We start from the raw sequence: 55,881 nt of genomic DNA, 5'->3' as shown, positions 1-55,881 counted from the left end.
CGCAAGTGGGCGCACTTCGGTTCCGGTCCGGTGCTGGTCCGCGGCTCGGTCGGGCGCTTCGGCGACCTGGGCGCGTTGCAGGCGGACGACGTCGAGCTGGTCCGCGTGGTCCGCGACGACCTCGCGCGGCTGACGGGTGTGACGGCGGCGCCGATCGAAACGCTGGTGACGCGCTGGGGCGGCGGCCTGCCGCAGTACGGCACCGGGCACCTGGAGCGGGTCGAGCGGATCGAGAAGGCGATCGCCGGGGTCCCGGGGCTCGCGGTGGCGGGGGCGACCCTGCACGGCGTCGGGCTGCCGGCGTGCGTGGCGACGGCCGAGGCCGCCGCGCAGCGGATCGCCGCGCACCTTTCCGCGTGAGTGCTCTCACCCCGACCCGTGGCGGCGGCCGCGTCGCCGCGGTGACAGGATGGAGGCATGGCGCGGGTCAATCACAACGAGCTCAACGACAGCATCCGCTACACCACCTGGTCGGTCTTCCGGATCGAACCCGGCAGGCTGGGTGAGGATCGCGGGGCCGCGGGTCGCGAGACCACCGAGTACCTGGACGGCCTCGAGGCCAAGGGCGTCACCGTCCGCGGGGTCTACGACCTCTCCGGGCTGCGCGCCGACGCCGACTTCATGATCTGGTGGCACGCCGAGGAGATCGAGCAGGTCCAGGCCGCCTACACCGGGTTCCGCCGGACCCCGCTCGGCCGCGCGTCGACCCCGGTCTGGAGCCAGACCGCGCTGCACCGGCCCGCCGAGTTCAACAAGAGCCACATCCCGGCCTTCATGGCCGGCGAAGAGGCCCGCAAGTTCATCTGCGTCTACCCGTTCGTGCGGTCCTACGAGTGGTACCTGCTGCCGGACGCCGACCGCCGCAAGATGCTCGCCGACCACGGCAAGGAAGCCCGCGACTACCCGGACGTGCGCGCCAACACCGTCGCGTCGTTCGCCCTGGGCGACTACGAGTGGATCCTGGCCTTCGAGGCCGACGAGCTGCACCGGATCGTCGACCTGATGCGCCACCTGCGCGGCACCGAGGCTCGGCTGCACGTGCGCGAAGAGGTCCCGTTCTACACCGGCACGCGCGTGCCGCCCGCCGAGCTCGTCGCGGCCCTGCCGTAGTGCGCGAGATCCTGGACGGCGTCTGGCACACCCTCACCGGGGAGACGCCGGGACCGGTCGAGCTGACCGGCGCCGAAGACGTGCTGCCCGGCCCGTACCGGGTGGCGGCCGCCGCGCAGGCGACGATCGCTGCCGCGACCCTGGCCGCCGGGGAAATGCTGAAGCTGCGCGAGATCGAGCCCGGCGTCGTCACGGCGGACACGCGCCACGCGGCGGCGGCGTTCCACAGCGAGCAGCTGCTGAAGGTGGACGGCGCCGGCGCCGAATCGGTCTGGGCGCCGCTCTCGGGCAACTACCGCACGGCCGACGGCTGGGTGCGCCTGCACTGCAACTACCCGCGCCACGAAGCGGCGGTGTGCTGGGGACTCGGCGTCCCCGGCACCCGGGAGGCGGTGACCAAGGCGGTCGCCGGGCGAGGCGCGCGCGAAGTCGAGCACGCCGTCGTGTCGGCCAGGGGAGCGGCGGCCCAGCTGCGCTCGCCCGAGGACTGGGCCGCCCACCCGCAGGGTTCGGCGGTGGCTTCGCTGCCGTTGGCGGACCTGGCGCCGATCGCCGAGGCGCCGAAGCGGGCGTTGTTCTATTCGGACCGGCCGCTGGGCGGCATCCGGATCCTGGAGCTGACGCACGTGCTCGCCGGCCCGGTGGCCGGCCGGGTACTGGCGGCGCACGGCGCGGACGTGCTGCACGTCGGCGCGGCGCACCTGCCACGTGTCGAGGCGCTGGTCCGCGACACGGGGCAGGGCAAGCGGTCGGCGTTCGTCGCGCTGGACACCGAGGGCGGGCGCGCGCGGCTGAAGAAGCTGATCAGCCGGGCGGACGTGCTGGTGCAGTCCTTCCGCCCGGGGGCGCTGGAGCGGATCGGCTTCGGCGCGGAGGAGTTGGCTTCCCTGCGACCCGGCCTGGTGATCGCGGACTTGAGCGCGTACGGCTGGGAAGGCCCGTGGGCGCGCCGGCGCGGGTTCGACAGCCTGGTGCAGATGTCGAACGGCATGGCTTTCGGTTCCGACGGCGACCCTTCGCCGCTGCCGGTCCAGGCATTGGACCACGGAACGGGCTGGCTCGCGGCGGCGGCGGTGATGACGGCGTTGCGGCGCCAGGTCACCGACGGCGGCACCTGGCGGGTCCGGCTGTCCCTCGCGGGCACGGGCCGGTGGCTGGATTCGCTGGGTCGCAAGGATCCCGCTGGTGCGGACGTGGACTTCGGCGACTTGACGGAGGAAGTGGACAGCGGTTACGGCCGGCTGACGCGGGTCCGGATGGCCGGTGGGCTGCCGGGCGCGGAGCCGCACTGGGACTTCGGGACACGGTTGCCGGGTGTCGACAAACCGACCTGGACCCCCTGACGCAGCCCGCCCTCCCCGGGGGACGCCCCCGCACCCAGTTTACCGGCGGTGCCTGACAAAAAGGCTGTGGCAAGCCCGGTTGTCCACAACACCGCAGGCTTGTGGACTACCGGCGCCGGAGGCGGGAAACGAAGCCTCGCTTGGGTTTTGGCAGGTGACCTCCGGCGATCAGCCACTCCACGAACGCGTCGGCGTACGCCCCCGACCGTTCGGTGTCCCGCTTCGGCCGCTCGGCGTTGAACTCCGCGAACAGCGGCCCGAAGCGATCCCCGAGGTCCTCCGCCAGCTCGGGTCGCTGATAGGCCAGCACCCGCCCGTGCTTGCGCCGCAGGACCTGAGCCTCCACCCGCAACCGCGAAGCGTCGAAACCCACCGGGGCCGGGCCGTCCGCCAGCAGTGCGTGCAGCAGCTCCGCCTGCTGCGCCGCCAGCCGCTCGCGGCTCACCCCGTCACCGCCGCCCGCAGCGCGGCCAGCTCCGCGGCGAGCTCGTCGTCGGTCGGGTAGTCGTCGTCGCGTTCGAGGAGCACGCCCGGCGGGTCCGTTCGGCGGCGGAGCTCGGCGAGCAGCGACAGGACCTCCGGGAGCACCGGGTGGGCGTGGGTGTCGTGGTAGACGCCGTCGCGCTCGGTGCCGCCCGCCATGTGCACGTACGCCAGGCGCTCCCACGGGATGCCGTCGAGGAACGCCACCGGGTCGGTGCCGATGTTGCGGGCGTTGGCGTACAGGTTGGCGACGTCGATGATCAGCCGGCAGTCCGTGCGCTCGGTCAGCTCGGTGAGGAACTGCTCTTCGGTCAGCTCCGAGGACGGCCAGTCCAGCACCGCCGCGATGTTCTCCAGCGCGAACGGGACGTCCACGATGGACTGGGCGAGCCGGACGTTGGCGACCAGCACGTCCAGGGCCTCGCGGGTGCGGGGGAGCGGCATCAGGTGGCCCGAGTCGAGCCCGCCCGCGCGCACGAAGCAGACGTGGTCGCTGACCAGGGGCGCGTCCAGGGCCCGCGCGATCTCCGCGAGGTGCTGGACGCGCCCGGTGTCGAGCGGTTCGGCGCCGCCGAGGGACAGCGAGACGGCGTGCGGCAGCACCGGCAGTCCCCGCTTCCGCAGCGCCACAAGCGTCTCCGGGAGGTGGTCGGCGTGCAGGTTCTCGGCGACCACTTCCACCCAGTCGACACCCGGCAGGCGTGCGATGGACAGGTCCAGTTCGTGCCGCCAGCCGATGCCGATGCCGAGCTCACCCACCGCAGCCACCTCCGCCGCACGACGAGCCGCCGCCGCAGGAAGAGCCGCTGCTGCACGACGACGAGCTGGAGCACGACGACCCGCTGCTGCACGACGACCCGCCTGACGAACCGCCGCCGCCGAAGGAGCCCGCGGGCGGCATCAGCGCCGCGCTCAGCTCTTCGTCCGGGTACATCGCCCAGCCGCCGAGGGCGACCGCGGCCGCGGCGCCGCCGAGGAGCACGCCGCCCGCCAGCATCCCGGCCGGCATCGGGCCGCTCACCGCGGACCGGGCCTGGCCGAGCACGCGCTGGCCCGCGGCCGACGGCCGCCGGGCCCCGGTCTTCGACCGCCGGACGGCGGCCACGATCGTCAGCACCGCCGCGATCAGCACGAGGAACACCAGGACACCGACCGGCCGGCCCAGCGAGATGCCGTTGACCAGCCGCACCACGCCGACCGCCAGCACGGCCAGCTGCAGGACGAGCCCGATCGTCCGGGCCTGGCGCTTCGCGGCCGCCGACGCCAGGAGGCCCCGCTGCTCGAGGCCCTCCTCCAGCGCCCGCATCGCGGCCGATCGGCGGCCGTAGGCCCGCAGCGTCGCCGTCGTCTTCAGCTGCGCCGCGTCGAAGACCGCCTGCTCCAGCGGTTCGACCGGCCGCGTTCCGGCCTGGCTGACCTGCTTGTAGCTGTTGACGCGCACCTGGCCGCGCTCCACCAGCGCCGCGATCGCCGCGTCGACGGCCCGGTCGGGACCGCCCGCGAGGAACGCGAGCTGGTAGACGGTCGGCGGCGGCCCGGGCCGGACGTTGTCCGCCCGCAGCGCGCGGCTCGCGACGACCCCGGACACGATGAGCCGGATCAGCAGCACCGCGCCGAGCAGTGCGATGTAGAGGACCACGAAATCCGGTCCCGAGATGCCCCACGGGTCGTCCATCGCCCGTCTCCCCTCACTGAGTTGCGGTTACCGTAGCTGTGAGACGCAAGGGTTCGCGTCGGCGTTTCAACCGCCGCAACCCCCGCCGCCACCACCACCTCCGCAGCCGCCACCGCCACCGCAGGAGCTGCCGCCACCTCCGCTGCACGAGCTACCGCCGTAGTACCCGACGGCGGCGCCACCGCTCGCCCCCGACCACGCGCCTCGGCGGCGGTGGGTGCGGGTGGCCGACACCACCGTGGAGCGGCTGACGGCCAGCCGGACGTCCTTGTCGGGGTGGCTGCCGAATCCGCCGACCGCGACCGCGCCCCCCGGGCCGGACGTCAGCGAGCCGGCGCGCTCGGCCTCGCCGGCCGCTGCCCGCCCGGCCGCGGTGGCCTTGACCGCGGGCGCGTTCGCGGCGCGGGTCGTGACGAAGATGGCCGCGACGGTGCCCAGCACCAGCAGGCCCAGCAGGAAGCCGACGGGATGGCCGGTCGAGCTGCCGGCGATCAGCCGGACCACGCCGAGCACGACCAGCGCCCAGTAGGCGACGGCGGTGAACACCCAGGTCCGGCGGACCTTCCGGGCGTCGACGAGCAGGCCGCGCGCGATCAGGCCGTTCTCCAGGTCGACCAGCGACGGGTGGTGCCACACTTCGCGGCTCACCGACGCGACGGAGGTGCCGGTCTTGCTGATCCGCACCAGGGCGGCCCGGCCCAGGTCGTCCGGCGCGCTGCCCCGGACGCGGTGCACCCGGCCGGTGCCGTCCATCCGGATGATCTTGCCGTCCAGCAGCCGCGCGACGACGAACTCGCCGGCGCGTGTGCGCCCGCCGGTCAGCAGGGCCAGCTCTTCGGCACGGTCCGGCACGCCGCCCGCGCGGCCGCGCAGCAGCAGCTTGGTGCGCACCGCGGCGTACAGCGCCGGCAGAAGCAGCAGGCCCAGGTAGAGGCCCGTGAACAGCGGTCCGGGAATGCCCCAGGTGTCGGTCATGACGCCGCCCTCCCTCGTCCGTGTGCGGAGACTACGTTCGAGGAAGGGCGGCGGTTGTCGGCTTGAGGAGGATTTAGGCTGGCGGTTCTACGACTGGGGTACCAGTTTCAGCGAGATCGAGTTGATGCAGTAGCGCTGGTCGGTCGGCGTCGCGTACCCCTCGCCCTCGAAGACGTGCCCGAGGTGGCTGTGGCAGGAGCCGCAGAGCACCTCGATCCGCTTCATGCCCATGGCGCGGTCTTCGCGCAGCAGCACGGCGTCGGAGTCCGCCGGGTCGAAGAAGGACGGCCAGCCGCAGTGGCTCTCGAACTTGGTGTCGCTGCGGAACAGCTCGGCACCGCACGCGCGGCACTCGTAGACGCCGGTGGTCTTGGTGTCGGTGTACTCGCCGGTGAACGGCCGTTCGGTCCCCGCTTGGCGGAGCACGGCGTACTCTTCGGGGTCGAGCTGCGACCGCCACTCCTGCTCGGACTTCACGACGCGCGGGGTGGCGCCGACAACGGGTTTCATACCTTTCACCCGATCCACGTTACGCCGCGAGCCAGGCGAGAGCGTGCACGACGATGTCCCATGCGGCCACGATCACGCCCAGCACGATGAGCACGACGATGAACGCCGACACCCAGTAGCGCAGACCACCCAGACGGTTGCTGGAATCGGCGAAGTCAGCCACGCCGTCCAGCGCGGCTTCGATGGTGTAGTTGGGACCGGAGCGCTCGATCCGGTCGAGGTGCTCGGCGAACGCGAGCGCCTCCGGGTCGTACGGATCCAGGCCGACCAGGTCCTCGTGGAAGCGAGGATTCTGGCCCGGCAGCGAAGCTCCGTTGTCGGCCATGCTTCCACGGTAGGCCATCCGCGCCCGTCAGCCCACCAGCGGCGCGTTAAGTCTCAGAGGCCGGTGTCGGGGTTCGCGTCGAGCTTGGTGTTGCTGTCGATCAGCAACTGCCCGCCCACGAGCACGATGTGGTAGCGCCGGCGGGAGCCGTTGAGCTCCATCGTCAGGTCCAGCGAACCGTCGGCCCCGTTGCCCGCAGCCGTGGCCTTTTGCCAGCCGCCGAGGTCGCCCTTGTGGTCTTGCCAGTAGGACAGGTACTCGGCCTGCGAGCCGTAGACCGCCTGGGCGGCCGGCGTCAGATAGCCCCAGCCGGCCTCGACGTTCGGGTAGTAGCTGTTGGCGAGCAGTCGCCCTGCTTGGCCGTAGTCCGTGATCTTGCCTTCGGACGGCGTCTTGCCCAGCTGGCCGGACGCGGGGGCGTCGTCGGAGCGGCTGGTCTTCGGGCTCGACTGCCCGGTGGTGGGCTGGTTCGGCGACTGGGCGTTCGTGGTGCCGCCCGTTCCGCCGCCCCCGCCGGAGTTGACCACCAGGAACACGATGACCGCGACCACGACGACCGCGGCGCCGCCGCCGGCGAGCAGCGCGTACTTGCGCTTGTTGTCCGGCTTCGGGGGGTTCGACGAGTACTGCGGGGCCCTGGCCGTCGGCGCGGCCGCGGGCATCGGTCTGGGCGGCGTGTTCGGCGGTGCGGCCGGGGACCGCATCGGCATGAACGCCGCGGTCGGCCGCGGCGGGTTCGACGGCGCCTTGCCCGCGGGCACCGGCGTGCCGACCGGCGGCGACGACGGCGCCTGCTGGTCGGTGCGCTGCCACGGCGGGCGGTCGCCGCTCTCGGCCGGGGCGGCCGGCTTGCGGCCCGAGTTGCCCGAGAGCAGCGGCGGTGACGCCGTCATGCCGCCGGGTTCGGTGCGGGCCAGCGCGGCCAGCCGTTCCCGCGCCTCGGCCATGCTGGGCCGCTCGCCCGGCTCGCTGCGCAGCAGGCTCATCAGCAGCGCGGTGGCCGCGCCCGCCTGCACCGGCGGATTGATCTGGCCGTTCGCCGCCGCGTAGAGCAGCGCTAGCTGGTTGGTGGTGTTGCCGTACGGCGTGGTGCCCTCGATCGCCTGGTAGAGGGTCGCGCCGAGGGCGAAGACGTCGGAACTGGGCACCGGGTCGGCGCCGCGGGCCAGCTCGGGCGCCAGGTAGGCGGGGGTGCCGCCGATCAGGCCGGTGGCCGTCAGCGTCATGTCGCCGGCCGCACGCGAGATGCCGAAGTCGGTGATCTTGGCGGTGCCGGTCTCGTCGATCAGGATGTTGCCCGGCTTGACGTCGCGGTGGACGATCCCGGCGCGGTGCGCGGCCACCAGCGCGGACGCGACCTGCTCGCCGATGCGGGCGATCCGGCCGAGCGGCAGCGTGCCCTGCTCGGAGAGGATCGTGGAGAGGCTCGGCCCGTTCAGGTACTCCATCACCAGGCACGGGTCGCCGTTGTGCTCGGCGATGTCGAACACGACGATCGCGTTCGGGTGCTGGAACCGGGCCGCGTTCTTCGCCTCGCGCATCGCGCGCTGGCGCATGTTGTCGCGTTCGGTCTCGGAGACGCCCGGCTGGGGGAGGATCTGCTTGATCGCGACGTCGCGCTCGAGGCGCACGTCAGTGGCGCGCCACACGACTCCCATGGCACCGCTACCAATGTGCTCGACGAGGCGGTAGTGCCCCGCGATCAGCTGACCGGTGTCGATGGCGACTGCTCCTGACGAAAATTCCCGGTGATGGTGGCCCTGCTCAGCGCGTTTCCGCTTCGCGCACCCGATCGAGTGTAGCGGTCGGCCTTGTGCTGTTCGCGTCAGCCAGCCGGTCCGGCGGGCTCCGGTTCGGGCACCGGCGCTCGTTTCCGCAACACCCGCACCAGGCCGATCGCCCCGGCCAGCGCGAACACGCCGTAGCAGAGGATCAGCGCGGGCGGCGTGTCGCCGGTCAGGGCGTCCCCGAGGACGACCACGGCGACGGTGCCGGGCACGCTGCCGAGCAGCGTACCGGCCAGGTACGGGGCCAGTCGCACGGAGGACACGCCGCAGAGGTAGCTGAAGGGCGCGAACGGCACGACCGGGATCAGCCGCAGCGAGGTGATCGCGAGGACGCCGCCGCCGGAGAGCCGGTCGTTGACCGTCCGGACGGCGGACCGGTGCAGGTGGCGGGTGACCAGGTCGCGGCCGAGCAGCCGGGCCAGGCCGAAGGACAGGCCGGCCGCGATGGTGGTGGCGACCAGGCCGATGGCGATCCCGGCCGCGGTGCCGACCAGCAGGCCGGCGGCCAGGTTGAAGACGGTGCGCGGGATCGGCGCGACGGTGAGCAGCGAATACGCGACGAGCAGCACGACCGGGGTGGCGGGCCCGGTGGCGGCGGCCCAGGCCCGGAGATCGGCGGGCCCGGGGATCGGCAGCAGCACCGCGGCGGTCGCGAAGAGGGCGACCACGGCGAGCGCGACGATCAGCTTGGTGCGGCCGGACACCCGTTCGAGCCTACCGGCCGGGGCTTCCGCGGCTTCGAGGCCTCGGCGCGAAGGTCATGAACGAGTCGTTCACCGCGCCGGACGTCGGGGCTCCGGCAAAGTCCTGGTAGCACGCTCGCCGCCGGCCCCATCAAACGTCTTGAATGAGTCATTCAGGTCTTCGGAGGTCCTGAATGAGTCATTCAAGACACGCCGACACCCGAGCAACCCCTGACCGGCCCGGCCACGCGACTTTGCCGGAGCCTGGCGCCGGACGTCATCGACGACTCGTTCATGACGCCCGCCAGGCGTTTCGGCGAGCCCCCGTGGGCGCGATCACCGCTAGCGTGGCCGCATGCCCAAGCACGGTGACCCGATCGAGTACGAGGTGGGCGGGCGCACCGTCCGCGTCTCGAGCCCGGACAAGGTGTACTTCCCCCAGCGCGGCATCACCAAGCGGCAGGTCGTCGAGCACTACATCGCCGTCGGCGGGCCGCTGCTGCGCGCGATCGGAGAGCGGCCGACCACGCTGAAGCGCTACGTCGACGGCGTCGAGGGCGAGTGGTTCTACGCCAAGCGCGTGCCGAAGGGCGCGCCGGACTGGCTCGAGACCGCCGAGATCACCTTCCCGTCGGGCCGCAAGGCCGCCGAGGTGTGCCCGACCGAGCCGGCCGTCTTCGCCTGGGCGGCCAACCTGGGCACGTTCGACTTCCACCCGTGGCCGGTCCGCCGTTCGGACGTGGACCACCCGGACGAGCTGCGCATCGACGTCGACCCGCCGGACCGCGCCGGGTTCGCCGACGCGGTCGAGGTCGCTTTGGTGGTGCGCGACGTGCTGGCGGACGCGGGCCTGACCGGCTACCCGAAGACCTCCGGCGGCCGCGGGGTGCACGTGCTGGTCCGGATCCGGCCGGAGTGGGACTTCGTCGAGGTCCGCCACGCGGTGATCGCGCTGGGCCGCGAGGTCGAGCGCCGGCTGCCGGAGAAGGCGACGATCGCGTGGTGGAAGGAGGAGCGCGGCGGCCGCGTGTTCCTGGACTACAACCAGGCGGCGCGCGACCGCACGGTGGCGTCGAGCTGGTCGGTCCGCGGCACCCCGCGGGCCACGGTGTCGACGCCCCTGACCTGGGACCTGCTGCCGGAGGTCGACGCGGACGACTTCGACGTGCTGACGATCCCGGAGTTCCTGGCGTCGCACGGCGACCTGCACGCGGCCATGGACGCCGAGGCGTTCGGCCTGGAGAAGGCGCTGGAGTGGTACGAGCGCGACCTGCGCGACCACGGGCTGGGGGACATGCCGTACCCGCCCGACTACCCGAAGATGCCGGGGGAGCCCAAGCGGGTCCAGCCCAGCAAGGCGCGGCCGGAGGCCTGACTGTGCGAGGCGCCACAGGGTGCCCGGCGACACTTCCACGCTCGAAAAGTCGTCAAAGGCTTAATCGAAACCTCACGCCGGAAAACGCGGAGTGATCAGTTCGCTGCCCGCTGTCGCCTTTCGGGTCACAAATGGCGTACAGCGGCCGCAATGGTCTCGACCATCGGCACGGACGGCGTAACGTGCGGTCCCGGATCGACGACAGTTCGGCAGACATGTCCTGGGGCGAGTTCGAGGGAGGCCCTTAGTGGACGACCTGATCGCATTCCTCGCCGCGCGCGTGGGCGCGCGGCAGGCGATGATCATGCAGGCCGTCAACAAGGCCAAGGCCGGTGACGCGATGAACCGCGGCGAGACGAAGGTCGCCGTGGAGCAGAAGATCCGGGGGCTGACCGACCTGGACCTCGACGCGGTCAACCAGATGATCAACGAGATCGAGGCGACCCGGCGGATCCTGCTCGCGCACCGCACCACGGTGTCGGAGAAGGTGCCCGGGTTTCCGCTCTACGGCAGCGAATACTGGTGTGAGACCTGCCACGTGCCCGCCGACGAGGCCGGCTCCAACTGGTGCCTCACGCTGCGCCTGCTGGCCCTGCCCTACACCGACCACCCGGACTACAGCGAGCGCTGGCGCCCCTGACGGGAATCCCGACCCGCGCGGGGCGTTGCACCCGGGGTGAGGATCTCCGTGCTCGACCGCTCGCCGGTGCGGCGTGACGGCGGGACCGCGCGGGCGCTGAGGGACACCGTCGCGTTCGCCGCCGACGTCGAACGGCTGGGCTACCACCGGTTCTGGGTGTCCGAGCACCACAGCGTGCCCGGGGTCGCCGGGTCCGCGCCGACAGTGCTGGCCGCGGCCGTCGCCGGCGCGACGAGCCGGATCCGCGTCGGCACCGGGGGCGTCATGCTGCCGAACCACCGGCCGCTGGTCGTCGCGGAGCAGTTCGGTGTCCTGGAAGCGCTGCACCCGGGCCGGATCGACATGGGGCTGGGCCGGTCGGTCGGCTTCACCGCCGGCATCCGCGAGGCGCTCGGCCACGGCAAGGAGGCCGCCGACGACTTCGGCGCCCAGGTCCGGGAGCTGCTCGGGTTCTTCACCGGGGACCACGCGCGTCCCGGCGTCCACGCCTACCCCGCCGAGGGGCTGCGCGTGCCGCCATTTCTGCTGGCCACCGGGTCCGGCGCCGACCTCGCCGCGGAGCTCGGGCTGCCGCTGGTGATCGCGCCCGTCCGCGGTGAACGCGCTCTGGCCGAAGCCGTGACGCGCTATCGCGACGGGTTCCGGCCATCGGAGTGGGCGCGGGAGCCGTACGTCGTCGTGTCGTCGGCGATCGCGGTCGCGGACTCGGCGGCCGACGCGCGCCGCCTGCTCGTCTCCGAAGCCTGGGCGACGGTGTATTCGCGCTCCCACGGCGTCTTCCCGCCGCTGTCGCCGCCCGAGGAGGTCCTGGCCCTGCCGATGACCGACCGCGAGCGCAGGCGCCTCGAGGAGACCCTGGACGGCCAGATCTCGGGCACTCCGGCCGAAGTCGAGGACCGCCTGGGGACGCTCGTCGCGGCCGCGGGCGCCGACGAAGTTTTGGCGACGACGGCCGCGTACGACCAATCCGCGCGTCTCGATTCTTTCGCCGCGCTCGCCGGATCGGCCGATCTCGCCGCCGTTGTGTGAGTTGATTTCCCGATATCCGGATATCGCGTCGACGAATTACCGATGGTGCATTCCCGCGCCCTGACGCTACGATTTCCCCGTGACTGCCGGGTCGGCCTCGAGCCGTGAGCAGACGGGGTACCCGGCTGTGCCGTGACCTCCGGGCGGGCCCGTGGCCCGCCGCCTCCCGCACGACTTCCGTCATCGGAACGTGCGCGGGAAGGAGGTGAATCGCATGTCCCAGTGGCAAGAGTTCGTCGCGGCCCACGCCGAGGGCGGGGTGCTCGACGGCGTCGTGGCGCGGGTGCTGCCGTTCGGCGCGTTCGTCGAAGTGGCGCCGGGCGTCCACGGCCTGCTCGTGACCGATCGTGTTCCCGAGCAGGGCAGCCGGGTGACGGTCCGCATCGACAGCGTCGACGTGGAGCGCCGCCGGTTCAGCCTGGTCAAGGCGTGAGGTGAGCCGGGTGAGGCAGGGCGCCCTGCCTCACCCGAGCACGAACGGCAGTCGTGCGGCCAGCTCGCCCAGCGCCTCGCGCTCGGCGTCCGAGGGGGCGCGGCGGCCGGTCGCCACCAGCAGCACGTCCTCGTCCGAGAACGACGCGGGGAACGCCGTCCCGGCGATCTTCTCCAGCATCTCCCGCGTCCGCGCCAGGCCCTCGGGAGGCGGCGAAGCAGCCGAAGGCACGTGCGCCACCAGGTCGAGGTGGTGCAGCGTCCACTCCAGCACGTACGCCGACAGGTAGTCGCCCGCCGTCAGCACCATGTCCTGCGTCGACACCCGCGTGCCCGGGTCCGCCAGGCCGGCCGCCCGGCCCGCCGCCGCGCCCACGTCGTCCAGGTGGAACTTCAGCAGCGCCGGGTCCTCGTACGCCGCCGCGAGGCGGACGATCAGCGCGTCCAGCGGGTCGTCGCCCGACGGGAGGGTGTCCGCCACGGCCCAGTACGTGATCGCGTCGTGCGTCACCGCCGAGGAAGCCGGGGTGACCAGCGTGATCAGGACGTCCTGCGCGTCGATCACCAGGTGGCACGCCAGGTCCCGGATCAGCCACCCCCGGCAGCCCGACGGCTTCGCGAAGTCTTCGTCGGGAAGGGAAGCGACCGCGGCGCGCAACGCCGCCCACGTGCGCGAGAAGAGATCCACGCCGGCGAAGCTAGCAGGGTCAGAGCCGCAGCTGCAGCTGAGTGAGGATGCGCTGCGCCGGGTCCGCGAAGTCCACTCCGGACACTTCGGCGGCGCGGCGGACGCGGTAGCGCACCGTGTTGGGGTGGATGTTGAGGACCCGGGCCGCCGCTCGGACGTCGCCGAACGCGTCCAGCCACGCCAGGACCGCCGGGACGAGGATGCCGCCGTGCTCGGTGTCGTGCTCCACCAGCGACGTCAGCCGCGGGTCGCGGATGCGGGGCTGGCCGCCCAGGAACGCGAGCACCTCCGACAGCAGTACCTCGGCGCGGACGTCGGCCAGCGAGGCGACGTCGGCCGGCCAGTGCCCGCGCGCCATCGCCGCCAGGACGCGATCGGCGTCGCCGCGGGACGCCGCCGCGGCCGACAACCGCGGCACCACACCGCCGAGCGCCGCCCGCACCGGGACGTCCAGGTGCCGTCGCGCGGTGCCGACGATCTCCTTCGCCAGGGCCAGCACCGCCGCGTCCGAGTGCTCGGGCAGGTCGGGCAGCAGCGCGTAGACGCGGCCGCCGATCACGCTCACCAGCGCGCTGCGCCGGTAGGCCGCCGTGTGGACGGCGATCAGGTGCACCAGCTCGGCGCGTCGCAGCTGCCGGTTGTCCGAGCGCTCCAGCGAAAACGCCAGCACCTGCGCGGGCCGGGCCGGGTCCGCGCCGATGTCGTCGGCGACGGACTCCGCGTCCAGCCGGCCTTCCAGCAGGCTCGCGAGCAGGTCCTCCCGCAGCCGTAGCTCCGGGCTGGGCAGCGTCCGGGCGCGGATCAGCTGCGGCGCGAGGGTGCGGCTGGCCCCGAGCAGGGCCGTCTCGGCGCGTTCGGTGAGCGGCTGGGCGCCCTCCTGGACCCAGATCGTGCCGAGCGGCTGCTTGCCCGCGTGGATGCCCGCCGCGATGCGCCGCCGGATGCCCAGCTCCGGTCGCTCGTCGATCCGGACGATTCCCTCGCCGGCGCGAAGCCGCTGGTAGACGCCCCATTCGCGCAACATCGCGAGATAGCGTTCCGGGCCTTCGCGGCCGAGGATCGACAGCCGCCGCAGCTCGTCGACCTCGTCGCCGGCGCGGGAGTAGGCGAGCACGCGGTTCGCCGTGTCCTCGATGCTCACCAGGCCGCCGGTGAGCGTCGCGATCGTCTGGGCCAGGGCGAACAGGTCGCCGAGGACCTCGCCGCTGGCCGCCTCGCCGCCCGCACGTGCGGCCTCGACGACCCCACGGGCCAGCGACTCCACCTGCTCCCAGCGCGCCTCGGCGCCGACGGTGAGCAGCGCGACGCCCGCGTCGGCGGCGACGTCGGCGCCCGTCGCGCCCTTGACCGCCACCGCGGCCGCCCCGCCGCGCCCGGCCGCGCGGATCGCGGGCGCCGCCGCCCGGCCGCGCGCACCGATCACCAGCACCAGGTCGCCCGGCCCGGCTTCCAGCGGGTCTTCGGGGTCGAGGATGACGACGTCGGTGACCGGGACGCCCAGCCCGTGAGGCGCGACGACGACCTCGACCAGCGGTTCGCCGAGGGTCGCCAGCACGTGCCGCAACGACGTCTCGGTACTCACTTCGACGCTGGCCGATCGGACAAGATCATACGAGCGATTTTAGCCGCTCGAACAAGCCGCCACCGCGTGTCCGGAGTTACCGTTCGGGGCATCCAGACGTACAGGAAAGGCAGAGGAGCCGCCGTGGACGCCGTGACCCAGACCCCCGCCCCGAAGAACGAGCCGGTGCTCACGTACGCGCCGGGCAGCGCTGAGCGCGCGGAGCTCGAGGGTGCGCTCAAGCGGCTGGGCCAGGCGGAACCGATCGACCTGACCGTCACCGTCGGCGGCGAGCAGCGTCCCGGCGGCGGCGAGAAGATCGACGTCGTCCAGCCGCACAACCACAAGCACGTGCTGGGCACCATCCACAGCGCCACCCAGCAGGACACGACCGACGCGATCGCGGCCGCCGCGAAGGCCGCGCCGGAGTGGCGCGCGCTGTCCTACGACGACCGCGCCGCGATCCTCCTGCGCGCGGCCGACCTGCTGACCGGCCCGTGGCGCGCCACCCTGAACGCCGCCACCATGCTGGGCCAGTCGAAGACCGCGACCCAAGCCGAGATCGACGCCGCCTGCGAGCTCGCCGACTTCTGGCGCTTCAACGTCGAGTTCGGCCGCCGCGTCCTCACCGAGCAGCCGATCAGCTCGCCCGGCGTGTGGAACCGCCTGGAGCACCGCCCGCTCGAGGGCTTCGTCTACGCGATCACGCCGTTCAACTTCACCGCGATCGCCGGCAACCTGCCGACCGCGCCCGCGCTGATGGGCAACACGGTGCTGTGGAAGCCGTCGCCGACGCAGTCGTTCGCCGCGCACCTGACCATGCGGCTGCTCGAAGAGGCCGGCATGCCGCCGGGTGTCATCAACCTGCTGCCGGGCGACGGCAAGGCCGTCTCCGAGGTCGCCCTGACCCACCGCGACCTGGCCGGCATCCACTTCACCGGCTCGACCCCGACGTTCCAGCACCTGTGGAGCACGGTCGGCGCGAACATCGCGGGCTACCGCGGCTACCCGCGCCTCGTCGGCGAGACCGGCGGCAAGGACTTCGTGCTCGCGCACCCGTCCGCCGACGTCGACGTGCTGCGCACCGCGCTGGTCCGCGGCGCCTTCGAGTACCAGGGCCAGAAGTGCTCCGCCGCTTCGCGTGCGTACGTCCCGCGCAGCCTGTGGAACCAGCTGAAGGACGGCCTGGTCTCCGAGACCGAGGCGCTGTCCTACGGCGACGTCACCGACCTGTCGCACTTCGGCGGCGCGGTGATCGACGCTCGCGCGTTCGCCAAGCACACGGCGCTGTTCGACAGCGTGCGTGACGACGCTTCGGTCGAGGTTCTCACCGGTGGCACGGCCGACGACAGCGTCGGGTACTTCGTCAAGCCGACGATCCTCGTGTCGGACAACCCGAAGCACGAGATCTTCTCGACCGAGTACTTCGGCCCGATCCTGTCGGTTCACGTCTACGAGGACGGCGACTTCGACGCCGTGCTGAAGCTGGTCGACGAGACCGCCGCGTACGCGCTGACCGGCGCGATCATCGCCAACGACCGCACGGCCGTGGCGAAGGCGTCCGAGGCGCTGCGGTTCGCCGCGGGCAACTTCTACGTCAACGACAAGCCGACCGGTGCCGTCGTCGGCCAGCAGCCGTTCGGCGGCGCGCGGGCCTCGGGCACCAACGACAAGGCGGGCTCGATCTTCAACCTGCAGCGCTGGACGAGTCCGCGCTCGATCAAGGAGACCTTCGTGCCGCCGACCTCCGTGCGCTACCCGCACCAGGGCTGAGAGGGAGACCGTCATGTTGCGTGCCCCGCTGCTCGCCGCCGCCCGCTCTCGGAAGATCCGGGCGCTCGTCGAAGCCGTGCCCGCCACGCGGTCCGTGGTGCGCCGGTTCGTGGCCGGGTCCGAGACCGCCGACGCCGTCCGCGTGGCCGGGGAACTGGCCGCGGACGGCCGGCGGATCACTCTCGACCACCTGGGCGAGGACACCACCGACGCCGCGCAGGCCGCGTCCACGGTCGCGGCGTATGAAGCCGTGCTGTCGGCCCTGGCTTCGGAAGGGCTGGCCGAGGGTGCCGACGTCTCGGTGAAGCTGTCGGCGGTGGGGCAGTTCCTGCCGTCGAACGGCGAGGACGTCGCGCTGGAGAACGCGCGGAAGATCTGCGCGGCGGCCGAAGCGGTCGGGGCCACCGTGACGCTCGACATGGAGGACCACACCACCACGGACTCGACGCTCGGCATCCTGCGCGAGCTGCGCGGCGAGTACCCGTGGGTCAGCGCGGTGCTGCAGGCCTACCTGCGGCGCACCGAGCAGGACTGCCGGGAGCTGTCCGGGCCGGGGTCGCGCGTGCGGCTGTGCAAGGGCGCGTACGCCGAGCCGGAGTCGGTCGCGTTCGCGGAGAAGTCCGAAGTGGACAAGTCCTACGTCCGCTGCCTGCGCGTCCTGATGGCCGGGCAGGGCTACCCGATGGTCGCCTCGCACGACCCGCGGATGATCGAGATCGCCGCCACGCTGGCGGTCGAGAACGAGCGCCGGGACGACGACCACGAGTTCCAGATGCTCTACGGCATCCGGCCGGAGGAGCAGGCGCGGATCGCGGCTTCGGGCTCGCGCATGCGCGTCTACGTGCCCTACGGCGACGAGTGGTACGGCTACTTCATGCGCCGGCTGGCCGAGCGCCCGGCGAACCTGGCGTTCTTCCTGCGCGGGCTCGCGACGAAGTCCTGAAACACCGTGAAGGCCACCTTCGGGAACTTGAAGTTCCTGAAGGTAGCCTTCACGGCTGTGGTGGTGGTCAGGCCTGTTCGGCCTCGGCTTCGGCGGCCTTGCGCTTGACCTCGTCCATGTCGACGTCGCGGGCCTGCTTGATGAGCTCTTCCAGAGCCGGCTCGGGCAGGGCGCCGGGCTGGGCGTAGATCAGCGTCTTGTCGCGGATGATGGCCAGCGTCGGGATGGAGCGGACGTCGAAGGCGGCGGCGAGCTGCTGCTGCGCTTCGGTGTCGACGCTCGCGAACACGAGGTCGTCGTGCTTCTCGGAGGCCTTCTCGTAGACCGGCGCGAACTGGCGGCACGGCCCGCACCAGCTCGCCCAGAAGTCGATCAGGACGAACTCGTTGTCGTTTACCGTCTGGTCGAAGTTCTCGGCAGTCAGCTCAACGGTGCTCATGCCCTGGTCAACGAAGCGGGCGCGGCGGGAATTCCCGGGGCCGGGGTAGCGTCTTCCCGAGCGCAACCCGTACGAGGAGGAACACGATGGCCGACGGCGAAATCCTGGGCCGGATCGACGAACTGATCGCGGAGGAGCACGAGCTCCGGTCGCGCTCGGTCGGCGTGGGGCTGGGCGGCGGCGACAAGGATCGCCTCACCGCGGTCGAGCAGCAGCTCGACCAGTGCTGGGACCTGCTCCGGCAGCGGCGCGCGAAGACGGAGTTCCACGAGAACCCGGACGAGGCCGCGGCCCGCCCGGTCTCCGAGGTGGAGTCCTACCGCCAGTAACCCGTCACTCGCGTGATCGGGCACGTGACTCGCGTGATTGAAGCCGGAACTCGCGAGTCACGGCTCCGATCACGCGAGTTCCGTCTCTGATCACGCGAGTTACGGCCCGGATCACGCGGGTTACGGGGTCAGGCTGGGCAGAGGGTGCCGTCGGCGGGGATCTTGCCGTCGATCAGGAACGCGCGGGCCGCGTCCGTGACGCACGGGGACGCGCCCACCGCGCCGTGGCCCGCGCCCTGCCACGTGATCGTCACCGCCGAGGGCATCTGGTCGGCCGCGCGGGTGCTGCCCACCTGGGGCGTCACCGGGTCGGCCGCGGTGGCCGTGACCAGGATCGGCGGCGCGCCGGTCGCCCCCGCCGCCGGCAGCGGCTCGGTCCGCACCGGCCACGGCCCGCACCAGGCCAGCTGCTGGGCGACGACCGCGCCGAACTGCGGGTACTTCGCCCGCATCCCGGCCGCGACCTGGTCGAGCTGGTCGGCCGAGAGCCGGGTCTGGCTGTCGTTGCAGTGGGTCGCGATCGTGACGTCGAGCCGCGACGGCTGGGCGCGCGAGTCGTGCAGCGCCGGCGCGGCGAAGGCCGCCAGCGGCCGGATGTTCCCCGACCGCGCCGCCGCGATCGCGTCGGCCAGCTCCGGCCACCGCGAGCGCTGCGCCAGTCCCGAGTAGACGGCGAACATCGCCACCCCCGGCCCGAACGCGACGCCGTCGTCGGTCAACGGCGCGATGTTCTGCCGCAGCTGATCGGTGAGCCCGGCCAGCGCCGCCTTCGGGTCGCCGAGGGTGCACTTGCGCGCGGCGCAGTCCGTGGCGAAGGCGTCCAGCGTGGACTGGGCGCCGGCGGCGACCGCGTCGAGCACCGCGGCGGTGTCCGGGCCCGGGTCGGGGACGCCGTCGAGCACCATCCGGCCGACCTGGCCGGGGAAGCGCACCGCGTACTGCGCGAGGACCCTCGAGCCGTCGCCTCGCCCGAGCGCGTCGAGCCGTTCCATGCCCAGCTGCTTGCGCAGCTCGTCGAGGTCGCCGGCCGTGCGCCAACTGTCCAGCGCGGTCTGGGAGTCGTCCAGCTCGATCGCGCACTGCTGCCCGGCCTTGCGCGCGGCGTCCAGCACGTCCTGCAGGTCGCCCTGCGCCGGGTCCGCGTCGATCAGGTCGTGCCGGATGTCGTCGGGCACGCACTGGGCGGGGCCCGAGAGCCCGGTGCCGCGCCGGTCGAGGCCGATCAGCGAGAACTTCTCCAGGAACGCCGGCGGCAGCGTCGCCGCGAGCCGCGCGGCGTAGACCGTGCCCGGTTCGCCGTCGACGTCGTTGACGACGACCAGCGGCACCGGGCCGGACCCGACCTTCAGCGCCAGCAGCCGCACCACCGAACGCCGGGCCTCGCCGGGCGCGTCGAGCGGCGCGGTGACCCGGGCGCAGGTGAAGTGCAGGGTGTCCGGGACGCCGGGGGTGCCGATCCGCTGCCGGGTGTCGTCGTCGCAGTCGGCCCACCGCAGCGACGGCGACTGCGGTTCGCCCAGCGGCGGCAGCGGCACCGCGGGCGTGCCCGTCGGCGAGGCGGCCGTCGTCTTCCCGTCGTTCTCGACCAGCGCCGGGCGGACCGACGGCCCGGCGGCGCAGCCCGCGGCGGAACCCAGGGCGAGCAGCGCGACCAGGAGACGGGAACGGCGGCGCACGGGCGAGGTCCTCACGTAGATCACAGGCAGGGCGGTGTTGCTTCGAAAGCAGGGCCGAGCTTCGCACGGCCGGTGTGGGACGAGGGTTAGCGGGTCCGCACCACCTGGCCGCGGAACACGGCGTCGAGGTCGTACCGGGCGGGCTCCTCCAGCTGGCCGTAGTCGCACGACGCGGGCTCGCGGTCCGGGCGCCACCGGACGAACCGCGCGTTGTGCCGGAACCGCGACGGCATCCCGCCTTCGGTGTTCTCGTAGGCCGCCTCGACGACGCGCTCGGGCCGCAGCGGCACCCACTCGTGCTCGGTGGCGCGCCAGCGGGTGATGCCGCCGGGGATCCGCTGGGCCTCGCCGGTGGCCTTGCCGCCCCAGGGGTGCTCCTCGCCGTCGGTGACCAGCGGCGCGAGTTCTTCGGCGAGTTCGCGACGGCGTTCCTTGGGGAACGACCCGATGGTGCCGACGTGGTGCAGCACGCCGGCGTCGTCGAACAGGCCCAGGAGAAAGCTGCCGACGAGTTCGCCGGGGCCGCCGTCGACGTGCCAGCGCAGCCCGGCCAGGACGCAGTCGGCGGTGCGCAGGTGCTTGTACTTGTGCAGGACGCGCTTGCCCGGCGTGTACGGCTCGTCCAGGGGCTTGCCGATGACGCCGTCGAGGCCCGCGCCCTCGAACAGCTCGAACCAGTGCCGCGCGGTGGCGGGGTCGGTCGTGGCCGGGGTGAGCGCGAACCGGTCGCCGGCCAGCTCGACGAGCCGTTCGCGGCGGGCGGACGTCGGCTCGTCCAGCAGGGACTCGTCGTCGAGCGCGAGGACGTCGAAGGCGACGAACTCGGCGGGCTGCTCGGCGGCCAAGAGTGTGATGCGGCTTTCGGCGGGGTGGATCCGCTCGGTGAGCGCGTCGAAATTGAGCCGCCCGCCGCGCGCGACGACGAGCTCGCCGTCCAGCACGACCCGCGGTGGCAGGATCTCCAGCAGCCGCGCGACCGCCTCCGGGAAGTACCGGTTGAGCGGCTTTTCCGCGCGGGACTGCAGGTACAGCTCGTCGCCGTCCTTGAAGACGATGCAGCGGAAGCCGTCCCACTTCGGCTCGAACAGCAGGCCCCCGGAGTCCGGGATGGCCTTCGCGGGCTTGGCGAGCATCGGCTTCAGCGGCGGCTGCAGCGGTAGGGGCATGCCCGCATTCTGCGGAAAGTCGCCGCTCAGCGCACGCGTTTCGCCGCGCTCGTGTCGAGTTCCAGGCGGACGGCCGTGGGGAGGACGTCGAGGCCGAGCGACTCCCGCGCCCTGGTCAGGACGCGCGTGTCCAGCTCCGTCCAGACGCTTCTGAGGTCGGTTCCCTCGTTCAGCCACAGGGTGACGCGCAAGGCGGGAGACGTCCGCGAGCCGACCGCGCGGACCCGGGCCCGGCTCACGCCGTCGAGCTGTTCCGCGTCGGCCTGGACGGCGCCGGAGATCGCGGCGGCGGTGACGACGAGCTCCGCGCCCTCGGTCCGGTCGAGGTCCACGTCGGGCCGCGGTTCCGGGCGCAGCGAACGCAGCGTCCCCCGCAGGCCGAGCACCAGGAGCAGGACGCCGAGCACGATCGCGACGATCCGGGCGGGCGTGGCGTGGCCGCCGAGCCAGTCGAGGGCCATCGGGTCGAGCAGCGGCCGGCGGCCGCGGAACTCGCCGAGCAGGCCGAAGCCGACCACGAGGGCGAGCGCCCCGCCGGCCAGGGCCAGCAGCCCGACGAGGAACGCCCAGGTGCGTTCGCCCGTGTACGACCGGGAGAGCGCCTTCGCGGCGACAGATTTGCTCATCGGCGGTCCTTGGGGGAGTCGACCACGACGGACACCTTCGGCCGCCGCACGAGCGGGACGTCGTCGAGCAGCGCGGACACCGTCGCCAGCAGCCGAGGCCGCAGCTCGCCCTCGGTTTCGAGGGTGCTCTTCGCGCGGACGCGGACGCGGCGGGCGCTCGCGGTGACCGTCGCGCCGGCGACGTTGTCCTGGGCGCGCACGGTGAGCCCGACCAGCCGGGCCAGCGAGCGCGGCGACGTCGAGACGCTCACCTCGTCGGCCGGGTCGGTGAGCCGGATCGCGCGGTTCCCGGCGCCCAGGGCGCACAGCAGCAGGACGAGGCCGGCGGCGGCGAGCACGCCGGCGCCGACGCGCACCGCGTAGGCGTCCCAGCCCAGCGACGCGAGCTCGGCCTGCCAGCGCGGCCACGGCACCAGCAGCGGGCCCGATTCCGGGCGCCACCAGTGCCAGCCGACTTCGAGCGCGAGCAGCGCCCCGGCGGCCGCGACGGTCAGGGCGAGCAGCGTGGACAGGAGGCGGACGAGCGGACGCACGGCTACCGCACCCTCGGCGGCACGTCCGGCAGGAGCGCCGACACCGTCACGGCCAGGGTGCGCACGTGGTAGCCGGTGAGCAGCTCGACCTCCTCGGTGACCTTCTCGCGCACGACGCCGACGACGGTGCGCACCGGCGCCGGGTACTGCAGAGCGAGGTCGAGGGCGAGGTCGACGTCGTTGTCGAGGCCGCCGACCTTCGCCTTGGCGCCCTTCTCGGCGTCCCGGGAGGTCCCGGGCACCTGGTCGGCGGCGTGCTGGGCGACCTTGCGCACCACGGCGTGCCCGACGGTGAGGGTGCCGCGCTCGGCCGGTTCGGCGAGGTCGCGCGGCACGTCCAGGACGCGGCTCACTTGTCGCGGCCCTTGCCGAAGAGCTCGCCGAGGTCGAGCTCGCCGTCGAGGACCCGGCCGGCGACCAGGCCGATGATGCCGACGGCCAGGGTCACCAGGAACGCGGTGAACCCCTGGGACGCGGCGAGGCCGAGGATCAGCCCGGCCAGGAGCCCGGTCTGCGTTGCGTTCACATGTCCTCCTTGGACGGTCCTTGCTGGGAGCGGGTGCGGGTCACCGCACCCGGGGCGGACGACGGCGGAAGCGGGCCACCATCGCGGCGATCCCGCGGCGCCGGGCGACGAAGCTCATCGAGCGTCGTAGCGCGAACTGTCCACTTCGGACTCGACGACGGCCGGTTCCCCGGCCCGGAAGCGGGCCAGCCCGGCCGCGAACTGCGCCGGGTCACCGCCCACGTCCGGGTGGTGCGCGCGCACGAACGCGCGGAAGGCCGCCCGGCTCGCCGCGTCGCCCGCGTCGCGCCCGGTCATTCCACCCGCGTCGATTCGATTTCTTCCTCGCCCGGCAGGTGGATGTCGTTGACGGCGATGTTGACCTCGATCACCTCGAGGCCGGTGATCTGCTCGACCGCGGTGATCACGTTGCGCCGCACCGCGCGGGCGACGTCGGCGATGCGCGCGCCGTACTCCACGACGACGTCGAGGTCGATCGCCGTCTGCTTCTCGCCGACCTCCACCGCGACGCCGGCGGTCGTGACCGTGCCGGAGCCGGGGATGCGTTCGCGCAGGGCGCCGAGTGCGCGGGACACCCCGCCGCCGCCCAGGGCGTGCACCCCGGCGACCTCGCGGGTCGCCAGGCCGGCCACCTTCTGCACGACCACCGACGAGATCGTGGTGCGGCCGGCGGCGCCCTCTTCGTTGAGCGGGGTGACCGTGCCGGGGCTTTCGGTCCGTTCCGGGTACATGCGTGCGGGCTCCTCTCGCGGCGGTGTCTCGCCCGTACGATGCCCGCGAGCGCGCAAACCTCACGCAAGGTCCCCCGAACGGGGGAACGCCTAGCCGGGGTGGACGTCCACGACGTGCACGTTCACCGTCGTGGCCACCCCGAGCTGACGAGACAGCTCCGCGGTGATCTCCTCCCGCAGCGCCTCGGCGGCCGCGTCGGCGGCGACGCCGAACCGGACCGACACGAGCACCTGCACGGCGTCGTCCTCGACCGCGACGGCCGACACCCGCACCCCGTCGGGCGCCCGCTCGGCTGCGATGGCCGAGGCCAGCCGCGCGACGACGTTTTCGGTGACGCGCAGGCTGCCCGCCTCGCCGGGCACCTCGACGGCCGTCCGGCGGCCGCGCGCGACGGCCCGCAGCACGCGTTCGACCAGGCCGGGCGGGGTCGGCACCCGGCGCCGGGCAGCCGCGCGCACGGCGTCCCAGCGGGGGTCCCGCTCGGGGTCGGAAAGCTCGGCCATCACCGCTCCCTCAACTCGGCGAGCAGCGCCACCCTGGCCCGGTGCAGCCGCGAGCGCAAGGCGCCGACGTTCACGTCGAGCACTTCGGCGACTTCTTCGTAGCTCAGGCCCTCCAGTTCGCGCAGCACGAGCGGCACCCGCTGCGACACCTCCAGCCTGCCGATCGCGCGCAGCACCGCGTCGACCTCTTCGGCCCGCACGACGCGGCCTTCGGGGCCCGGATCGGCCCCGGCGAGCAGCGCACTGTCCAGAGTGGACTGACCGTCGGGTTCCGGCGCGTCGAGCGAGATCGTGGGCCGGCGCCGCCGCAGCAGCGCGAGCGCGCTGTTGGTGACCACGCGGTAGAGCCAGGTCGACACCGCGGACTCGTTCCGGAAGGAGCCGAGGGAGCGCCACGCGGCGAGCCACGAGTCCTGTACGACGTCCTCGGCCTCGGCGGCGCTGCCGGTGATCCGCAGCGCGACGCGGTACATCCGCGGGGTGTGCTGCCGCACGAGCGCGCCGAACGCCGCGTCGTCGCCGGCCGCGGCCCGGGCGAGGAGGCCGGCGTCGTCGCTCACCCGGCGTCCCGGCGGTAGCGCAGGAACGTGAAGCCATCCTCGACCAGGATCGACGCCAGCGCGAGCCGGCGCGGCACGGCCACCGGTCCCGCGGCGATCCGGGCCGCCGGACCGGCCACGAGCAGCGGCGCGACGGTCAGGCACAGCTGGTCGACGAGGTCGTCCGCGACGAGCCGGCCGAACAGCCGCGGGCCGCCCTCGCAGGCGACGCGACGCAGCCCGCGCGCGGCCAGCAGATCGAGTGCGTGACGGACGTCGACGTCGTCGGTGCCCGCCCGCAGGATCTCCGCCCCGGCGGCTTCGAGGGCGCCGGTAGGAGCGGCTTCGGTGGTCACCACGATCGGGGGAACGACGGTCTCGGTGAACAGCCGCGACGCCGGGTCGAGGTCCGCGGTGCGCGTCACGACGGCGATCGGCGGGACGCTCTCGAAGCCGAGCCGGCGACGGCGCTCCAGCCGCTTCGGACCCGCGACGACGCCGCGGTAGTCCTCCGCGCGAGCGGTGCCGGCGCCGACCAGGACGACGTCGGCGAGGTCGCGCCCGAGCAGGAAGACCCGCCGGTCGGCGGCGTGCGACAGGCCCGCCGACGTCGTGTCGACCTCGACGGCGCCGTCGGCCGAAGCGACGAAGTTCACCTGCACCCACGGCCGGTCGAGGTCCGCCGGGTAGGCGTAGATCTCTTCCAGGTCCGCCCCGGTCAGCTCGCCCGTCGAAGAGGGCCACACGCTCCGCACCAGACAATCCCAGCACGGGCGTGAACTGCGTCTCGACCGGGGGACAGGCCCGCTGACCGGCACCCGCTGCGCGGATAGGCTCTGCGACCATGGCCGCGCACCTCACCGACCGCCGTCCCGAGCTGTCCGCCGACGAGCTGATCGGTGCGCTGGTGCCCCCGCCGCGCTTCGACGCCGTGCGGTTCGAGACGTACCTCCCGAACCCGGACGAGCCGAGCCAGGCCGCCGCGGTCGAGGCCTGCTCGGCGTTCGCCGCCAAGATCGGCCCGCGCAAGGAGAAGAAGCGCTTCAAGCTCTTTGGCGGTTCCCCGGAGCCGGCCGGGCCGATGGGGCTCTACCTCGACGGCGGCTTCGGCGTCGGCAAGACCCACCTGCTCGCCTCGGCCTGGCACGCGGCGCCCTCGCCCAAGGCGTACGGCACATTCGTGGAACTGACCCACCTGGTCGGCGCGCTGGGCTTCGCCGAGGCCGTGCGGCGGCTTTCGGAGCACCGGATCCTGGCCATCGACGAGTTCGAGCTGGACGACCCGGGCGACACCACGCTGGTCACGCGGCTGCTGCAGGAACTGATGGACGCCGGCGTGTACATCGCCGCGACGTCGAACACGCTGCCGGAGAAGCTCGGCGAAGGCCGGTTCGCCGCCGAGGACTTCCTGCGCGAGATCCAGACGCTGTCGGCCCGGTTCGGCGTGGTGCGCGTCGACGGCCCGGACTACCGCCACCGCGGCCTGCCGGACGCGCCGCCACCGGTCACGCCGGACGTCCTCGAGGAGTCCGTCGCCGCGCACGAGGGGTCCACTGTGGACGATTTCGACGCGTTGTGCGCGCACCTGGCCGAGCTGCACCCGTCGCGCTACGGGCGGCTGCTCGACGGCGTCACCCGAGTGCACCTGCGCGGCGTCCACCCGGCGCCGGACCAGAACGTCGCGTTGCGGCTGGTCGCGTTCGCCGACCGGCTCTACGACCGGGCCATCCCGGTCGTCGTCTCCGGCGAGCCGCTGCCGGCGCTGTTCACCGAAGAGATGGTGAACGGCGGCTACCGCAAGAAGTACCTGCGCGCGGTCAGCCGGTTGACGGCGCTGGCACGCGACGCGGCACCGGCCACGTGAGCAGCACGACGGCGACCGCGAACAGCGTCCCGCCGACGACGTCGGTGAGGTAGTGGTAGCCCATGCCGACCAGCCCGGCCGTGGCGGCGAGCAGCGCCAGCGCGGCGAGCACGGCGACGACCGCTTTGCGCGTGACGAGGACGAGCACGGTCAGCACCGCGACCAGGCTCACCGTGTGCCCGCTCGGGTAGACCAAGGTGTCGTTCTTCCACCGGTCGTAGAGCGGTTTCAGCAGCCAGCTCGTCAGCAGGATCGCCAGCAGCGGCGCGCCGAGCGCGAACGCGGCGTCGGTCCGCCGCCCGGCGCGCAGGCACAGGACGACGGCGAGCACGCCGAGGGCGATCACGACGTACGGCTCGGTCGGGAGGACGAGCGCCCGCAGCACGCCGGGGCTCAGGTGCGCGATCCAGCCGGCGACCGTCGCGTCCACGGTGCCGGGGGTGGTCCCGCCGGCGAACGGCAGTCCCAGCAGCACCGCGAGCAGCCCGCAGACCGCGGCCGGCACCCACATCGTCCTCACCCGCGCGAGGGTAGCCGTGACTCGGTGGGACGGCCGTCTGCCACGATGCGGGGAGGGAGGAACCGATGCGGATCACAGTGGCGGGGGCCGGGATCATCGGCCTGAGCTGCGCGTACCGGCTGGCCGGTGCGGGACACGAGGTCAAGGTCGTCGCGGCGGCTCCGCCGGGGGAGACGACGTCGGCGACCGCGGGCGGGGTGCTGTACCCGCCGGTGCGCCGCCCGGACAAGCGGATCGTGCGCTGGACCGCCGAGACCTTGGCGGTGCTGCGCGCGCAGGAGGCGCCCGGAGTGCGCTTCCGCCGCGGCCGGGTCCTGCTGGCGCCGGGGGAGCCGGAGCCGCAGTGGCTGCCGGCGATGATCGACCCGGTCCGGGACGGTGACCGGCTGGTGTTCACGACGGCCGTGGTCGACACGCCGGTGTACCTGGACTGGCTGCTCGCGCAGGTGGTGTCGCAGGGCGTGCGCGTCGAGTACCGGTCGTTGACGTCGCTGGCGGGTCTCGGCCCGGTGGTCAACGCGGCGGGCCTGGGCGCGGGGGTTTTGGCGGGCGACGGGTCGATGGTCCCGATCGGTGGGCAGGTCGTGCACCTGAGCGACCCGGGCCTGACGGAGTTCGTGGTCGACGAGACGGGCCCGGGCGTCACGTACGTCATCCCGCAGGGCGGCCACGTGGTCTGCGGCGGCACGGAGGAGCCCGGCCGCGGCGACGTCGAGCCGAACCCCGGCGTGACGGCGGACATCGTGCGCCGCTGCCGCGAGCTGGTCCCGGCTTTGGCGGGGGCGGAGGTGCTGCGGTCGCTGGTGGGCCTGCGCCCGTTCCGGCCGGTGGTGCGGCTGGAGCGGGTGGGGGAGGTCGTGCACTGCTACGGCCACGGCGGCTCGGGGATCACGCTGGCCTGGGGCTGCGCGGCGGACGTCGCCGACCTCATGAGTGCCTCAAGTCGCTGAGAAGGCGGCGTGGTCGGCCTCCGTCCGGTCGGCGTAGCGCACGGCGTACGCGCCCATCGCCTCGTCCAGTTCGGAGTCGTCGGCGAAGTAGCCCGCGAGGAGCTTCGGGTGCAGCGACCGCGTGTGGGCGCGGGCGAGCAGGGCGCCGGCCAGCCGGCCGTAGTCGTCGAGGTGGTCCTTCTCCAGCGCCGCCGGGTCGATGTCGCCCTTGAGGTTCCGGAACTGGCGGACGATGTACGGGACGCCGTCGATCGTGGTCCAGCCGAGCAGGACGTCGGTTTCGGCCTGCACGAGCCGGGCGCCGTCGACGATCCGGCGTCCTTCGTGCTCGGCTTCCGGCAGGTCCAGGAATGGCGCGAGCGCGGGCTTTTGCGCCTGCTTCACCTGCAGCACCAGGTCTTCGTCGTCGTTGCCGTGCAGCAGGGCGACGTAGCTGCGCAAGCCCACGCTGCCGGTACCGACCACGCGGAAGGCGACGTCGGCGACGCGGTACCGCGCGATCAACGTCCGCCGGGACTCGCGCAGGGTGTCCACATAGGACACCAGTCCGGCGGCGACGGCTTCGGCGGTCCGCTCGTCGACGTGCGTCAGCACCGGCGGGTCCTCGACGAACCGGTGGCGCGCCAGGCCGGTCTCGTGGTCGTCGACGCGCTCGGTCCACTTCGCGGAGACCTTCGCGCTGTCGTTCTTGCGGGCCTTCTCGGCGGCGTCGGCGAAGTCGTCGATCAGCTCGTCCGCACGCGCCTTGGACAGCACCGAGGAGTCCGGCAGGGCGTTCCAGCTGCGCAGGAACGGCAGGTCGGCGAGCGCGCGGATGGTGCGGCGGTAGGACTTCACGGCGTCTTCGGCGGCTTCGCGGCAGCCGGACTCGCCGATACCGCCCTCGCGGCCGGCCAGCACGAGGCTGGCCGCGAGCCGCTTGAGGTCCCACTCCCACGGGCCCGGGACGGTCTCGTCGAAGTCGTTGATGTCCATCACGATCTTGCCTTCGGGGGTGCCGTAGAGCCCGAAGTTGGCGGCGTGGGCGTCGCCGCAGAGCTGCGCGGTGACCCCGGAGGACGGCGTGCCGGCGAGGTCGGCGCCCATCAGCCCGGCGGCGCCGCGGAAGAAGGTGAACGGCGAGGCGAGCATGCGTTCGCGGCGGAGTTCGGTCAGCTCCGGGAGGCGTCCGGCGTTGCTGGCGTCGAAGTACTGCTGGGGCGTCGGCCGGTCTTCACCGGCGGCTTCGTGGTCGTGCACCGCGGCGGGAGTCTTGTCCCGGAGCCGCTTCCCCCGGTCGTACAGCTCGGCCGGCGTGACGCTGTCGGCGCCGACCAGCGGCCGCTCCACCCAATCCCCTGTTCCCATACCGGGCACAACGTCCGAAGGGGACGATCTGCTCCCGGCCGGGAAGTTGTGCTCCGGATGCCGCCGGGGTGGGAGGCTCACCCGGCGGCATCCGGTGGTTTCAGGGGCGGATGACCTCGGCGATCGCGTCGATGCCGCGGTCCAGCTCCTCGCGGGTGATCACCAGCGGCGGCGCCACCCGCAGCGTGCGCTCGTGCGTCTCCTTGCACAGCACGCCCCGCGTCGCCAGCGCCTCGGACGCCTCGCGGCCCGACGGCCCGCCCGGGGCGATGTCGATGCCCGCCCACAGGCCGCGCCCGCGGACCTCGGACAGCCCGTTGCCGATCAGCTCACCGAGCCGGGTCTGGAGGTGCGCGCCCAGCTCCGTGGACCGCCGCTGGAACTCGCCGGTGGCCAGCAGGCGGACCACCGCGCGCCCGACCGCGCAGGCCAGGGGGTTGCCGCCGAACGTCGAGCCGTGCTCGCCCGGCTTCAGCACGCCCAGCACGTCGCGGCGGCCGGCCACCGCCGACACCGGCAGGATGCCGCCGCCGAGGGCCTTGCCCAGCGTGTACACGTCCGCGCGGACGCCTTCGTGGTCCAGTGCCAGCACCGTGCCGGTGCGGGCCAGCCCCGACTGGATCTCGTCGGCGATCAGCAGTACGCCGTGCTCGTCGCACGCCGCGCGGACGTCGGCGAAGTAGCCCTCCGGCGGCACGATGACGCCGGCCTCGCCCTGCACCGGCTCCAGCAGCACGGCGGCCGTGCGCGGGGTGATCGCGTCGCGCAGCGCGGCGGCGTCGCCGTACTTCACCGTGACGAAGCCGGGCGTGAACGGGCCGAAGTCGGCGCGGGCGGTCTCGTCGGTCGAGAACGACACGATCGTGGTGGTCCGGCCGTGGAAATTTTCAGCCCCAACGATGATTTCGGCGGTACCGTCGGGCACGCCCTTGATCCGGTGCGCCCACTTGCGGGCGATCTTGACCGCGGACTCGACGGCTTCGGCGCCGGAGTTCATCGGCAGCACGAGCTCGGTGCCGGTCAGCTCGGCCAGCTCGCGGCAGAACAGGCCCAGCTGGTCGTGGTGGAACGCCCGCGAGGTCAGCGTGACGCGGCCGAGCTGCTCGACCGCGGCGGCGATCAGGTCCGGGTGGCGGTGGCCGAAGTTCAGCGCCGAGTACCCGGAGAGGAAGTCGAGGTAGGACCGGCCTTCGACGTCGGTCACCGTGGCGCCGGAAGCTTCGGCGATCACGACGGGCAGCGGGTGGTAGTTGTGCGTGCTCCACCGCTCGTCGAGCTCGATGTAGCTCGCGGCGGTGGGGGCGGCGGTCTCCCGGCCGGCGAACGTCGTCATACGTTCAGGTTAGAGGCAGAACACGCAGAATTCAGCCGGGAATCATTGCTTTCACCCGTTGTTCGTTGCGCAGTAGTCGTGTCGCACCCCCGAAACGATGCGTGGCCGTTGACGGACTCATCGGTAAGTCGTAACTTACGGTTCGTGGCGACTTACGGAAGCGACCAGCTGGCCGCGCTGGCCGACCCGTCGCGGCGCGCGATCGTCGAAGCGCTCCGCGCCGGGCCCCGCGCGGTCGGCGAGCTGGCCGCAGACCTGCCGATCAGCCGCCCGGCCGTCTCCCAGCACCTCAAGGTGCTCAAGGAGGCCGGCCTGGTCGCGGACCGGGCCGAGGGCACGAAGCGGCTGTACCGCCTCGAGCCCGACGGCATCGCCGCGGTGCGCGCCTACCTCGACCGGATGTGGTCGGACGCGCTGAGGTCCTTCGCCGACCTGGCGGAATCCACCGAAGAGGAGCAGTCATGACGATCGAGCCGATCCGCAAGACGATCACCGTCGCGTGCTCGCGCGAGCACGCGTTCAAGACCTACACCGAGGCCTTCGACAGCTGGTGGCCGCGCGAGCACCACATCGGCCGGGGCGACCTCGCCGAAGCCGTCCTGGAGCCGAAGCCGGGGGGGGCGCTGGTTCGAGCGGACCACCGACGGCTCGGAGTGCGACTGGGGCGAGGTGCTCGTCTGGGAGCCACCCGCCCGGGTGGTCCTGTCGTGGCGGATCGACGGCGACTGGAAGGTGGACCCGGATCCCGCGCACGCCAGCGAGATTGAGGTCAGATTCGTCGAAGAGGGGCCGAGATCGACGCGCGTCGAGCTGGAGCACCGCGCCTTCGAACGGCACGGCGCGACCGCGGCGAAGGTCCACGACGGCGTCTCCGGCGAAGGTGGACACGGCGAACTGCTGAAATTGTTCGCCGAGAAAGCCGCCGCCTGAGCGGGTAACTTCGCGGGATGGCGAAGAAGGACGACGGAAGCCGGGTCCGGGATGCGCTGCGCCTCGGCGCGGAGCTGCCGGACCCGGGCTCGGCCCCGGTGGGGCCCGGCAAGAAGCCCAAGGCGCTCGCCAAGCTCGACAGCGCGGGCGAGCGGCTGTCCGCGCTGCAGGAGGCGCTCTACGCCGAGGGCGTCGGCGGCGGGCAGCGCAGCGTCCTGCTCGTGCTGCAGGGCATGGACACCTCGGGCAAGGGCGGCACCGTCTCGCACGTGCTCGGCCTGGTCAACCCGATGGGCGTCCGCTACGCCGGGTTCAAGGCGCCCACGACGGCGGAGCGCCGGCACCACTACCTCTGGCGGATCCGGCGGCAGCTGCCGGTGGCGGGCCAGATCGGCGTGTTCGACCGCTCGCACTACGAGGACATCCTGGTCCCGCGGGTGTCCGGGCTGCTCAGCGCGAGCGAACGGCGCCGCCGCTACGGCGAGATCAACGCGTTCGAGAAGGAGCTGACCGACGCGGGCACGACCGTCGTCAAGGTCTTCCTGCACATCTCGCCGGAGGAGCAGCTCCGGCGGCTGAAGGCCCGCCTGGAGACGCCCGAGAAGCACTGGAAGTACAACCCGGGCGACCTCGAGGCACGCTCGCACTGGCCGGCCTACCAGGAGGCCTACGCCGACATCTTCAAGAAGACGTCGACCGGCCACGCTCCCTGGTACGTCGTGCCCGCCGACCACAAGTGGTACCGGAACTGGGCCGTCGCGGAGCTGCTGATCGAGACCCTCGCCGAGCTGAAGCCGCGGTTCCCGGAGCCGGGCTTCGACGTCGCCGCGGAGCTGAAGAAGCTGAAGGGTGTTGGCGTCCCGTCGTGACCGTCTGAAAGAGTGCGGACGTGACCGATGTCGACGACCTCCCGTTCCTCCGCAAGCAGGCCCGGACCCAGCGCTTCACCCTCGGCGCGCCCAAGGAGTTCCGGGTCGCCCCGGACGCCTCGCGCGTGCTGTTCCTGCGCGCGGAATCGGGCAGCGACCCCCGGCACAGCCTGTGGTCGGCCGACCTGGCCACCGGCGCCGAGACGAAGCTCGTCGACGCCGCCGAGCTGCTGCCCGGGGAAGAGGAGCTGCCGGCCGAGGAGCGGGCGCGCCGCGAACGCGCCCGCGAGACCGGCGGCGGCGTCGTCCACTACAGCGTCGACGCCGGCTTCACCGTCGCCGCGTTCTCGCTCTCGGGCAAGCTCTACACGCTGGACCTCGCTTCCGGCGAAGTGACGCTGCGCGTCGACGGCTCGGTCATCGACCCGCGCCCGAACCCGGCCGGCACGCACGTCGCGTACGTGCAGAACCGGCGGCTGCACGTGCTGGAGCTGGCCACCGGCGACGACCGCGTGCTGGTCGAGGAAGACGGCGAGGACATCGCCTGGGGTCTCGCCGAGTTCATCGCCGCCGAGGAGATGGACCGCACCCGCGGCTACTGGTGGTCCCCGGACGGCCGGAGTGTCCTGGCCGAGCGGTCCGACCGCGGCCCGGTGCCGCGCTGGACCATCGCCGACCCGGCCAACCCGCAGAACCCGGCCAACGTCGTCGCCTACCCGGCCGCGGGCACCACCAACGCCCTCGTGTCCCTCTCCGTGCTCGGCCTGGACGGCTCCCGGGTGGACGTCGCGCCGGGGGAGTGGGAGTACCTGGCCTCGGTGCACTGGTCGGCCGGCGGCGCGCCGCTGCTCGCCGTGGAGCCGCGCGACCAGAAGCGGATGGACGTCCTCGTGCTCGACGTCACCGACGGCTCGACGTCGGTGCTCCACACCGCCACCGATCAGCACTGGATCGACATCGTCGGCGGCGTCCCGGCGTGGACGCCCGACGGGCGCCTGGTCACCGAGGGCATGGTCGACGGCGACCACCGGCTCTTCGTCGGCGGCGAGGCCGTCACCCCGGCCGGGCTGCAGCTGCGGGCCGTGCTCGACGTCGGCGACGAGATCCTCTTCAGCGCCTCCGAAGCCGACCCGACGCAGATCCACGTGTTCCGGACGGAAGGCGCGTCGGTCCGCAAATTGTCCACTGTGGACGGCGTGCACGTCGGCGCCGGATCGGCGGCGGTCACCGTGCTTTCCTCGTGGAGCCTCGAACACAGCGGCCCGCGCGTGTCGGTGCTGCGGGACGGCGCGCCGGTCGCGTCGATCGCGACGTCCACTGTGGACCCGGACATCGTGCCCAACCTGACGTGGCTGACGCTGGGGGAGCGCGGCCTGCGCGCGGCGCTGCTCCTGCCGCGCGGCTACGAGCCGAGCGAAGGCAAGCTGCCGGTGCTGCTCGACCCGTACGGTGGCCCGCACGCCCAGCGCGTGCTGCAGAGCCGCAACGCGTTCCTGACGTCGCAGTGGCTGGCTGACCAGGGTTTCGCGGTGCTCGTCGCGGACGGCCGCGGCACGCCGGGCCGCGGCGCGGTCTGGGAGCGCGAGGTTCACGGCCGGCTCGCCGACGTCACCCTGCAGGACCAGGTCGACGCGCTGCAGGCGGCCGCGGCGCGGTTCCCCGAGCTGGACGTCGAGCGCGTCGCGATCCGGGGCTGGTCGTACGGCGGGTACCTGTCGGCGCTGGCGGTCCTGCGCCGGCCGGACGTCTTCCACGCGGCGGTCGCGGGCGCGCCGGTCACCGACTGGTCGCTGTACGACACGCACTACACCGAGCGGTACCTGGGCAAGCCCCAGGACGAGGTCGAGAGCTACGCGCACAACTCGCTGATCGAGAGCGCGGCGGAGCTGAGCCGCGCGCTGCTGATCGTGCACGGGCTGGCCGACGACAACGTGTTCGTCGCGCACTCGCTGCGGCTGTCGTCGGCGTTGCTGGCGAAGGGGCGGCCGCACGTGTTCCTGCCGATCGCCGGGGCCACCCACATGACGCCGCAGGCCGAAGAGGTCGCGGAGAACCTGATGCGCACGCAGGTGGACTGGTTGCTGCGCGAGCTTTCCGCCGTGGACAAGGAGAACGCATGAGTCGTTGGGGCCTCACGATCCCGTTGACCGGGGTGCCGCTCACCGCACACCGGGAGATGGTCGAACAGCTGCCGGACCTGGGCTACACCGACGCGTGGACCGCTGAAACGGCGGGTACGGACGCGTTCACGCCGTTGGTCCTGGCCTCCCAGTGGGCGCCCCAGCTGCGGCTGGGCACGGCGATCGTCCCGGTGTACACGCGCGGCCCCGGCCTGCTGGCGATGCAGGCGGCGACGGTCGCGGAGCTGGCGCCGGGCCGGTTCGTCCTCGGCATCGGCGCGTCGTCCCCGGTGATCGTCTCGAACTGGAACGCGGCTCCCTTCGAAGAGCCGTTCGCACGGTCGCGGGACACGTTGCGGTTCCTGCGTTCGGCGCTGGCGGGGGAGAAGGTCAGCGAGAAGTACGACACGTTCGCCGTCTCGAAGTTCCGCTTGGAGCGCCCGGCCGACCCGCCGCCGTCGATCATGCTGGCGGCCCTGCGCCCGGGCATGCTCCGCCTGGCCGCGCGCGAGGCCGACGGCGCGATCACGAACTGGCTGGCGGCTTCGGACGTGCCGAAGGTGCGGTCGGTGATCGGCCCGGACGTCGAGCTGGCGGCCCGGATCTTCGTGTGCCCGACCGAGGACGCGGAAGCGGCGCGAGGCCTGGGCCGGATGCTGATCTCGAGCTACCTGACGGTCCCGGTGTACGCGGCGTTCCACGACTGGCTCGGCCGCGGCGAGGCGCTGGCCCCGATGCACGAGGCGTGGGCGGCCGGTGACCGGCAGAAGGCGAACCAGGTGATCCCGGACTCGGTGGTGGACGAGCTGGTGATCCACGGCAGCGTCGAGTCGTGCCGCGAGCAGGTGCAGTCCTATGTGGACAACGGGATGACGACGCCGATCATCGCGCTGCTCCCGACGGGCGGGGATCCGTTCGAGCAGGTCCGCGGTCTCGCCCCGCGCTGATATTCCGTTGCCGCCTCCGGCGCCCGGGTGTTTCCTGGGCGCCGGAGGAGGACGGATGAAGCGCAAGACGCCGCCGGAGAAGAAGCGGCTCAGCTACTTGAAGGACCGGCGCGACGACTACGGCGAGAACGCCAAATCGACGCGCAAGAACCTGCCGCGCAGCAAGACGTTCGCCCGGCGCGCGAACCGCGCCCGCGAAAGTCTCGCGCTGCGGGCGGCGACCGGTCCGCCGGACGAAGCCCGCGCCGAAGCGGCGGAGCTGCGGCTGCTGCGGCGACGCCGCCGGGTGAAGCGCAAGTGGGCGGACGTCACGCTTGCCGAGTACGTCGAGTGGAAGCTCGAGCGCCGCGCGGAGCGGGAAGAGGGCCGGGCGGCTCGCCTCGACGAGGCCCTCGGCCGCGTACAGCGGCGGATGGGCCGCGCGGACCGCACCTAGCGTTGCGAGTCGTTCGAGCCTGCCGGAGCCAGGCTCGACAGCCCGGACCAAACGTCTTGAATGAGTCATTCAGGACCTCCGAAGACCTGAATGACTCATTCAAGACGTTTGCCCTCGCCGCCGCGCCCCTTCGGTCAGCCCGCCGCCTCCTCCGTGCACTCCCGCTCGAACCGCGCGCCGATGCGGTCCCAGATCTCCAGGGACCGGCGGAACGCGGCGGCGTCGCCGGTGAACCTGCCGCGCGCCCGGGCGACGCACGCGGCCGCCCAGTCGTTCTCCTCGGCCGTTTGGTCCGCCTGGTCCAGCCGGTCCTTCGCGGCGGGCAAGCGGGCGAGGACCGCCAGCTCCGCGCCCGCCGCGTTCGCGTACGCCCGGTACCACGGTGGGGTGAACTCCTGGAACGCGTTGCGCACCAAGCGGTCCGCGTCGGTCAGGTGTCCGGTGTGGACGGCCAGCCGGGCCTCCACGAAGGCCGTGGTGGCCGCCAGGCGCCTCGCGCGCGGTTCGGTGTGGCCGGCGAACTCCAGCGTGCGGGCCCGCCAGAGCCCGTGGTCGCCGCGCAGACCGGTCGCCAGCTCCAGCACCTGCACCGACGGCGCGAGCCACGCCAGGAGCGGGGCCCCCGCGGCGCGCCACTCGGCGAACGCGCGCTCGCCGAGTTCGACGGCCTCGTCGAACCGGCCGGACAGCGTGAGCGGCGCCAGGTACTTGAGGAGCGACACGAACGGGTAGTCGCCGTTGACCGGGTCCTGGTCGGTGGCGCGGGCGGCGATGGCCAGCGCCCCCGGCAGGTCACCCACCGCCAGCGCGCACACCGAGACGGAGTGGAACAGGTCGAACATCTCGATCCCGTCGGCCGGCCGGTGCCGGGTGAGCCCGGGCAGCAGGTCCAGCCGCGCACGGGCGATGCGGTAGGCCTCGCGCAGCCGGCCCCGGCGCGCGGCGGCCGAGTTGGCGCTGTCCAGGGCACCCTGCAGCAGCGCCGGATCGCCCGCGTCGTGCGCGGCCTCGACGGCGGCGGCCGGGTCCGCCCCGGCCTGCCAGGCCCGGGCGGTGGCGAGCACCGCCGCGTGCTCGCGGTCCTCGACCGGGGTCCGGGTCGCCCGCGCCAGCAGTTCGGCGCGGCGGGCCGCGGGCACGGGGTGGCGGAAGTCCCCGGCGAAGCGGGTCGCGAGGGTCACGGCCAGCGCCAGCATGACGGCCCGGTCCCGCTCGGCACCCGCGCGGCCGGCACCGGTGAGCAGCAGCTCGAACGCGTCGTCGCCGTCGGCCAGCGACTGCGCGGCTTCCGAGGCGCTGCGCAGGTCCCGGACGGCGTCGGCGGGCGCGGTGGCCCGCCCGGCCACGGCGCGGTAGTGCGCGCGTGACTCGACGAACGAGCCCCGGGCGAACGTGAGGTGGGCCAGCGCCCGGCCCAGCCGGTGCGCCACGGGATCCGGCTCCTCGCCGGTCCTGGCGAACGCGGCCCGGAGGTCGTCGACCACCTCGTCGTAGCCTGCCGCGCGGTCGTCTTCGTCGAGCCCGGTTTCCAGCTCCACGGCGACCCGGCTCGCCCACTCCAGGTGCGCGCGCAGCACCTCGTCGCGGTCCTCGTCATCGGCGAACCGCGCCTGCGCGAACGCCCGGACCGTCTCCAGCAGCCGGTACCGCGTGCGGTCGGAGCCGCGCCGCACCACCAGGCTCTTCTCGACCAGCCGGCCGAGCAGGTGCGCGACCGTGCTCGGCCGCTCGCGGGGCGAGACGGCCGCCGCGGCGTCGAGGTCGAAGCCCGCGGCGAACACCGCGAGCCGGTGGAACAACGCGCGTTCCGCGGGTTCCAGCAGGTCGTAGCTCCACCCGAGCACCTCGCTCAGCGAGTGGTGCCGGGCCTCGCCGCCGCGGCCGCCGGCCACCGCACGCAGCCGGTCCTCGAGCGCGGTGAGCAGCCCGTCGACACCGATGGCGGCCGCTCGCGCCGCCGCCAGCTCGATGGCCAGCGGCAGCCCGTCGAGGCGGGCACACGCGTCGGTGACCAGCGCGGGAGCGGCGGTGAACGTCCGGTCGACCCCGCGGGCGCGGTCGAGGAACAGGGTCTCGGCGGCCGAGCCGAGCGGCAGCGGCGGCACGGCGTGCGCTTCCTCGCCCGCGACCCCGAGCCGCTCCCGGCTGGTCGTAAGGATCCGCAGCCGGCCGCCTGTGCGCACCAGCGCCTCGACGAGCTCGCCGACCTCGTCGAGCACGTGCTCGCAGTTGTCGAGCACCAGCAGCATCGCCCGGCCGCGTACCCGGTCGGCCACGCTGTCGAGCAGCGGCCGCGGCGGGCGTTCGGTGACGCCGAGCGCGGTGGCCGCGGCGGCCACCACCTGACCGGGCGGAACCGGCACGAGGTCGAGGTACACCACGCCGGCCGGGAACCGCGGGGCCACCTCGGCGGCCGCCGTGACGGCGAGCCGGGTCTTGCCGACCCCGCCCGGCCCGGTGAGGGTCACCAGCCGGCCGGCCTCCAACGCCGTCGCCGTGGCCCTGAGCTCCTCGGCGCGGCCGACGAAACTGGTCCGGGCCTCCGGCAGCACCGCGTCGTCGGCCCGCGCCCCGGCTTCGGCCGCTTCGGCGGCGAGCGCGGCCAGCCCGCGACGGTCGCTCGCGCCGCACTTGCGCAGCAGCGCCGACACGTGGCTCTCCACCGTGCGGGCCGAGATGTGCAGCCGGCCGGCGATCTGCGCGTTCGTCAGGTGCTCGCCGACGGCCGCCAGCACCTCGGCCTCCCTGGCCGAGATGTCCCCCCACGGCAGCGCGTTCACCCCGCCATGATTCCGTACCCGATCCGTGGTGAGCACGGATGCCCGCCCGCGTCGCGTGGCGCAGGCTCTCTCCCAGCGGACGAGCCGACCCAGGGAGAGACCCCATGCGACGCATCATCAACTCGACGTACATCTCGCTCGACGGCGTGATCGAGACCCCGCACCACTGGCCCTCGAGCGGTCCCGACGGCGGCCAGGGCGGGGCCGTGCAGACCGAGCTGCTGCTCTCGTGCGACGCGCTCATCATGGGCAGGCGCACCTACGACGGCTTCGCGCCCGTGTGGCCGACCCGGTCGGGCGACCCGGCGAGCGACCACATCAACGCCATGGCCAAGTACGTGGTCTCGGGCACCCTCACCGATCCCGAGTGGAACAACACGAGGGTCATCGACGGCGACCCGGTGGCCGCGATCGAGAAGCTGAAGGGCGAGCCGGGGCAGAACATCGTCCAGTACGGCTTCGGGCAGCTCACCCACGCGCTGCTGGAGCACGGCCTGGTCGACGAGATCCGCCTGTGGTTCCACCCGCTGCTCGTCCGCGGTGGCGGCCCGCAGGACCTGCTGTTCCGCGAAGGCACCCTGACCAAGCTCGCGCTGGACACGGTGACCAAGCTCGACTCGGGCATCGTGATCCTCGGCTACCAGGTCCGCTGATGGACTACCGCGACTTCGTCAGGAGACTGACCCTGCCGGACGATTTCACGGCGCCGGCGGAACTGACCCACGGCGATGTGACCGCCCAGGCGATCACCCGCGCCGACCTGGCCGACGACGTGGCGGGCATCAACGCCAGCCTGGCCCTCATCCGGCGGACCCGGGGCGGCGGCTGGCCGGCCGAGGAGGTCACCGAGGAGTACAACTACGTCGACCTGGTGTGGCACGAGTGCGAGTTCCGCGACGGCGGCTCGTACACCTACGTCCTGCGCGACCCGGCGGGCGGCTACCTGGGCTGCTGCTACCTGTACCCGATGGGGGGCCGCACGAAGCTCACGGAGGACCTGCTGAAACACGACGTGGACGTCAGCTGGTGGGTGACCCCGGACGCGTACGACCGCGGGTACTACCCGAAGGTCCACACGGCACTGCGGCACTGGCTGGCCGACGACCTCCCGTTCCGCGAGCCGTACTTCTCCAACCGGGAGATCCCCGGCTAGGCGAAGACCGCCGTGGCCAGCAGCAGGCCGAGCGCGCCGGAAGCCAGTCCGGCCAGCACCGTGACCACGACGTTGAGCACCGCGTACAGCCGCGTCTTCTCCAAGAACAGCCGGACGGTCTCGTAGCCGAACGTCGAGAACGTCGTCAGGCCGCCGCAGAACCCCACCGCCACCAGCGCGCGCACCGACGACGGCTCCGCGCCGTGCAGGAGCCAGCCGCTCAGGAACCCCAGGACGAACGAGCCCACGATGTTCACCGTCAGCGTCCCGAACGGGAACGGCGAGTCCCGCCTCGCCTGCACGCGCCGATCGGTCAGGTAGCGCAGGATCGAGCCCGCCGCCCCGCCGAGGGCCACCAGGACCAGCGTCACCCGGTCCGCCCCACGTAGCGGACCACCTCGACCTGGTCGAGCGTCACCAGGCCCTCGCCGATCAGCTCGTCCAGCTGCGGCAGGAACGCGCGCAGCTTCTCCTCGGCGTCGATGATCACGATCACCATCGGCAGGTCCTCGGACAGCGACAGGATCCGCGTGGTGTGGATGAGTGACGACGCGCCGTAGCCCTCGACGCCGCGAAGCACCGAAGCGCCCGCCAGCCCGGCGTCGCGCGCCCGGCGGACGATCTCGTGGTAGAGCGGCTTGTGGTGCCAGTGGTCGTCTTCGCCGATGTAGATCGTCAGGCGGGTGGCCGGTCCTTGCATCAGCGTCCCCTTCTCACCGCACGAGTCGCCGTCAGGCCGGCGGCCACCGCGGTCAGGCACAGCACCAGCGTCGCCGCCAGGTACAGCAGTGAAGCCAGTATCCGCCCGGTCGTCGCCGCGTCGAGGGTGTCGGTCACGAACGTGGAGAACGTCGTGAAGCCGCCGAGGATCCCGACGCCGAGGAACGGCCGGAGCAGGTGGTGGGGGCGCGCGGTGGTCGTCAGGAACGCCATCAGGATGCCGATGAGCAGGCAGCCGGAGACGTTGGTGAGCAGCGTGGCGACGGCGAACTCCCCGCGGGCGTGCGGGATCGCCACCGACAGGCCGTAGCGGGCGAGGCTGCCCAGCGCGCCGCCGGCGCCGATCGCGAGCAGGACGTCCCACCGGGTCGCCGGGGTCGCGGAAATGCCGATCACCTCCGCGCCGAACCTACCCCGGCGGGGCTGACGGCCCCCTCCGGCCGTCAGCCCCGCGGGGTCACGCCGGGCGGATGTTCTGGTTGACGTGGAACACGTTCTCCGGGTCGTACCGCCGCTTCACCTGCGCCAGCCGCTCGTAGTTGGCGCCGTACGACGCGCGGACGCGGTCCTGGCCCTCCTCCATCATGAAGTTGACGTACGCGCCGCCCGCCGACGTCGGGTGCAGGTCTTCCCAGAAGTCCCGCGTCCACTGCGAAACCAGGCCGGCGTTCTCCGGCGCCGGGTCGACGCCGACGATGACCCCCGACCACCCGCCGGACCGGTGCGGGAACGCCGTCGCGTCCGACGCCACCCGGCTCGCCGCTCCGTCGATCGGGTACAGGTGCATCGACGAGTGCATCGTCGGCAGCTGCTCGCCGTGCTTCAGGTGGACGGCGATCGCGTCGTCGGAGATCTCGTGGAACACGTCCGCGCGCCAGTACCACTGCAGCCCGGCCGGGTACAGCGCGTCGAACGCTCCCTGCAGCGCCGTGTACGGCATGTCCTGCAGGCCGACCAGCAGCGGTGTCCCGAACTCGCGCACCGGCGCCAGGATTTCGTCCGCTTTGTCGTGCGAGCCCGTGTAGCACCAGATGATGCCGCACGCCTTGCGCCCCCACAGCTCCTCCGGGAACGGCGGCGCGGGCGGGATCGTCAGCAGGCCGAACCAGCCGTTCAGCTCCTCGGGCAGCGACGGCAGCAGCTCGCGGTACCAGCGCAGCACGTCCGGGGTGTCGGCCAGGTCGTACAGCACCGGCCCGCCGATGATCGTGCCGTTCTCGCCGATCTCGTGGCAGCGGAAGGTGAACGACGTGACGACGCCGAAGTTGCCGCCGCCGCCGCGCAGCCCCCAGAACAGATCGGGGTGTGAAGACTCCGATGCGTGCACGAACGAACCGTCCGCGAGGACGACGTCCGCGCCCAGCAGGTTGTCGATCGTCAGGCCGAAGCGCCGGGCCAGGTAGCCGATGCCGCCGCCGAGCGTCAGCCCCGCGACGCCGGTCGACCCGACGATGCCCGACGGTGTCGCCATCCCGAACGCGACCGTGGCGTGGTCGACGTCGCCCCAGGTGCACCCGGCGTCCGCGCGGACGGTGTGGTTGACCGGGTCGACGGTGGTGCTGCGCAGCCCGGACAGGTCGATGACCAGCGCGCCGTCGGCGACACCCAGGCCGCCCGCGTTGTGGCCCCCGCCGCGCACGGCGATGTCCAGGCCCCGCGCCCGGCCGTAGCGGACGCAGGCGACGACGTCGGCGGTGTCGCGGCAGTAGGCGATCGCCGCGGGCCGCTTGTCGATCATGGCGTTGTAGACGGCGCGGGCCTCGTCGTAGCCCGGGTCGGCCGGCGTGATCAGGTCGCCGCGCAGCGCGGTGGCCAGTTCCTCGTGCGGCAAAGCGGTGGTGGTCATGGTGCCCCTCTCGGATTTTCCCGTACCCGAGGAGAACGTAGGGACGCGGCGTTCGCGCAGCGTTCGGTCCGTTCGCCGCAGGTCAGGGCGCGGACCGAACGCTGGGACATCCGGGGCTTCGCCCCGAGCCGGGGGCTCCGCCACCCGGGCCCCCGAAAGCGCCGAGGTCTGCCTCCGCGCGCCGGCGCAGGGCGACGCTGCCCTGGGCGCGGGCCAGCTCCGCGGCCGCCCGCAGGCGGGGGACCGGGTCGGGGTCGTGGGCCGCCCGCAGCCGCAGCACCTCCGGCAGCCACCAGCGGTCGTCGCGGGCCTCCCCGGCGGCGAGCGCGGCGTCCAGCGTCGCGCGGGCCGCCTCCGGGGCCGACAGGTCGGCGACCAGCGTCAGCCAGTAGGGCATCCGGGCGAACGCGCCTTCGGCCTTGAGGTTCGCGACGCCCTCCTGCGCCGCGGCCAGCCCGGCCGCGCCGCCGCGGGACCAGCCGCCCAGCACCAGCGCCCACTCCCGGTAGTACGCGAAGCCGTACCGGTCGCACAGCGCGTGCAGCTCGGTGACGGCCGCCCACAGCGCCCGCCGGTCGCGGCGCATCTGATGGGTGATCCCGGCGTAGGACAGGGCGATGGCCAGGCTGTACGGCTGCTCGATGCCGCGGGCGAGCGCGATCGCGGCGGCGCTGCTCGCCACGGCCTCGTCGTCGTGGCCGAGGAGCCAGTGGGCGTGCGCCGCCCACGCGGGCCCGTGCACGTCCGGCCGGGTGCCGATCGGCCACGACGACGCGCCGCGCGTGCGTTCCGCGCCCAGCTCGAAGTGCCGCAGCGCCTCGGCCGGGTCGTGCCCGAGGGTCAGCGACGAGCCCGCGACGATGAAGTGCGCCGAGCCGCCCTGTTCGGCACTCGTCCCGGGGACGAGCAGCGCGAGGGCGCGTTCGGCCGCTTCGTGCGCCTCCGCTGTCCGGCCCTGGACGAACCGGGACGACCACAGTTCCAGCAGTGCCGTCAGCGCGGATTCCTTGCTGCCGGCGGACTCCGCGATCGCGAGCGACCGTTCCAGGACGTGCTGCAGCTCGGGGGAGGAGTACCCGTGGTGGGCGTTGAGCGGCCCGGCGAGCGCTTCCAGGACGGCGAGCTCCGCGCGGTCGCGGTTGCCGCTCGCCGGGCGCGCGCGGACGAGCGCCAGCGCCTCCTTGAGCAGCCGGATCGCCTCGGCGTGGGCGAACGTCCCGGCGGCGACGGCCGCGGCCCGCCGGTAGTGGGCGACGGCGCGGTCGGGCCGGCCGCCGCGGGCGTACTGCTCGGCCAGCTGCGCCGCCACGGCGTCGGTGTCGTCGGCGTGCAGCAGCTCCATGCCCTGGGCCAGCCGCCGGTGCAGCAGCCACCGCCGCGGCGGGCTGACCTGCTGGTAGGCGGCCTCGCGCAGCAGGTCGTGGGTGAAGTCGTAGCCGCCGCCGAACTCGCGCACGATCCGGCGGCGCCACAGCTCGTCGACCGCGTCGACGACGGTGTCCGCGTCGAGGTCGCTCGCCTCGGTGAGCAGCTCCAGGGTGAAGTCCCGGCCGGCCGCGGCGGCGAGCCCGGCGATCTCGCGGGCCGCCGGTCCCGGCTGCTCGAGCCGCGCCCGCAGCACGCCGGTCAGGCGGCCGGACGGCGGGGAGTCGTGGGTGCGCAAGGCTTCCACGACGTACAGCGGGAACCCGCCGGTGGCCGCGTGCAGCAGCGTGCGGTCCGACGCGGACAGCGGCCGCCCGGCCACCGCTTCGCCGAGGTGCGCGGTGCCGTCGGCGTCGAACGGGCGCAGCGGCAGCTCGGTCAGCTTGCCGTCGTCGCGCAGCTGGGCAGTCCAGGTCGCCACGCCCGGGTCGAGGTCGCCGTCCCGCAGCGTTCCGGCGACCAGCAGCGGCGCGTCCGGCAGGAGACCGAGGCAGAAGGCGAGGAACGCGCGCGTCTCTTCGTCGCACCACTGCACGTTGTCGAGCACCAGCAGGACGGGCCGCCCGCCGGCGGTGAGCGCGCGGGCGAGCCCTTCGAAGAACCGCAGGCGCTGCCACGCGTCGACCCTCGGGTGCCCGCCCGCGGCCGGGCGCGTGGCCGGCAGCAGCCGGTCGACCTCGGTCCGCCACACCGGATCCAGGGACGCCGCGGCCCGCTGGACCGCGGGCGTGCGCAGCCAGTCGGCCACCGGCGCCAGCGCGACCCGTCCCGGGGTGCCGAAACAGCGGCCGACGGCGACGACCGCGCCCTCCGCGCCGGCCAGCGCGGCGAGCTCGGCGACCAGCCGGGTCTTGCCGACCCCGGCGTCGCCGCGCACGAGGACGGCTCCCGCGCGGCCCGCCGCGGCCGCCCGCCACCGCTCGCCGAGCCGCGCCAGTTCGGCGGCCCGGCCGACGAGCCCGGGAGCCGCCGCCCGCCGGGGCTCGGGGTCCGGCCGGGCGAGCAGCCGGCGCAGCGCCGCGCGGGTCGGCTCGGCCGGGACGACGCCGAGCTCGCGTTCGAGGACCGACGCGCACCGGTGGTAGGTGCTCACCGCGCCCGCCCGGTCGCCGGCGTCGGCCTGCAGCCCCATCAGCGTCCGGTAGCCGGTCTCCTCCAGCGGGCGCAGCCGGATCCGGCGCCGCGCCGCGGCGAGCGCGACGGCCGGGTCGCCCGAGGGCGTCCGGCAGATCAGGTCGCACAGCTCGACGCACTGGCGGTCCAGTTCGGCGCGGGCCGCCAGGACCCAGTCGTCGGCCAGTCCGGGCAGCAGCTCACCGCGGTAGGCCGCGAGCGCGGCCTGGGCGTGGGCGACGACTTCACCGGCGTCGGCGTCGGCCGCCAGCGCGGCCCGGCGGGCGACGTCGAACTCCCGCACGTCCACGCGGCTCGACGGGGTGTCCCGCCAGCACAGGTCGCGCCCGGTGACGGCCAGCGAGGGCGGGTCGCCGAGCACGCGGCGCAGCTGGTGCAGCTCGCGGCGGAGGTTGGTCAGGGCCTGCGCGTCGGTCGAGTCCGGCCAGAACAGCCCGGCGATCAGCCGCCGAGGCTGCGCCAAGCCGGCGTGCACGACGAGGTGGGCCACGAGCGCGACGGACCGCGGCGACCGCGTGAGCACGGCGCCGGTCTCGTCGTCGGCGATCACCTGCTCGCCCAGCAGCGACACCCGCAGCACCCGGCCACGCTAGCCCCGAGACGGGTTCGCGCGCGGATCTTCACCGGCGAGGGGTTGCGCCGGGGCGCCCGGGTGCGCAGGCTCGACGTCGTGAGCGAGCACGAGTACGACCTCATCGTCATCGGTTCGGGCCCCGGCGGCCAGAAGGCCGCGATCGCCGCGGCGAAACTGGGCAAGCGGGTGGCGGTCGTGGACCGGCACGACATGGTCGGCGGGGTGTGCGTCAACACCGGCACGATCCCGTCCAAGACGCTGCGCGAAGCGGTGCTCTACCTGACCGGGATGAACCAGCGCGAGCTGTACGGCGCGAGCTACCGCGTCAAGCAGGACATCACGATCGCCGACCTGCTGGCGCGCACCCAGCACGTCGTCGGGCGCGAGGTCCAGGTGGTGCGCGCGCAGCTGATGCGCAACCACGTCGACCTGGTCGCCGGCATGGGCTCGTTCGCCGACCCGCACACGATCGTCGTGGACGGCAAGCACGCCGGGGACCGCCGGACGCTGACCGCGGACTACGTCGTGATCGCCACCGGCACCCGGCCGGCGCGGCCCGGGCACGTCGACTTCGACGCCGCCCGCGTGCTCGACTCCGACGAGATCCTGCGGCTCGAGCAGATCCCGTCGTCCCTCGTCGTGGTCGGCGCCGGGGTGATCGGCATCGAGTACGCGTCGATGTTCGCCGCGCTCGGCTCGCGGGTCACCGTGGTGGAGCAGCGCGACCAGATGCTCGACTTCTGCGACCCGGAGATCGTGGAGTCGCTCAAGTTCCAGCTGCGCGACCTCGGCGTCACGTTCCGCTTCGGCGAGAAGGTCGCGGACGTCGCGGTGTCCGACGACGCGACGATCACGACGCTGGTGAGCGGCAAGCGCATCCCGGCCGACGGCGTCATGTACTCCGCGGGCCGCCAGGGCATGACCGGCGAGCTGGCGCTGGACGCGGCCGGGCTGTCCTCGGACGGGCGCGGCCGGCTCGTCGTCGACGAGCACTACCGCACCGAGGTGCCGCACATCTACGCGGTCGGCGACGTGATCGGCTTCCCGGCACTGGCGGCGACGTCGATGGACCAGGGCAGGCTCGCGGCGTACCACGCGTTCGGCGAGCCGGCGAACGGCCTGGGCGCGCTGCAGCCGATCGGCATCTACACGATCCCGGAGATCTCGTACGTCGGCTCGACGGAGGCGCAGCTGACGTCGTCGTCGGTGCCGTACGAGGTCGGTATCGCGCGCTACCGGGAGCTGGCGCGCGGCCAGATCACCGGTGACAGCTACGGGATGCTGAAGCTGCTGGTGTCCACTTCGGACCGCAAGCTGCTGGGGGTGCACGTGTTCGGCACGGGCGCGACCGACCTGGTCCACATCGGACAGGCGGTGATGGGGTGCGGTGGGACGGTCGACTACCTCGTCGACGCGGTGTTCAACTACCCGACGCTGTCCGAGGCGTACAAGGTGGCGGCGCTGGACGCGACCAACAAGATCCGGGCCTTGGACCGCTTCTCGTCCTGAATCGTCCCAGGAGTCACACCAGCACCATCCCGATTCGCTTGCGGCGAACCGGTTTGACACTCGACTAGAACATATGTTCGACTGGCGCTGTGCGATGGGATCGGCAGCGAGCAGGGGAGGGTGAGCCGGCACTGCCCGGGCTGGAAGGCCTGGTGCGGTCCGTGCGGTCACCGGAGTTCGACGGCGTCACCTTTCACGAGGTGCACGCCCGCTCGGTGCTGAACAAGGTGCCCGCCGGGTCCGGCGTGCCCTTCGGCTGGACCGTCAACCCGTACCGCGGCTGCTCCCACGCCTGCACCTACTGCCTCGAAGGCGGCACCCGGATCCTGCTGGCCGACGGCCGCACGAAGGCGCTGTCCGAGCTGAAGGTCGGCGACGCGATCTACGGCACCCGCGGCCACGGCGCGTCCCGGCGGCTGGTGCCGACCCGGGTCGAAGCGCACTGGACGACCCTGCGCGTCGCCTACCGCGTGACCCTGGAGGACGGCACCCGGCTCGTCGCCGGCGGCGACCACCGGTTCCTCACGAGCAAGGGCTGGAAGCACGTCACCGGCACCAAGTTCGGCGCCGCGCAACGTCCGCACCTGGAGCCCGGCACCGAGCTGATCGGCGTCGGCCGGTTCGAGCCCACGCCGGACGAGACGCTCGGCTACCGGGCCGGCTACCTCTGCGGGATGCTCCGCTCCGGCGGGTTCGCCGCGGAACCGGACGCCGCCGCGCGCGCCCTCGAGTACCTGCCCGACTTCGGGGGGTCCGTCGGCTTCCTCCGGGTCCCGCCGGAGCCGGACGCGCACTGGCAGCGCGGCTTCCTCGCCGGCCTCTTCGACATCGCGGGCGACTACGGCCGCGGCGTCCTCGTCGTGGCGCACGACGAGCCCGAGATCACCGAAGCCTTCGCCGGCGCGCTCACCCGCTTCGGCTTCGCGCACCAGATCGACGAGGTGCCGAAGTTCCCCGCCCGCCAGGAGGTCCGGCTCCTGGGCGGGACGGCCGAGGTGCTGCGGTTCCTGCACGTGAGCAACCCCGCGGTGGCGTGGAAGCGGTCGCTGGACGGCGCGGTGATCGGCGCGAGCCGCCGCCGCGTCGAGGCGATCGAGCCGCTGGGCCTGCAGCTGCCGCTGTTCGACATCACCACCGGCACCGGCGACTTCATCGCCGACGGCATGGTGTCCCACAACTGCTTCGCCCGGAACACCCACACGTACCTGGACTTCGACGCCGGCCACGACTTCGACACCCAGGTGGTGGTGAAGGTCAACGCCCCGGAGGTGCTGACGGCGCAGCTGAAACGGCCGTCGTGGCGGCGCGAGCACGTCGCGATGGGCACGAACACCGACCCGTACCAGCGCGCGGAGGGCCGCTACCGGCTGATGCCGGGGATCATCACGGCGCTGGCCCGCTCCGGAACGCCGTTGTCGGTGCTGACGAAGGGCACCGTCCTGGCGCGCGACCTGCCGCTGCTGCAGGACGTCGCCCGGGACGTGCCGGTCAGCCTGGCGGTGTCGATCGCCCTGCTCGACCGCGAGCTGCAGCACCGCCTCGAGCCGGGCACGCCGAGCCCGCAGGCGCGGCTGGAGCTGGTCCGCAAGGCCTGCGACGCCGGGCTGCCGTGCTCGGTGCTGGTGGCGCCGGTGCTGCCGTGGCTGACGGACTCGGCGGAGGCCCTCGACGCGCTCTTCGCGCAGCTGGCCGAGGTGGGCGCGACGAGCGCGACGGTGATCCCGCTGCACCTCCGCCCGGGCGCGCGCGAGTGGTTCGGGCGCTGGCTCGCGGGGGCGTACCCGGCGCTGGTGCCGCGGTACCGGGAGCTGTACGCGCGGGGGAGTTACGTGCAGAAGGCGTACCGCGAGCGGCTGGGGGAGCGAGTGGCGCCGTTGCTGCGACGGCACGGGCTGGCTCCGAAGACGGGGTACGAGGCGCGGAGTCCGGAGCCGGCGCCCGAGCCCACGCTCGAGGCGCCGGTGGTGGAGCAGCTGCGGTTGCTCTGACGATCCGGATTTCTCGGGGATGTGGCGCCCGGCGCCGTGCGGTCCTTTGTGGACAGCACATCTTTCCAGTCCGTGATCATCCGCCGAACCGCCGTGTGGGTGAAGCCGTCACCCGGAACGCCGCCGAACACAGTCCGGCTCCTCCGTTCGCCGTAGTCCGGACACGATTGCGCCACCGTGTCGCGGCCTTGCGGAAAAATGTCCGATCGTGTCGTTGTCGCCCCACCTCACCGACGCCTAACGTCGAAGGGATCGATGCGGAAGGGAGAGCGGTGATGACGACCTCGCAGACCGACCGGGTCGCGGCCGCCCGGCTCGCGTGGGCCGCCCTGAAGCTGACCCGGGCCGGCCGGCACCCCGTCGGCGTCGAGCGGCTGGCCGCGATCGTCGGCGTCCCCCCGGCCGAAGTGCGCCGGCTCGTCGAGCTGATCGGCTTCACCCTGCACCGCGACCTCGTCAGCACCGGCCCCGCGCCGCGCGGTGCCCACCACCGGCTGCAACCGGCCGAAGGCACCCTCGGCGCCGGCCCGGACGGCACCGTCGACATGTTCCTGCTGGCCATCGCCACCGGCGAGCGCGTGCACGCCGAAGCGATCTGCCCGGTCACCCGGACGCGCATCCGCATCGACCTCACCGAGCGGGCGATCATCCAGGCCGACCCGCCGTCGGCCGTCGTCGCCGCCATCGACCTCGGCTTCGGGCTCGAGCACGTCGACGCGATGGCCTGCGCGGGCCAGCCGTTCTTCGCGTCGGCACCGGCGGCGGCCAGCTGGCTGGTGGCCCACCCCGGCGGCGGTATCTACCAGGTCGGCGCCTACCTGGCCCAGGCCCACCGGCTGGTCGCCGCGCTGGAGGCCCGGCCGAAGTACGTGCTCTGACCACTGCGCAAGCCAAGCCTGCCGACGTCGTAGGCTGGGTGGTTCGTTAGCCTTTCCAGCAGCGAGAACCGCCCCATGTCGAAGGAGAGCAGTCGCAGTGCTCCGCACTCACAACGCCGGCACCCTGCGTGCCGAGCAGGCCGGACAGACCGTCACCCTCACCGGATGGGTGGCCCGGCGGCGCGATCACGGCGGCGTCATCTTCATCGACCTGCGGGATGCCAGCGGCGTCGCCCAGGTCGTCTTCCGCGAGGGCGAGATGGCCGAGCGCGCGCACGCGCTGCGGTCGGAGTTCTGCGTCAAGATCGTCGGCGAGGTCGCGAAGCGCCCCGAGGGCAACGCGAACGCCGAGATCCCCACCGGTGAGATCGAGGTCCTCGCGACCCAGCTCGAGGTGCTGTCCGAGGCCGCGCCGCTGCCGTTCCCGATCGACGACCGGGTCGACGTCGGCGAGGAGATCCGCCTCAAGCACCGCTACCTCGACCTGCGCCGCAGCGGCCCGGCCGCGGCCATGCGGCTGCGCAGCGAGGTCAGCCGCGCCGCGCGCGAGGTGCTGCACAACCAGGACTTCGTCGAGATCGAGACGCCGACGATGACCCGCTCCACCCCGGAAGGCGCGCGCGACTTCGTCATCCCGGCCCGGCTCAAGCCCGGCTCCTGGTACGCCCTGCCGCAGTCGCCGCAGCTGTTCAAGCAGCTGCTGATGGTCGGCGGCATGGAGCGGTACTACCAGATCGCGCGCTGCTACCGCGACGAAGACTTCCGCGCCGACCGCCAGCCGGAGTTCACCCAGCTCGACATCGAGATGAGCTTCGTCGAGCAGGACGACGTCATCAAGGTCGGCGAGGACATCGTCTCGGCGCTGTGGAAGCTGATCGGGCACGAGATCCCGCGGCCCATCCCGCGCATCACCTACCACGAGGCGATGGCCAAGTACGGCTCGGACAAGCCGGACCTGCGCTTCGACCTCGAGATCACCGAGATGACGGAGTTCTTCGCCGACACGCCGTTCCGCGTGTTCCAGGCGCCGTACGTCGGCGCGGTCGTGATGGCCGGCGGCGCCGGCCAGCCGCGCCGCCAGCTCGACGCGTGGCAGGAGTGGGCGAAGCAGCGCGGCGCCAAGGGCCTCGCGTACATCCTCGTGAACGAGGACGGCACGCTCGGCGGCCCGGTCGCGAAGAACCTGTCCGAGACCGAGCGCGAGAACGTCGCGGCCGCCGCGGGCGCCAAGCCGGGCGACTGCATCTTCTTCTCCGCCGGCAAGGCCGCGAGCACGCAGCCGCTGCTCGGCGCCGCGCGCGACGAGATCGGCAAGCGCCTCGGCCTGATCGACGAGGACGCCTGGTCGTTCGTGTGGGTCGTCGACGCGCCGCTGTTCGCGCCGGTCGAGGACATCGGCGACGACGTCGCCGTCGGCTCCGGCAAGTGGACCGCCGTGCACCACGCGTTCACCTCGCCGACCCCCGAGTGGATCGACAAGTTCGAGCAGGACCCGGGCAACGCCCTGGCCTACGCCTACGACATCGTCTGCAACGGCAACGAGATCGGCGGCGGGTCGATCCGTATCCACCGCGGCGACGTCCAGAAGCGCGTCTTCAGCCTGATGGGCCTCGGCGAAGAGGAGGCGCAGGAGAAGTTCGGCTTCCTGCTCGACGCCTTCGCCTTCGGCCCGCCGCCGCACGGCGGCATCGCGTTCGGCTGGGACCGCATCGTCATGCTGCTGGCCAAGGCCGACTCGCTGCGGGACGTGATCGCGTTCCCGAAGACGGGCGGCGGGTACGACCCGCTGACCGCCGCGCCCGCGCCGATCACCGCGCAGCAGCGCAAAGAGGCCGGCATCGACGCGAAGCCGGCCACCCCGCCCCAGAACTAGTGCTGCACCTCAGGGCGGTGTGCCCGCCGGAGAAGACCGCCCAGGCGCTCGACATCCTGCGGGCACACGCCGGGACGGCGCACCTGATCGTGCACCGCGGCGTCGCCGTGTCGCCGGAAGGCGACCTGGTCGAGGCCGACATCGCGCGTGAGGCGGCGGACGAGATCGTGGACGCGCTGTGCGTGCTCGAGCTCGACCACACCGGCGGGATCACGCTCGAAGCGATCGACACGGCATTGTCCGACGCCGCCGACGAGGCGGAGGAGGCCGCGCCGGGCGAAGGCGCCGACGCCGTCGTCTGGCAGGAGCTGCTCGCCCGCACGGGCGAGGAGTCGCGGCTCAACGTGACGTTCCTGGCGTTCCTCACCATCGCCTGCCTCCTCGCGGCGGTCGGCGTGCTGACGGACTCCGCCGTGACGATCGTCGGCGCGATGGTGGTCGGTCCGGAGTTCGGGCCGCTCGCCGCCTTGGCGGTGGGCCTGGTGCTGCGCCGCTGGGACCTCGTGCGGCTGGCGGGCGCGGCGCTGGGTATCGGCTTCCCGCTGGCCATGGTGGTCACGCTCGGCGGCGCGCTGCTGGTCCGCGTCACCGACGTGTTCGGCGAGCAGGCGTTCGAGCTGAAGCAGCACAGCGAGGTCGACTTCGTCTTCTCCGTCGGCGTACCGTCGTTGGTTGTCGCGATGCTGGCGGGCGCGGCCGGGATGCTCGCCATGACCTCGGCGAAGTCGGCGGCGCTGGTGGGTGTCTTCATCTCCGTGACGACCGTGCCGGCCGCGGGCTACGCGGTCGTCGCGGCCGTGGCGGGGGAGTGGAGCCGGTGTCTTCAGTCGGTCGGGCAGCTGCTCGTCAACCTTCTCGGAATCGTTGCAGCTGCGGCCATTGTGTTGATCGTGCGCCGGAATGGGCAACGTTCACCGGTGGGGATGCGTCCGCTTTCACGGGGATGAACCCCGTCCGGGCCGGGGGCTACTTCTTGTCCGGATGTCAGTAGTCATGGTTGCTCAGTCACGAGTAGGGTCGGTGACAATGACAGTCGACACCTCCTCCACCGGCGATGCTGGGGTCGGGGCAGGAGCCGAGCACCTCGCCATCGCCGCGGCGGTCGCGGCGGGCGAGTCCGTTCTCTCGCGCCGGTTCGGCAGTGCGATCACGCTGGTCGCGCCCGAAGACCTGGCCGGGAGCGGGCCGGCGACGGTGGTCCGGGCGAGAGTGGTGTCGTCGTCGTTCGCGCTGCCACGCACGCTGGTCATCAAGCACTATCCGGACGAGCCGTCCTCGGGTGCCGATCCGTTCGCCCAGGAGGCGGTCAGCTACCAGCTGTTCACGGCGCTGGCGCCGGACGAGCGGATGTGCCCGGAGCTGCTCGCCCACGACGGCCGCGACCGCGTGCTGGTGCTGGAGGACCTCGGCCGCACGCCGACGCTGGAGGACAAGCTCTACGCTCGCGACTCCCGCGCGGCCGAGCGCGCGCTGCTGTCCTGGGCCCGCTCGCTGGGCCGGCTGCACGCGAGCACGGCAGGGCGCGAAGCCGACTTCAACGCGCTGCTGCGCCGGCTCGGCGGCCCGGCGAAGCCCGACTCGAGCGACAGTGACGAGCTGTGGTCGCGGGTGCCCGCGGTGATCCAGGAGCGGCTGGGCATCCCGGCGCCGGACGAGGTCCTTTCCCAGGTGGCGGAGGCGCGGGAGCAGTCGGCTTCGGCCGGTTTCCGCGCGTTCAGCCCGGTGGAGCTGAGCCCGGACAACAACCTGGTGACCGGCGAGAGCGTCCGGTTCCTCGACTTCGAGTACGGCCGCGTCCGCTCGGCCCTGGTCGACGCGGCGCACCTGAGGCTGCCGTTCGCGAGCTGGCCGGACGCGCTGGCCCTGCCGGCGGGCATGAGCGAGGCGATGGTCGCGGCGTGGCGCGCGGAGGTGGTGGGGGTCTGGCCGGCGCTGGCCGACGACGAGGCCCTGGCCGCGCACCTGACGACCAGCGAGCTGCTGCGCGTCTGGCGCATCACGGGGGAGGAGCTGGGGTCGCTCGACCTGTCCCGGCACGCCGCCCCGGTGAGCCGCGAGGCGGCGCTGGTGACGTGGTGGCGCGATCTGGCCAAGCACGCGGGATATGTCCGGATGACGGCGGTTTCGGAGTTCGCGGCCCGGGTGGCGGCCGCGCTGGCTGCGCGGCTGGGACCGCACGCCGACCTGGCGTTCTACCCGGCTTTTCGCTGAGGTCTGGCGGCCGGTCCGGTGGCGCCGGGTCTGCCGGCGTCGCGAATGACTCATTCGCGGCGTCGGAGGTCCCGAAGGAGTCATTCGCGACACCACCTCCGCGCGCCGACCAGGCGTTCTACCTGGCTTTCCGCTGAGATCGGCGGGTTGTCCACAGGCCGGCCGTGATGTGGACCGTGCGGCCGTTTCGCGGCTGGTCCCGGCTTTTCGTCGGGGCTCGCCGATACGCTGGAGGCGGGGCCGGCCCCCAGGGACGGGCGGGGGCTGCTTTCGGGGCGGAGGAGGGGCGGCTCTGCCGCCAACCTCGGGGTAGCCGGGCCGGGCCGCGTGTTCGTGGCAGTCCAGACGTCTTGAATGACTCATGTCGTCAGACGACAGGGTCCCGGCAAGTCGGGTGGCCAGGCCGGGATCGGCGGTCGCTCCGGGGAGCCGGCGTGTCCTGAATGACCCATTCAGGACCTCTGAAGACCTGAATGACTCATTCAGGACGTTTGGTGGGCCGGCGGCGAGCGTGCGACTGGACTTTGCCGGAGCCCGGTCGTCAGACGAGGTGAATAAGTCATTCACGACATCGCAGCCGCGCGGCCGTGCTCTTGGAGCGGCGCAGCGGCACTCCTGAGCCGCGGGCCTGCCACGCGCAGCCAACCGACGTCGCCGGGTTCCGAAGGGGAGGGCCGCCCGCCCCGGACAGGACATTTCGCCCTCCTGTGAGGTGAGCGTCAAGAATTAGGCGCCCGGTCGCGGGCGTGTTACCTCGTCCTCACCGCAAGTGAGCTTCCGTGGCCGATGGTCGTGGGCGTGACCGTGATGAGTGTCGAAGTCACTCCCTTCCCCGAACCGCCGCCGGACCGCCCCGCGCTCGCGGCCGTGCCCGCGCTCGCGGCCGTGCCGCCGCTGAAGCAGGCGCGCCGGCTTGTCGTGCTCGGTGACTCCACCGCCGTCGGGCTCGGCGATCCGCTGCCGCGGCGCGGGGGCTGGCGGGGCGTCGGCCCGCTCGTCGCGGCCGCGCTCGGGGTCGAGGCCGGTGGCTACCTGAACCCCGCCTTCACCGGCGCCCGGATGCGCTGCGTGCTCACCGAACAGGTACCCGCCGCCGTCGCGCACCGGCCGGACGTCGCGCTGCTCGTGGCCGGCATGAACGACACCCTGCGCCCGGACTTCGACGCCGCCCGCATCGCCGCCGACCTCACCGGCATCGTCCACCGGCTGCGGGACACCGGCACCACCGTGATCCCGGTCCGCTTCCACGACCACAGCAAGGTCTTCCGCCTCCCGCCGTCGCTCAAGCGCGCCCTCAGTGCCCGCGTCGTCGAGCTGAACGCCGCCATCGACGAGGTCGTCCTCCGCGAAGGCGTGCCCTGCCTCGACCTCGACCGCCTCCCCGGTGCCTACGACCTGACCGTCTGGAGCGTCGACCGGCTGCACCCCTCCGAACTCGGCCACCGCCTGCTCGCCGACGGTTTCACCGGCCTCCTCGCCGAAGCCGGCTTCGATGTTCCCGAGCCGGTGAGCCTCACCTGCGGTGGTGGGGTCGAGCCGGGCGCGGCGGGGCACGTGGGGTGGTTGGTGCTCAAGGGAATCCCGTGGCTCTGGCGCCGCGGCCGCGAGTTCCTGCCCTACGCCGCGGTCATCATGTGGAAGTCGTTCCGGGGCCGCTGAACACCCGCAGCGCCTCCGCGTCCGAAGCCGGGTCGCGGACGAAGTAGTCCGCCCACTCCTCGATATCGGGATAGGACGACCGCGAAGCCAGGAACCGGCACGCCGCCTCGACGTCATAGGACGTGCGCCGCAGCTGGACGCCGTCGCCGAGCATCGCCCAGTGCGCACCCCTTGCGCCGTAAGGCATTCCGACGCTGCCGGGGTTGACGACCAGCCGCCGGTCCGCGAGCCGGACGAACGGCATGTGCGTGTGGCCCAGCACGACGGTTCGCTCGGCCACCCCGGAGAAAACTTCGGCCCAGCGCTCCAGCGGGCTGTCGACGAGCACGATTTCCGTGTCGTCGCGCGGGGTCGCGTGGCAGAACAGCACGCCGTCGAGCGACACCGTCAGCGGCAGGGCGTCGAGCACCGGAA

General features: G+C 73.0%; 58 protein-coding genes and 1 pseudogene (2 of these 59 cut by a window edge). 27 read left to right on the top strand and 32 right to left on the bottom strand.

Annotated elements, in window-relative coordinates:
- The 3 genes in view from hemG to AB0M59_RS19280 are tightly spaced (at most 57 nt apart) and all read left to right on the top strand, a layout consistent with a single transcriptional unit that may run on beyond the window.
- Positions 1-360: the final stretch of a protoporphyrinogen oxidase gene (gene hemG / locus AB0M59_RS19290; RefSeq protein ID WP_364616700.1), read on the top strand. It extends 1,041 nt beyond the left edge of the window; 360 of the gene's 1,401 nt are visible here — the last part of the coding sequence; the start codon falls outside the window, past its left edge; its stop codon occupies positions 358-360.
- Between the two features lie 57 nt (positions 361-417).
- A complete protein-coding gene (hemQ, locus tag AB0M59_RS19285; protein WP_364616698.1) occupies positions 418-1,110 on the top strand; it encodes a hydrogen peroxide-dependent heme synthase in 693 nt (230 codons plus the stop codon).
- On the top strand, positions 1,110-2,453 hold the full coding sequence (locus AB0M59_RS19280) for a CoA transferase (RefSeq protein WP_364616697.1): 1,344 nt from the start codon (positions 1,110-1,112) through the stop codon (positions 2,451-2,453). The genes hemQ and AB0M59_RS19280 overlap by 1 nt, the downstream gene beginning before the upstream one ends.
- Positions 2,454-2,559: 106 nt before the next feature.
- Here AB0M59_RS19280 and AB0M59_RS19275 read toward each other — a convergent pair whose 3' ends face one another.
- The 8 genes from AB0M59_RS19275 to AB0M59_RS19240 all read right to left on the bottom strand — a co-directional run bounded on the left by AB0M59_RS19275 (position 2,560) and on the right by AB0M59_RS19240 (position 8,912).
- A complete protein-coding gene (locus AB0M59_RS19275; RefSeq protein ID WP_364616695.1) occupies positions 2,560-2,898 on the bottom strand; it encodes a hypothetical protein in 339 nt (112 codons plus the stop codon).
- Positions 2,895-3,695 carry a DUF692 domain-containing protein gene (locus AB0M59_RS19270; RefSeq protein WP_364616693.1) on the bottom strand — a complete coding sequence of 267 codons (801 nt, stop codon included), beginning with the start codon at positions 3,693-3,695 and terminating at the stop codon, positions 2,895-2,897. The genes AB0M59_RS19275 and AB0M59_RS19270 overlap by 4 nt, the downstream gene beginning before the upstream one ends.
- Positions 3,688-4,611 (bottom strand): TIGR04222 domain-containing membrane protein, encoded by a 924-nt coding sequence (locus AB0M59_RS19265; RefSeq protein WP_364616691.1) that lies wholly within the window; start codon positions 4,609-4,611, stop codon positions 3,688-3,690. The genes AB0M59_RS19270 and AB0M59_RS19265 overlap by 8 nt, the downstream gene beginning before the upstream one ends.
- Positions 4,612-4,677: 66 nt before the next feature.
- Positions 4,678-5,586, bottom strand: coding sequence for a TIGR04222 domain-containing membrane protein (locus AB0M59_RS19260; RefSeq protein ID WP_364616689.1), 909 nt, complete (start codon positions 5,584-5,586; stop codon positions 4,678-4,680).
- A gap of 87 nt (positions 5,587-5,673) precedes the next feature.
- A complete protein-coding gene (gene msrB / locus AB0M59_RS19255) occupies positions 5,674-6,096 on the bottom strand; it encodes a peptide-methionine (R)-S-oxide reductase MsrB (protein ID WP_364616687.1) in 423 nt (140 codons plus the stop codon).
- Positions 6,097-6,115: 19 nt separating this feature from the next.
- Entirely contained in the window at positions 6,116-6,421 is a 306-nt protein-coding gene (locus AB0M59_RS19250; protein WP_196425266.1) for a hypothetical protein, read from the bottom strand.
- 53 nt (positions 6,422-6,474) lie between these two features.
- Entirely contained in the window at positions 6,475-8,079 is a 1,605-nt protein-coding gene (locus AB0M59_RS19245; RefSeq protein WP_364616685.1) for a protein kinase, read from the bottom strand.
- 167 nt (positions 8,080-8,246) lie between these two features.
- On the bottom strand, positions 8,247-8,912 hold the full coding sequence (locus AB0M59_RS19240) for a TVP38/TMEM64 family protein (protein WP_364616683.1): 666 nt from the start codon (positions 8,910-8,912) through the stop codon (positions 8,247-8,249).
- 334 nt (positions 8,913-9,246) lie between these two features.
- Between AB0M59_RS19240 and AB0M59_RS19235 the strand changes: the two genes are divergently transcribed.
- From AB0M59_RS19235 to AB0M59_RS19220, 4 genes are all read left to right on the top strand, one after another.
- Complete coding sequence (locus AB0M59_RS19235; protein WP_364616681.1) at positions 9,247-10,266, top strand: DNA polymerase domain-containing protein; 1,020 nt, start codon at positions 9,247-9,249, stop codon at positions 10,264-10,266.
- Between the two features lie 247 nt (positions 10,267-10,513).
- Positions 10,514-10,906, top strand: coding sequence for a DUF6221 family protein (locus tag AB0M59_RS19230; RefSeq protein WP_155542325.1), 393 nt, complete (start codon positions 10,514-10,516; stop codon positions 10,904-10,906).
- Positions 10,907-10,954: 48 nt separating this feature from the next.
- Positions 10,955-11,935 (top strand): LLM class flavin-dependent oxidoreductase, encoded by a 981-nt coding sequence (locus tag AB0M59_RS19225; RefSeq protein ID WP_364616680.1) that lies wholly within the window; start codon positions 10,955-10,957, stop codon positions 11,933-11,935.
- A gap of 214 nt (positions 11,936-12,149) precedes the next feature.
- The gene (locus tag AB0M59_RS19220; protein WP_364616678.1) at positions 12,150-12,368 is read left to right on the top strand and encodes a S1 RNA-binding domain-containing protein; all 219 of its coding nucleotides are present in this window, start codon (positions 12,150-12,152) and stop codon (positions 12,366-12,368) included.
- Positions 12,369-12,398: 30 nt separating this feature from the next.
- On the opposite strand, the gene AB0M59_RS19215 is transcribed toward AB0M59_RS19220, so the two are convergent.
- Complete coding sequence (locus AB0M59_RS19215) at positions 12,399-13,055, bottom strand: maleylpyruvate isomerase N-terminal domain-containing protein (protein ID WP_364616676.1); 657 nt, start codon at positions 13,053-13,055, stop codon at positions 12,399-12,401.
- Positions 13,056-13,074: 19 nt separating this feature from the next.
- Positions 13,075-14,637 carry a helix-turn-helix domain-containing protein gene (locus AB0M59_RS19210; RefSeq protein ID WP_364616674.1) on the bottom strand — a complete coding sequence of 521 codons (1,563 nt, stop codon included), beginning with the start codon at positions 14,635-14,637 and terminating at the stop codon, positions 13,075-13,077.
- A 123-nt stretch (positions 14,638-14,760) separates the two neighbouring features.
- On the opposite strand from AB0M59_RS19210, the gene pruA reads away from it, so the two are divergent.
- A complete protein-coding gene (gene pruA / locus AB0M59_RS19205) occupies positions 14,761-16,389 on the top strand; it encodes an L-glutamate gamma-semialdehyde dehydrogenase (protein ID WP_364616672.1) in 1,629 nt (542 codons plus the stop codon).
- A gap of 13 nt (positions 16,390-16,402) precedes the next feature.
- Positions 16,403-17,332, top strand: a complete 930-nt coding sequence (locus AB0M59_RS19200) for a proline dehydrogenase family protein (RefSeq protein WP_364616670.1) — start codon at positions 16,403-16,405, stop codon at positions 17,330-17,332.
- Between the two features lie 67 nt (positions 17,333-17,399).
- Here the strand turns inward: AB0M59_RS19200 and AB0M59_RS19195 are convergent, their stop codons facing one another.
- The gene (locus AB0M59_RS19195) at positions 17,400-17,771 is read right to left on the bottom strand and encodes a thioredoxin family protein (protein WP_329049454.1); all 372 of its coding nucleotides are present in this window, start codon (positions 17,769-17,771) and stop codon (positions 17,400-17,402) included.
- Positions 17,772-17,857: 86 nt separating this feature from the next.
- On the opposite strand from AB0M59_RS19195, the gene AB0M59_RS19190 reads away from it, so the two are divergent.
- Positions 17,858-18,100: a DUF2630 family protein gene (locus tag AB0M59_RS19190; RefSeq protein WP_364377186.1), complete on the top strand. Its 243-nt coding sequence runs from the start codon at positions 17,858-17,860 to the stop codon at positions 18,098-18,100.
- Between the two features lie 128 nt (positions 18,101-18,228).
- On the opposite strand, the gene AB0M59_RS19185 is transcribed toward AB0M59_RS19190, so the two are convergent.
- The 11 genes from AB0M59_RS19185 to AB0M59_RS19135 all read right to left on the bottom strand — a co-directional run bounded on the left by AB0M59_RS19185 (position 18,229) and on the right by AB0M59_RS19135 (position 25,156).
- Positions 18,229-19,791: an alpha/beta hydrolase gene (locus AB0M59_RS19185; protein WP_364616668.1), complete on the bottom strand. Its 1,563-nt coding sequence runs from the start codon at positions 19,789-19,791 to the stop codon at positions 18,229-18,231.
- Between the two features lie 71 nt (positions 19,792-19,862).
- Positions 19,863-20,942, bottom strand: a complete 1,080-nt coding sequence (locus AB0M59_RS19180) for an ATP-dependent DNA ligase (protein ID WP_364616666.1) — start codon at positions 20,940-20,942, stop codon at positions 19,863-19,865.
- A gap of 26 nt (positions 20,943-20,968) precedes the next feature.
- Complete coding sequence (locus tag AB0M59_RS19175; protein ID WP_364616664.1) at positions 20,969-21,568, bottom strand: alkaline shock response membrane anchor protein AmaP; 600 nt, start codon at positions 21,566-21,568, stop codon at positions 20,969-20,971.
- Positions 21,565-22,101 carry a DUF6286 domain-containing protein gene (locus tag AB0M59_RS19170; protein ID WP_364616662.1) on the bottom strand — a complete coding sequence of 179 codons (537 nt, stop codon included), beginning with the start codon at positions 22,099-22,101 and terminating at the stop codon, positions 21,565-21,567. Before AB0M59_RS19170 ends, AB0M59_RS19175 begins: the two co-directional genes overlap by 4 nt.
- 2 nt (positions 22,102-22,103) lie before the next feature.
- Complete coding sequence (locus AB0M59_RS19165) at positions 22,104-22,454, bottom strand: Asp23/Gls24 family envelope stress response protein (protein ID WP_364616660.1); 351 nt, start codon at positions 22,452-22,454, stop codon at positions 22,104-22,106.
- Positions 22,451-22,627: a hypothetical protein gene (locus tag AB0M59_RS19160; RefSeq protein ID WP_086674141.1), complete on the bottom strand. Its 177-nt coding sequence runs from the start codon at positions 22,625-22,627 to the stop codon at positions 22,451-22,453. Before AB0M59_RS19160 ends, AB0M59_RS19165 begins: the two co-directional genes overlap by 4 nt.
- A gap of 114 nt (positions 22,628-22,741) precedes the next feature.
- Complete coding sequence (locus tag AB0M59_RS19155) at positions 22,742-22,924, bottom strand: hypothetical protein (protein WP_364616658.1); 183 nt, start codon at positions 22,922-22,924, stop codon at positions 22,742-22,744.
- Entirely contained in the window at positions 22,921-23,358 is a 438-nt protein-coding gene (locus AB0M59_RS19150) for an Asp23/Gls24 family envelope stress response protein (protein ID WP_364616656.1), read from the bottom strand. Before AB0M59_RS19150 ends, AB0M59_RS19155 begins: the two co-directional genes overlap by 4 nt.
- A gap of 90 nt (positions 23,359-23,448) precedes the next feature.
- Positions 23,449-23,862: an Asp23/Gls24 family envelope stress response protein gene (locus AB0M59_RS19145; RefSeq protein WP_364616654.1), complete on the bottom strand. Its 414-nt coding sequence runs from the start codon at positions 23,860-23,862 to the stop codon at positions 23,449-23,451.
- Positions 23,862-24,422: a sigma-70 family RNA polymerase sigma factor gene (locus AB0M59_RS19140; RefSeq protein ID WP_364616652.1), complete on the bottom strand. Its 561-nt coding sequence runs from the start codon at positions 24,420-24,422 to the stop codon at positions 23,862-23,864. The genes AB0M59_RS19145 and AB0M59_RS19140 overlap by 1 nt, the downstream gene beginning before the upstream one ends.
- The gene (locus tag AB0M59_RS19135) at positions 24,419-25,156 is read right to left on the bottom strand and encodes a pyrimidine reductase family protein (protein WP_364616651.1); all 738 of its coding nucleotides are present in this window, start codon (positions 25,154-25,156) and stop codon (positions 24,419-24,421) included. Before AB0M59_RS19135 ends, AB0M59_RS19140 begins: the two co-directional genes overlap by 4 nt.
- A gap of 89 nt (positions 25,157-25,245) precedes the next feature.
- On the opposite strand from AB0M59_RS19135, the gene zapE reads away from it, so the two are divergent.
- On the top strand, positions 25,246-26,265 hold the full coding sequence (gene zapE, locus AB0M59_RS19130) for a cell division protein ZapE (RefSeq protein ID WP_364616649.1): 1,020 nt from the start codon (positions 25,246-25,248) through the stop codon (positions 26,263-26,265).
- Here zapE and AB0M59_RS19125 read toward each other — a convergent pair.
- Positions 26,219-26,770 carry a phosphatase PAP2 family protein gene (locus tag AB0M59_RS19125; protein ID WP_364616815.1) on the bottom strand — a complete coding sequence of 184 codons (552 nt, stop codon included), beginning with the start codon at positions 26,768-26,770 and terminating at the stop codon, positions 26,219-26,221. The genes zapE and AB0M59_RS19125 overlap by 47 nt on opposite strands.
- Before the next feature lie 80 nt (positions 26,771-26,850).
- Between AB0M59_RS19125 and AB0M59_RS19120 the strand changes: the two genes are divergently transcribed.
- Positions 26,851-27,735 carry an FAD-dependent oxidoreductase gene (locus AB0M59_RS19120; protein ID WP_364616647.1) on the top strand — a complete coding sequence of 295 codons (885 nt, stop codon included), beginning with the start codon at positions 26,851-26,853 and terminating at the stop codon, positions 27,733-27,735.
- On the opposite strand, the gene AB0M59_RS19115 is transcribed toward AB0M59_RS19120, so the two are convergent.
- Positions 27,724-29,082 (bottom strand): DUF2252 domain-containing protein, encoded by a 1,359-nt coding sequence (locus AB0M59_RS19115; protein ID WP_364616646.1) that lies wholly within the window; start codon positions 29,080-29,082, stop codon positions 27,724-27,726. The genes AB0M59_RS19120 and AB0M59_RS19115 overlap by 12 nt on opposite strands.
- A gap of 100 nt (positions 29,083-29,182) precedes the next feature.
- Positions 29,183-30,415, bottom strand: coding sequence for an ornithine--oxo-acid transaminase (rocD, locus tag AB0M59_RS19110; protein ID WP_364616644.1), 1,233 nt, complete (start codon positions 30,413-30,415; stop codon positions 29,183-29,185).
- Positions 30,416-30,559: 144 nt separating this feature from the next.
- Here rocD and AB0M59_RS19105 point away from each other — a divergent pair, with 144 nt between their 5' ends.
- From AB0M59_RS19105 to AB0M59_RS19080, 6 genes and pseudogenes are all read left to right on the top strand, one after another.
- Positions 30,560-30,880, top strand: a complete 321-nt coding sequence (locus AB0M59_RS19105; RefSeq protein ID WP_364616642.1) for a metalloregulator ArsR/SmtB family transcription factor — start codon at positions 30,560-30,562, stop codon at positions 30,878-30,880.
- 195 nt (positions 30,881-31,075) lie between these two features.
- Positions 31,076-31,345, top strand: a pseudogene (locus AB0M59_RS19100) (SRPBCC domain-containing protein); the annotation flags it as partial.
- A gap of 17 nt (positions 31,346-31,362) precedes the next feature.
- Complete coding sequence (locus AB0M59_RS19095) at positions 31,363-32,214, top strand: PPK2 family polyphosphate kinase (protein WP_364616640.1); 852 nt, start codon at positions 31,363-31,365, stop codon at positions 32,212-32,214.
- A gap of 20 nt (positions 32,215-32,234) precedes the next feature.
- Positions 32,235-34,334, top strand: coding sequence for a prolyl oligopeptidase family serine peptidase (locus AB0M59_RS19090; protein WP_364616638.1), 2,100 nt, complete (start codon positions 32,235-32,237; stop codon positions 34,332-34,334).
- Positions 34,331-35,281 (top strand): LLM class F420-dependent oxidoreductase, encoded by a 951-nt coding sequence (locus tag AB0M59_RS19085; protein ID WP_364616636.1) that lies wholly within the window; start codon positions 34,331-34,333, stop codon positions 35,279-35,281. The genes AB0M59_RS19090 and AB0M59_RS19085 overlap by 4 nt, the downstream gene beginning before the upstream one ends.
- Before the next feature lie 55 nt (positions 35,282-35,336).
- Positions 35,337-35,717: a hypothetical protein gene (locus tag AB0M59_RS19080; protein ID WP_364616634.1), complete on the top strand. Its 381-nt coding sequence runs from the start codon at positions 35,337-35,339 to the stop codon at positions 35,715-35,717.
- A 134-nt stretch (positions 35,718-35,851) separates the two neighbouring features.
- Here AB0M59_RS19080 and AB0M59_RS19075 read toward each other — a convergent pair whose 3' ends face one another.
- Positions 35,852-38,497: a LuxR C-terminal-related transcriptional regulator gene (locus AB0M59_RS19075; protein WP_364616632.1), complete on the bottom strand. Its 2,646-nt coding sequence runs from the start codon at positions 38,495-38,497 to the stop codon at positions 35,852-35,854.
- A 104-nt stretch (positions 38,498-38,601) separates the two neighbouring features.
- Here AB0M59_RS19075 and AB0M59_RS19070 point away from each other — a divergent pair, with 104 nt between their 5' ends.
- Both AB0M59_RS19070 and AB0M59_RS19065 read left to right on the top strand, forming a co-directional pair.
- Positions 38,602-39,150: a dihydrofolate reductase family protein gene (locus tag AB0M59_RS19070; protein WP_364616630.1), complete on the top strand. Its 549-nt coding sequence runs from the start codon at positions 38,602-38,604 to the stop codon at positions 39,148-39,150.
- Positions 39,150-39,650, top strand: a complete 501-nt coding sequence (locus AB0M59_RS19065) for a GNAT family N-acetyltransferase (protein WP_364616628.1) — start codon at positions 39,150-39,152, stop codon at positions 39,648-39,650. Before AB0M59_RS19070 ends, AB0M59_RS19065 begins: the two co-directional genes overlap by 1 nt.
- On the opposite strand, the gene crcB (AB0M59_RS19060) is transcribed toward AB0M59_RS19065, so the two are convergent.
- From crcB (AB0M59_RS19060) to AB0M59_RS19040, 5 genes are all read right to left on the bottom strand, one after another.
- Positions 39,647-40,021, bottom strand: coding sequence for a fluoride efflux transporter CrcB (gene crcB / locus AB0M59_RS19060; protein WP_364616626.1), 375 nt, complete (start codon positions 40,019-40,021; stop codon positions 39,647-39,649). The two genes, AB0M59_RS19065 and crcB (AB0M59_RS19060), sit on opposite strands and share 4 nt — an antisense overlap.
- A complete protein-coding gene (locus AB0M59_RS19055) occupies positions 40,018-40,350 on the bottom strand; it encodes a DUF190 domain-containing protein (RefSeq protein ID WP_364616625.1) in 333 nt (110 codons plus the stop codon). Before AB0M59_RS19055 ends, crcB (AB0M59_RS19060) begins: the two co-directional genes overlap by 4 nt.
- Positions 40,350-40,757, bottom strand: coding sequence for a fluoride efflux transporter CrcB (gene crcB / locus AB0M59_RS19050; RefSeq protein WP_364616813.1), 408 nt, complete (start codon positions 40,755-40,757; stop codon positions 40,350-40,352). The genes AB0M59_RS19055 and crcB (AB0M59_RS19050) overlap by 1 nt, the downstream gene beginning before the upstream one ends.
- Positions 40,758-40,827: 70 nt before the next feature.
- The gene (locus tag AB0M59_RS19045; RefSeq protein WP_364616623.1) at positions 40,828-42,216 is read right to left on the bottom strand and encodes an FAD-binding oxidoreductase; all 1,389 of its coding nucleotides are present in this window, start codon (positions 42,214-42,216) and stop codon (positions 40,828-40,830) included.
- A gap of 82 nt (positions 42,217-42,298) precedes the next feature.
- Complete coding sequence (locus tag AB0M59_RS19040) at positions 42,299-45,355, bottom strand: AAA family ATPase (protein ID WP_364616621.1); 3,057 nt, start codon at positions 45,353-45,355, stop codon at positions 42,299-42,301.
- 90 nt (positions 45,356-45,445) lie between these two features.
- Between AB0M59_RS19040 and sthA the strand changes: the two genes are divergently transcribed.
- From sthA to AB0M59_RS19005, 7 genes are all read left to right on the top strand, one after another.
- Entirely contained in the window at positions 45,446-46,858 is a 1,413-nt protein-coding gene (sthA, locus tag AB0M59_RS19035; protein ID WP_364616619.1) for a Si-specific NAD(P)(+) transhydrogenase, read from the top strand.
- 89 nt (positions 46,859-46,947) lie between these two features.
- Entirely contained in the window at positions 46,948-48,846 is a 1,899-nt protein-coding gene (locus tag AB0M59_RS19030; protein WP_364616617.1) for an intein-containing Rv2578c family radical SAM protein, read from the top strand.
- 275 nt (positions 48,847-49,121) lie between these two features.
- Positions 49,122-49,724 carry an organomercurial lyase gene (merB, locus tag AB0M59_RS19025; protein ID WP_364616615.1) on the top strand — a complete coding sequence of 201 codons (603 nt, stop codon included), beginning with the start codon at positions 49,122-49,124 and terminating at the stop codon, positions 49,722-49,724.
- 97 nt (positions 49,725-49,821) lie between these two features.
- Positions 49,822-51,597 carry an aspartate--tRNA ligase gene (gene aspS / locus AB0M59_RS19020; RefSeq protein ID WP_364616613.1) on the top strand — a complete coding sequence of 592 codons (1,776 nt, stop codon included), beginning with the start codon at positions 49,822-49,824 and terminating at the stop codon, positions 51,595-51,597.
- The gene (locus AB0M59_RS19015; RefSeq protein ID WP_364616611.1) at positions 51,597-52,544 is read left to right on the top strand and encodes a DUF389 domain-containing protein; all 948 of its coding nucleotides are present in this window, start codon (positions 51,597-51,599) and stop codon (positions 52,542-52,544) included. The genes aspS and AB0M59_RS19015 overlap by 1 nt, the downstream gene beginning before the upstream one ends.
- A 79-nt stretch (positions 52,545-52,623) precedes the next feature.
- Complete coding sequence (locus AB0M59_RS19010; RefSeq protein WP_364616609.1) at positions 52,624-53,808, top strand: phosphotransferase; 1,185 nt, start codon at positions 52,624-52,626, stop codon at positions 53,806-53,808.
- 786 nt (positions 53,809-54,594) lie between these two features.
- A complete protein-coding gene (locus AB0M59_RS19005) occupies positions 54,595-55,467 on the top strand; it encodes an SGNH/GDSL hydrolase family protein (protein ID WP_364616607.1) in 873 nt (290 codons plus the stop codon).
- Here the strand turns inward: AB0M59_RS19005 and AB0M59_RS19000 are convergent.
- A protein-coding gene (locus AB0M59_RS19000; protein WP_364616605.1) for a metallophosphoesterase family protein crosses the window boundary here: on the bottom strand, positions 55,439-55,881 show its 3' portion. The gene runs 286 nt beyond the window's last position; the window shows 443 of its 729 coding nt (coding positions 287-729); the start codon falls outside the window, past its right edge; it ends in the stop codon at positions 55,439-55,441. The two genes, AB0M59_RS19005 and AB0M59_RS19000, sit on opposite strands and share 29 nt — an antisense overlap.

It is taken from the genome of Amycolatopsis sp. NPDC051371 (genome assembly GCF_040682155.1).
Lineage (GTDB): Bacteria > Actinomycetota > Actinomycetes > Mycobacteriales > Pseudonocardiaceae > Amycolatopsis.
Note: the sequence above shows the minus strand (reverse complement) of the source record. Positions and strands in the feature narration are given on the sequence as shown.

Coding starts and splice junctions, on each gene's coding strand:
- hemQ (WP_364616698.1), top strand. CDS start 418: ATGGCGCGGGTCAATCACAACGAGCTCAACGACAGCATCCGCTACACC.
- AB0M59_RS19265 (WP_364616691.1), bottom strand. CDS start 4,611: ATGGACGACCCGTGGGGCATCTCGGGACCGGATTTCGTGGTCCTCTAC.
- AB0M59_RS19260 (WP_364616689.1), bottom strand. CDS start 5,586: ATGACCGACACCTGGGGCATTCCCGGACCGCTGTTCACGGGCCTCTAC.
- msrB (WP_364616687.1), bottom strand. CDS start 6,096: ATGAAACCCGTTGTCGGCGCCACCCCGCGCGTCGTGAAGTCCGAGCAG.
- AB0M59_RS19250 (WP_196425266.1), bottom strand. CDS start 6,421: ATGGCCGACAACGGAGCTTCGCTGCCGGGCCAGAATCCTCGCTTCCAC.
- AB0M59_RS19245 (WP_364616685.1), bottom strand. CDS start 8,079: ATGGGAGTCGTGTGGCGCGCCACTGACGTGCGCCTCGAGCGCGACGTC.
- AB0M59_RS19235 (WP_364616681.1), top strand. CDS start 9,247: ATGCCCAAGCACGGTGACCCGATCGAGTACGAGGTGGGCGGGCGCACC.
- AB0M59_RS19220 (WP_364616678.1), top strand. CDS start 12,150: ATGTCCCAGTGGCAAGAGTTCGTCGCGGCCCACGCCGAGGGCGGGGTG.
- AB0M59_RS19200 (WP_364616670.1), top strand. CDS start 16,403: ATGTTGCGTGCCCCGCTGCTCGCCGCCGCCCGCTCTCGGAAGATCCGG.
- AB0M59_RS19195 (WP_329049454.1), bottom strand. CDS start 17,771: ATGAGCACCGTTGAGCTGACTGCCGAGAACTTCGACCAGACGGTAAAC.
- AB0M59_RS19190 (WP_364377186.1), top strand. CDS start 17,858: ATGGCCGACGGCGAAATCCTGGGCCGGATCGACGAACTGATCGCGGAG.
- AB0M59_RS19180 (WP_364616666.1), bottom strand. CDS start 20,942: ATGCCCCTACCGCTGCAGCCGCCGCTGAAGCCGATGCTCGCCAAGCCC.
- AB0M59_RS19175 (WP_364616664.1), bottom strand. CDS start 21,568: ATGAGCAAATCTGTCGCCGCGAAGGCGCTCTCCCGGTCGTACACGGGC.
- AB0M59_RS19155 (WP_364616658.1), bottom strand. CDS start 22,924: ATGACCGGGCGCGACGCGGGCGACGCGGCGAGCCGGGCGGCCTTCCGC.
- AB0M59_RS19150 (WP_364616656.1), bottom strand. CDS start 23,358: ATGTACCCGGAACGGACCGAAAGCCCCGGCACGGTCACCCCGCTCAAC.
- AB0M59_RS19145 (WP_364616654.1), bottom strand. CDS start 23,862: ATGGCCGAGCTTTCCGACCCCGAGCGGGACCCCCGCTGGGACGCCGTG.
- zapE (WP_364616649.1), top strand. CDS start 25,246: ATGGCCGCGCACCTCACCGACCGCCGTCCCGAGCTGTCCGCCGACGAG.
- AB0M59_RS19120 (WP_364616647.1), top strand. CDS start 26,851: ATGCGGATCACAGTGGCGGGGGCCGGGATCATCGGCCTGAGCTGCGCG.
- AB0M59_RS19115 (WP_364616646.1), bottom strand. CDS start 29,082: ATGGGAACAGGGGATTGGGTGGAGCGGCCGCTGGTCGGCGCCGACAGC.
- rocD (WP_364616644.1), bottom strand. CDS start 30,415: ATGACGACGTTCGCCGGCCGGGAGACCGCCGCCCCCACCGCCGCGAGC.
- AB0M59_RS19095 (WP_364616640.1), top strand. CDS start 31,363: ATGGCGAAGAAGGACGACGGAAGCCGGGTCCGGGATGCGCTGCGCCTC.
- AB0M59_RS19085 (WP_364616636.1), top strand. CDS start 34,331: ATGAGTCGTTGGGGCCTCACGATCCCGTTGACCGGGGTGCCGCTCACC.
- AB0M59_RS19080 (WP_364616634.1), top strand. CDS start 35,337: ATGAAGCGCAAGACGCCGCCGGAGAAGAAGCGGCTCAGCTACTTGAAG.
- AB0M59_RS19070 (WP_364616630.1), top strand. CDS start 38,602: ATGCGACGCATCATCAACTCGACGTACATCTCGCTCGACGGCGTGATC.
- AB0M59_RS19065 (WP_364616628.1), top strand. CDS start 39,150: ATGGACTACCGCGACTTCGTCAGGAGACTGACCCTGCCGGACGATTTC.
- AB0M59_RS19055 (WP_364616625.1), bottom strand. CDS start 40,350: ATGCAAGGACCGGCCACCCGCCTGACGATCTACATCGGCGAAGACGAC.
- AB0M59_RS19045 (WP_364616623.1), bottom strand. CDS start 42,216: ATGACCACCACCGCTTTGCCGCACGAGGAACTGGCCACCGCGCTGCGC.
- merB (WP_364616615.1), top strand. CDS start 49,122: ATGACGACCTCGCAGACCGACCGGGTCGCGGCCGCCCGGCTCGCGTGG.
- AB0M59_RS19010 (WP_364616609.1), top strand. CDS start 52,624: ATGACAGTCGACACCTCCTCCACCGGCGATGCTGGGGTCGGGGCAGGA.
- AB0M59_RS19005 (WP_364616607.1), top strand. CDS start 54,595: ATGGTCGTGGGCGTGACCGTGATGAGTGTCGAAGTCACTCCCTTCCCC.